At 46.3% G+C, this 56973-nt stretch carries 59 protein-coding genes and 1 pseudogene (2 of these 60 only partly in view); 44 read left to right on the top strand and 16 right to left on the bottom strand.

Going from position 1 to position 56973, the window contains the following annotated elements; all coding sequences use genetic code 11:
* From QEP07_RS03830 to QEP07_RS03815, 4 genes are all read right to left on the bottom strand, one after another.
* Positions 1–7, bottom strand: the beginning of a protein-coding gene (locus QEP07_RS03830) for a DUF6266 family protein (protein WP_285008603.1). Its footprint begins 641 nt before the window's first position; only the first 7 of its 648 coding nucleotides appear in the window; the start codon lies at positions 5–7; the stop codon falls past the left edge of the window.
* 87 nt (positions 8–94) lie between these two features.
* Positions 95–481: a hypothetical protein gene (locus QEP07_RS03825; protein WP_285008602.1), complete on the bottom strand. Its 387-nt coding sequence runs from the start codon at positions 479–481 to the stop codon at positions 95–97.
* Positions 482–504: 23 nt separating this feature from the next.
* On the bottom strand, positions 505–1119 hold the full coding sequence (locus QEP07_RS03820) for a hypothetical protein (protein WP_285008601.1): 615 nt from the start codon (positions 1117–1119) through the stop codon (positions 505–507).
* A gap of 67 nt (positions 1120–1186) precedes the next feature.
* Positions 1187–1798: a cyclic nucleotide-binding domain-containing protein gene (locus QEP07_RS03815; protein WP_285008600.1), complete on the bottom strand. Its 612-nt coding sequence runs from the start codon at positions 1796–1798 to the stop codon at positions 1187–1189.
* 187 nt (positions 1799–1985) lie between these two features.
* On the opposite strand from QEP07_RS03815, the gene QEP07_RS03810 reads away from it, so the two are divergent.
* The 5 genes from QEP07_RS03810 to QEP07_RS03790 all read left to right on the top strand — a co-directional run bounded on the left by QEP07_RS03810 (position 1986) and on the right by QEP07_RS03790 (position 6661).
* Entirely contained in the window at positions 1986–3479 is a 1494-nt protein-coding gene (locus QEP07_RS03810; protein WP_285008599.1) for a GntR family transcriptional regulator, read from the top strand.
* A 200-nt stretch (positions 3480–3679) separates the two neighbouring features.
* Positions 3680–4291 carry a cyclic nucleotide-binding domain-containing protein gene (locus QEP07_RS03805; protein WP_285008598.1) on the top strand — a complete coding sequence of 204 codons (612 nt, stop codon included), beginning with the start codon at positions 3680–3682 and terminating at the stop codon, positions 4289–4291.
* 16 nt (positions 4292–4307) lie between these two features.
* Complete coding sequence (locus tag QEP07_RS03800; protein ID WP_285008597.1) at positions 4308–4898, top strand: Crp/Fnr family transcriptional regulator; 591 nt, start codon at positions 4308–4310, stop codon at positions 4896–4898.
* Between the two features lie 195 nt (positions 4899–5093).
* Positions 5094–6155 (top strand): PEGA domain-containing protein, encoded by a 1062-nt coding sequence (locus tag QEP07_RS03795; protein WP_285008596.1) that lies wholly within the window; start codon positions 5094–5096, stop codon positions 6153–6155.
* Positions 6156–6301: 146 nt separating this feature from the next.
* Positions 6302–6661, top strand: coding sequence for a hypothetical protein (locus QEP07_RS03790; protein WP_285008595.1), 360 nt, complete (start codon positions 6302–6304; stop codon positions 6659–6661).
* A 522-nt stretch (positions 6662–7183) separates the two neighbouring features.
* Here QEP07_RS03790 and QEP07_RS16575 read toward each other — a convergent pair.
* The 3 genes and pseudogenes from QEP07_RS16575 to QEP07_RS03780 form a co-directional block, all read right to left on the bottom strand.
* A pseudogene (locus QEP07_RS16575) lies at positions 7184–7397 on the bottom strand (hypothetical protein); the annotation flags it as partial.
* A gap of 51 nt (positions 7398–7448) precedes the next feature.
* Positions 7449–7790, bottom strand: a complete 342-nt coding sequence (locus QEP07_RS03785) for a hypothetical protein (protein ID WP_285008594.1) — start codon at positions 7788–7790, stop codon at positions 7449–7451.
* 93 nt (positions 7791–7883) lie between these two features.
* Entirely contained in the window at positions 7884–8807 is a 924-nt protein-coding gene (locus QEP07_RS03780; protein WP_285008593.1) for a hypothetical protein, read from the bottom strand.
* Positions 8808–9060: 253 nt separating this feature from the next.
* Here QEP07_RS03780 and QEP07_RS03775 point away from each other — a divergent pair, with 253 nt between their 5' ends.
* Genes QEP07_RS03775 through QEP07_RS03760 form a run of 4 tightly spaced genes read left to right on the top strand, consistent with a single transcriptional unit; the run spans position 9061 to position 11879 of the window.
* Positions 9061–9738 carry a basic helix-loop-helix domain-containing protein gene (locus tag QEP07_RS03775; RefSeq protein ID WP_285008592.1) on the top strand — a complete coding sequence of 226 codons (678 nt, stop codon included), beginning with the start codon at positions 9061–9063 and terminating at the stop codon, positions 9736–9738.
* A 9-nt stretch (positions 9739–9747) separates the two neighbouring features.
* On the top strand, positions 9748–11142 hold the full coding sequence (locus QEP07_RS03770) for a PQQ-dependent sugar dehydrogenase (RefSeq protein WP_285008591.1): 1395 nt from the start codon (positions 9748–9750) through the stop codon (positions 11140–11142).
* Positions 11143–11174: 32 nt separating this feature from the next.
* A complete protein-coding gene (locus QEP07_RS03765) occupies positions 11175–11558 on the top strand; it encodes a DUF1801 domain-containing protein (protein ID WP_285008590.1) in 384 nt (127 codons plus the stop codon).
* Positions 11559–11588: 30 nt separating this feature from the next.
* Positions 11589–11879: an RNA polymerase alpha subunit C-terminal domain-containing protein gene (locus tag QEP07_RS03760; RefSeq protein WP_285008589.1), complete on the top strand. Its 291-nt coding sequence runs from the start codon at positions 11589–11591 to the stop codon at positions 11877–11879.
* On the opposite strand, the gene QEP07_RS03755 is transcribed toward QEP07_RS03760, so the two are convergent.
* Positions 11868–12752: an amidohydrolase family protein gene (locus QEP07_RS03755; RefSeq protein WP_285008588.1), complete on the bottom strand. Its 885-nt coding sequence runs from the start codon at positions 12750–12752 to the stop codon at positions 11868–11870. The genes QEP07_RS03760 and QEP07_RS03755 overlap by 12 nt on opposite strands.
* Positions 12745–14052 (bottom strand): amidohydrolase family protein, encoded by a 1308-nt coding sequence (locus QEP07_RS03750; RefSeq protein ID WP_285008587.1) that lies wholly within the window; start codon positions 14050–14052, stop codon positions 12745–12747. The genes QEP07_RS03755 and QEP07_RS03750 overlap by 8 nt, the downstream gene beginning before the upstream one ends.
* A gap of 81 nt (positions 14053–14133) precedes the next feature.
* On the opposite strand from QEP07_RS03750, the gene QEP07_RS03745 reads away from it, so the two are divergent.
* Positions 14134–15096: a helix-turn-helix transcriptional regulator gene (locus tag QEP07_RS03745; protein WP_285008586.1), complete on the top strand. Its 963-nt coding sequence runs from the start codon at positions 14134–14136 to the stop codon at positions 15094–15096.
* Here the strand turns inward: QEP07_RS03745 and QEP07_RS03740 are convergent.
* On the bottom strand, positions 15050–15661 hold the full coding sequence (locus tag QEP07_RS03740; RefSeq protein ID WP_285008585.1) for a MarR family winged helix-turn-helix transcriptional regulator: 612 nt from the start codon (positions 15659–15661) through the stop codon (positions 15050–15052). The genes QEP07_RS03745 and QEP07_RS03740 overlap by 47 nt on opposite strands.
* Before the next feature lie 153 nt (positions 15662–15814).
* Here QEP07_RS03740 and QEP07_RS03735 point away from each other — a divergent pair, with 153 nt between their 5' ends.
* Positions 15815–16771 carry a fasciclin domain-containing protein gene (locus QEP07_RS03735; RefSeq protein ID WP_285008584.1) on the top strand — a complete coding sequence of 319 codons (957 nt, stop codon included), beginning with the start codon at positions 15815–15817 and terminating at the stop codon, positions 16769–16771.
* 120 nt (positions 16772–16891) lie between these two features.
* Here QEP07_RS03735 and QEP07_RS03730 read toward each other — a convergent pair whose 3' ends face one another.
* The 3 genes from QEP07_RS03730 to QEP07_RS03720 all read right to left on the bottom strand — a co-directional run bounded on the left by QEP07_RS03730 (position 16892) and on the right by QEP07_RS03720 (position 18581).
* Positions 16892–17095, bottom strand: coding sequence for a DUF2683 family protein (locus QEP07_RS03730; RefSeq protein ID WP_285008583.1), 204 nt, complete (start codon positions 17093–17095; stop codon positions 16892–16894).
* A gap of 66 nt (positions 17096–17161) precedes the next feature.
* Positions 17162–17950 carry a DUF3307 domain-containing protein gene (locus tag QEP07_RS03725; protein ID WP_285008582.1) on the bottom strand — a complete coding sequence of 263 codons (789 nt, stop codon included), beginning with the start codon at positions 17948–17950 and terminating at the stop codon, positions 17162–17164.
* Positions 17940–18581 carry a hypothetical protein gene (locus QEP07_RS03720; protein ID WP_285008581.1) on the bottom strand — a complete coding sequence of 214 codons (642 nt, stop codon included), beginning with the start codon at positions 18579–18581 and terminating at the stop codon, positions 17940–17942. Before QEP07_RS03720 ends, QEP07_RS03725 begins: the two co-directional genes overlap by 11 nt.
* Before the next feature lie 116 nt (positions 18582–18697).
* On the opposite strand from QEP07_RS03720, the gene QEP07_RS03715 reads away from it, so the two are divergent.
* The 6 genes from QEP07_RS03715 (at position 18698) to QEP07_RS03690 (ending at position 28849) form a co-directional block, all read left to right on the top strand.
* Positions 18698–20458 (top strand): alpha-L-rhamnosidase-related protein, encoded by a 1761-nt coding sequence (locus tag QEP07_RS03715; RefSeq protein WP_285008580.1) that lies wholly within the window; start codon positions 18698–18700, stop codon positions 20456–20458.
* On the top strand, positions 20455–22155 hold the full coding sequence (locus QEP07_RS03710) for a glycoside hydrolase family 71/99 protein (RefSeq protein ID WP_285008578.1): 1701 nt from the start codon (positions 20455–20457) through the stop codon (positions 22153–22155). Before QEP07_RS03715 ends, QEP07_RS03710 begins: the two co-directional genes overlap by 4 nt.
* 90 nt (positions 22156–22245) lie before the next feature.
* Complete coding sequence (locus QEP07_RS03705; protein WP_285008577.1) at positions 22246–23109, top strand: sugar phosphate isomerase/epimerase family protein; 864 nt, start codon at positions 22246–22248, stop codon at positions 23107–23109.
* A 13-nt stretch (positions 23110–23122) separates the two neighbouring features.
* The gene (locus tag QEP07_RS03700) at positions 23123–25798 is read left to right on the top strand and encodes a PQQ-dependent sugar dehydrogenase (RefSeq protein WP_285008576.1); all 2676 of its coding nucleotides are present in this window, start codon (positions 23123–23125) and stop codon (positions 25796–25798) included.
* 5 nt (positions 25799–25803) lie between these two features.
* Positions 25804–28125, top strand: a complete 2322-nt coding sequence (locus QEP07_RS03695) for a glycoside hydrolase family 95 protein (RefSeq protein ID WP_285008575.1) — start codon at positions 25804–25806, stop codon at positions 28123–28125.
* A 157-nt stretch (positions 28126–28282) separates the two neighbouring features.
* The gene (locus QEP07_RS03690; protein WP_285008574.1) at positions 28283–28849 is read left to right on the top strand and encodes an RNA polymerase sigma factor; all 567 of its coding nucleotides are present in this window, start codon (positions 28283–28285) and stop codon (positions 28847–28849) included.
* Here the strand turns inward: QEP07_RS03690 and QEP07_RS03685 are convergent.
* Positions 28846–29562, bottom strand: a complete 717-nt coding sequence (locus tag QEP07_RS03685) for a type 1 glutamine amidotransferase (protein WP_285008573.1) — start codon at positions 29560–29562, stop codon at positions 28846–28848. The two genes, QEP07_RS03690 and QEP07_RS03685, sit on opposite strands and share 4 nt — an antisense overlap.
* Positions 29563–29659: 97 nt before the next feature.
* On the opposite strand from QEP07_RS03685, the gene pdxR reads away from it, so the two are divergent.
* On the top strand, positions 29660–31075 hold the full coding sequence (gene pdxR, locus QEP07_RS03680) for a MocR-like pyridoxine biosynthesis transcription factor PdxR (RefSeq protein ID WP_285008572.1): 1416 nt from the start codon (positions 29660–29662) through the stop codon (positions 31073–31075).
* A gap of 79 nt (positions 31076–31154) precedes the next feature.
* On the opposite strand, the gene QEP07_RS03675 is transcribed toward pdxR, so the two are convergent.
* Complete coding sequence (locus QEP07_RS03675; RefSeq protein ID WP_256005266.1) at positions 31155–31388, bottom strand: thioredoxin domain-containing protein; 234 nt, start codon at positions 31386–31388, stop codon at positions 31155–31157.
* A gap of 210 nt (positions 31389–31598) precedes the next feature.
* On the opposite strand from QEP07_RS03675, the gene QEP07_RS03670 reads away from it, so the two are divergent.
* Entirely contained in the window at positions 31599–31922 is a 324-nt protein-coding gene (locus QEP07_RS03670) for a hypothetical protein (protein WP_285008571.1), read from the top strand.
* 19 nt (positions 31923–31941) lie between these two features.
* On the opposite strand, the gene trxA is transcribed toward QEP07_RS03670, so the two are convergent.
* Positions 31942–32235, bottom strand: a complete 294-nt coding sequence (gene trxA / locus QEP07_RS03665; RefSeq protein ID WP_285008570.1) for a thioredoxin — start codon at positions 32233–32235, stop codon at positions 31942–31944.
* Between the two features lie 252 nt (positions 32236–32487).
* On the opposite strand from trxA, the gene QEP07_RS03660 reads away from it, so the two are divergent.
* From QEP07_RS03660 to QEP07_RS03540, 25 genes are all read left to right on the top strand, one after another.
* Positions 32488–32688 (top strand): GNAT family protein, encoded by a 201-nt coding sequence (locus tag QEP07_RS03660; protein ID WP_285008569.1) that lies wholly within the window; start codon positions 32488–32490, stop codon positions 32686–32688.
* A 23-nt stretch (positions 32689–32711) separates the two neighbouring features.
* Positions 32712–32852 (top strand): GNAT family N-acetyltransferase, encoded by a 141-nt coding sequence (locus tag QEP07_RS16590; RefSeq protein ID WP_496196561.1) that lies wholly within the window; start codon positions 32712–32714, stop codon positions 32850–32852.
* Positions 32853–32933: 81 nt separating this feature from the next.
* On the top strand, positions 32934–33242 hold the full coding sequence (locus QEP07_RS03650; RefSeq protein ID WP_285008568.1) for a hypothetical protein: 309 nt from the start codon (positions 32934–32936) through the stop codon (positions 33240–33242).
* 104 nt (positions 33243–33346) lie between these two features.
* The gene (locus tag QEP07_RS03645) at positions 33347–33496 is read left to right on the top strand and encodes a hypothetical protein (RefSeq protein WP_285008567.1); all 150 of its coding nucleotides are present in this window, start codon (positions 33347–33349) and stop codon (positions 33494–33496) included.
* A 122-nt stretch (positions 33497–33618) separates the two neighbouring features.
* Positions 33619–34824 carry a FecR family protein gene (locus QEP07_RS03640; RefSeq protein WP_285008566.1) on the top strand — a complete coding sequence of 402 codons (1206 nt, stop codon included), beginning with the start codon at positions 33619–33621 and terminating at the stop codon, positions 34822–34824.
* A gap of 218 nt (positions 34825–35042) precedes the next feature.
* Positions 35043–38510: a SusC/RagA family TonB-linked outer membrane protein gene (locus tag QEP07_RS03635; RefSeq protein ID WP_285008565.1), complete on the top strand. Its 3468-nt coding sequence runs from the start codon at positions 35043–35045 to the stop codon at positions 38508–38510.
* Between the two features lie 11 nt (positions 38511–38521).
* Complete coding sequence (locus QEP07_RS03630; RefSeq protein ID WP_285008564.1) at positions 38522–40003, top strand: RagB/SusD family nutrient uptake outer membrane protein; 1482 nt, start codon at positions 38522–38524, stop codon at positions 40001–40003.
* Positions 40004–40029: 26 nt separating this feature from the next.
* Complete coding sequence (locus QEP07_RS03625) at positions 40030–42612, top strand: alpha/beta hydrolase family protein (protein WP_285008563.1); 2583 nt, start codon at positions 40030–40032, stop codon at positions 42610–42612.
* Between the two features lie 49 nt (positions 42613–42661).
* Positions 42662–45340, top strand: coding sequence for a glycoside hydrolase family 2 protein (locus QEP07_RS03620; protein ID WP_285008562.1), 2679 nt, complete (start codon positions 42662–42664; stop codon positions 45338–45340).
* A 5-nt stretch (positions 45341–45345) separates the two neighbouring features.
* Positions 45346–45480 (top strand): hypothetical protein, encoded by a 135-nt coding sequence (locus tag QEP07_RS03615; protein WP_285008561.1) that lies wholly within the window; start codon positions 45346–45348, stop codon positions 45478–45480.
* Between the two features lie 191 nt (positions 45481–45671).
* Positions 45672–45851 (top strand): hypothetical protein, encoded by a 180-nt coding sequence (locus QEP07_RS03610; protein WP_285008560.1) that lies wholly within the window; start codon positions 45672–45674, stop codon positions 45849–45851.
* A 61-nt stretch (positions 45852–45912) separates the two neighbouring features.
* Positions 45913–47142 (top strand): hypothetical protein, encoded by a 1230-nt coding sequence (locus tag QEP07_RS03605; protein ID WP_285008559.1) that lies wholly within the window; start codon positions 45913–45915, stop codon positions 47140–47142.
* 163 nt (positions 47143–47305) lie between these two features.
* Positions 47306–47950, top strand: coding sequence for a DUF6266 family protein (locus QEP07_RS03600; RefSeq protein ID WP_285008558.1), 645 nt, complete (start codon positions 47306–47308; stop codon positions 47948–47950).
* Between the two features lie 81 nt (positions 47951–48031).
* A complete protein-coding gene (locus QEP07_RS03595) occupies positions 48032–48670 on the top strand; it encodes a DUF6266 family protein (protein ID WP_285008557.1) in 639 nt (212 codons plus the stop codon).
* 96 nt (positions 48671–48766) lie between these two features.
* Positions 48767–50287, top strand: a complete 1521-nt coding sequence (gene crtID, locus QEP07_RS03590; protein WP_285008556.1) for a bifunctional phytoene desaturase/3,4-desaturase — start codon at positions 48767–48769, stop codon at positions 50285–50287.
* Positions 50268–51104 carry a phytoene/squalene synthase family protein gene (locus QEP07_RS03585; RefSeq protein ID WP_285008554.1) on the top strand — a complete coding sequence of 279 codons (837 nt, stop codon included), beginning with the start codon at positions 50268–50270 and terminating at the stop codon, positions 51102–51104. Before crtID ends, QEP07_RS03585 begins: the two co-directional genes overlap by 20 nt.
* Positions 51101–51604: a hypothetical protein gene (locus tag QEP07_RS03580; protein WP_285008553.1), complete on the top strand. Its 504-nt coding sequence runs from the start codon at positions 51101–51103 to the stop codon at positions 51602–51604. The genes QEP07_RS03585 and QEP07_RS03580 overlap by 4 nt, the downstream gene beginning before the upstream one ends.
* The gene (idi, locus tag QEP07_RS03575) at positions 51601–52122 is read left to right on the top strand and encodes an isopentenyl-diphosphate Delta-isomerase (RefSeq protein WP_285008552.1); all 522 of its coding nucleotides are present in this window, start codon (positions 51601–51603) and stop codon (positions 52120–52122) included. The genes QEP07_RS03580 and idi overlap by 4 nt, the downstream gene beginning before the upstream one ends.
* Position 52123: 1 nt before the next feature.
* Positions 52124–52618: a sterol desaturase family protein gene (locus tag QEP07_RS03570; RefSeq protein ID WP_285008551.1), complete on the top strand. Its 495-nt coding sequence runs from the start codon at positions 52124–52126 to the stop codon at positions 52616–52618.
* A complete protein-coding gene (locus QEP07_RS03565) occupies positions 52615–53295 on the top strand; it encodes a lycopene cyclase domain-containing protein (protein WP_285008550.1) in 681 nt (226 codons plus the stop codon). The genes QEP07_RS03570 and QEP07_RS03565 overlap by 4 nt, the downstream gene beginning before the upstream one ends.
* 14 nt (positions 53296–53309) lie before the next feature.
* Complete coding sequence (locus QEP07_RS03560; RefSeq protein ID WP_285008549.1) at positions 53310–54107, top strand: HipA family kinase; 798 nt, start codon at positions 53310–53312, stop codon at positions 54105–54107.
* Positions 54085–54474 (top strand): DUF3037 domain-containing protein, encoded by a 390-nt coding sequence (locus QEP07_RS03555; protein ID WP_285008548.1) that lies wholly within the window; start codon positions 54085–54087, stop codon positions 54472–54474. The genes QEP07_RS03560 and QEP07_RS03555 overlap by 23 nt, the downstream gene beginning before the upstream one ends.
* A 57-nt stretch (positions 54475–54531) precedes the next feature.
* Positions 54532–55344, top strand: a complete 813-nt coding sequence (gene epsC / locus QEP07_RS03550; protein ID WP_256005358.1) for a serine O-acetyltransferase EpsC — start codon at positions 54532–54534, stop codon at positions 55342–55344.
* Positions 55344–56216: a cysteine synthase CysM gene (gene cysM, locus QEP07_RS03545; protein ID WP_285010724.1), complete on the top strand. Its 873-nt coding sequence runs from the start codon at positions 55344–55346 to the stop codon at positions 56214–56216. Before epsC ends, cysM begins: the two co-directional genes overlap by 1 nt.
* 117 nt (positions 56217–56333) lie before the next feature.
* Positions 56334–56973, top strand: the 5' end (the start) of a protein-coding gene (locus tag QEP07_RS03540) for a tagaturonate reductase (RefSeq protein ID WP_285008547.1). 863 nt of this gene lie beyond the right edge of the window; only the first 640 of its 1503 coding nucleotides appear in the window; its start codon is at positions 56334–56336; its stop codon lies off the right edge, out of view.

Raw genomic sequence — 56973 nt, 5'->3', positions numbered from 1 at the left:
TTCCCATTTTTCTTATGTTGAAATGGTGAAATTCCCTGGTTTAAAGTACCGGGGCGACTTTTAGTCTTTTGATATTGTTCTTTTGATAAATCGGCTACCTCATCGAACCTCCTTTCTTTACATGTTTGTTCATCCCTGCAATGGACATACAGAGTGTGGCAATGGTGCCGCGCCATCTGAAGGCATTTCGCGCTCCCTGCTGCAATGGGGTTTGGACAGACGAAACGTCAATCCGGGCTTCACCTTCTACGCAGTTGATGTTCATGTCCCAGCGGCTTCCGCGTGTGTCGGCAAGCTGAAGTACCGTTTTTCTTCCGCCACCGGCAATGAGCGCCCGGCGCAACTGTTCCATTAGGCCCAGAAAGGGCAGGAGTAAGTCCAGTTCTTTGATCTTAAACAGGCCTTCGGCGGTGCGCAGGTTTAATTTGCCTACCTGGTGCCGAAGCTTCCTGATGTTCATGGTTAATACTTGTTCTTTCATAGCCCCGTTTTTAATAATAAACCTCAAAACGCGGTCATGTCGTTCGATATATCTATCATAAGTTTAGTAAGCAATTTCCCTTCCTCACAATCGCCCATGTCGATCTCATACCATGCATAAAAATGTTCTTCGAATGCCAGGTCACTTTCGTCAAACACGTCAAACCTGCCAAGCTTGCACTGATGTGCGCAAACGTTCAGCTTCATCAACAACATGTAGTAGAATTCGTAGACCCTGCCCTGATCATCGGTGGAATCTTCCGTATCAAAGTTTGGTATATTTTCAAACGTTTGGATGGCTATTGCGAAGTGAAGTTTGCTGAATGCATCGCTAATATGTTCCTGGTTTACCATAGCGGAGAAATGTTCTTTAGCCTCAATGATGCGTTTTGCCGAGTTCATGACGTTGACCACCAATTTATCCTCTACAAGCGCCAAAAGCTGGCAGTCCACCCCCGGAAATCCAATAACACCCTCGCCGCCCGGCTTGAAAAACGGGTTGGGATCAATGAGGTCTTTGATGTCTGCTAATTCTTCCTGCACAGCCCGTGCGAGGCCAAATGTCATACACTCTTTTGCCATCCAATCTAAGATGTGAAGGATGGATCCATGAATTAAAGTTTTTTCTTGTTCTTTCATAAATTATAAATTTTTATACTGCAAAACTATGGTGCTCATTCAGGGCTAACTACGCCATTTGTCACAGTTAGCCCTGTTTTTCAACAATCTCCCGATATTCGCTTACCGGCAGATTTACATGAATAGCTTGTAACTCCGGGGTGGAACAACGGATAAAACTGCCGTTTTCGGTTGTAAACCGGCCAACGCGCTCAAGCGGGTGAAGTTTTAAAAGCGCTGTACGCCTGCGGAAACAGCGGTCTTCCTCTTCGGCGAGCTTTTGTATTGCATTATTAATGTCCCCGTGTGTTGTCATTAAGGCGCGTACATCGGTAAAAGGGATGCTCAACCACTCGCCAGCACTCATCGTCTGTATATGATCCGTTCGGTTAAGACCGTACAACAGGCTGTCGCTGTTGAAGATGATTTCCTTAGGCTGGTAAATGCGGGTGCCCGAAGTGTGCTGCTGCTCCGGATCGTAGGTGTAGCTATGGGCCATGCTGGTTGGGGAAAACCACAGACATCCGTCTTCAGCCGGTCCCGGATATTCGATACGGCCGTAGTCGCCCAGCCAGCCCAGCGTTGTGTAATTCAGAATATCTTTCGCCATTGCTGGCGATATGTCTTTTTTCTGGAGTAATGCGGAGAGGAAAAGCTCTGCTATTCGAACTTCGTTAGTTGTCGATAATGCATTCGTCATACGTCAATAGATAAGTTAATTCATACATACATAAGGATGAGCTCAAATATCGTAAACAGAAAAATAAGGTTTAGTGTGCCACTTTATGTTTTATATCGGTGTGACAGTTTTCTAATCTGAAATTATTGTCGTTAATATTTGCTTTTAATGCAATTAAGTGAGTTATTTAGAAAAAAACTGAATTATTATGCCGAAACTGAACCAAAGCTTTTGGACTATTGAAGGACTTGTCGAGGGATCCTATATCGACCAGGTCTACAGATTTATAAAAGGAAAAATATTGGATGGTGTGCTTCTTCCGAAAGCGCCTTTGCCTTCAAACCGGCAGATGAGTGCCTGGAACCGTATGCACAGAAACACTGCGCTGAAAGTTTATCGTTTGCTTACGGAGGAGGGCTGGATTTGTACGATTGCCGGTCGCGGAACATTTGTGTCGGAGACCTTTCCGGGGCATGAGAAACTTTATAAACCTAGGAGAATTTTAGATAAACTTCCGGTGTATATTTCTCCGCTTAATGGAATTAGCAGCGTTAAGACGGCGCCAACGCCCAACTTCTCAACCATAGGGTTCGACACGCCGGGACCGGAGTACGCGCCCGTTTGGCACTACCACCATTTTATGAATCAGCATGTGAAGAGATACCAGAGCATGAACCAGATCGATCGGGTAAGGGACCTGGAAGGTGCGGCACTTAAAGCATCCGTTTTACACTATCTCGATGTGATCAGGAAATTTTCGATTTCCGGGCCTTGCCTGGATGTCATACTGGGCAGGGGGCAGGCGCTTGATGCGGTGACGAAAACCTTACTGCGTCCCGCTGATGTGGTGGTAAACACCTCCCCGCAGGATATCCTGCTTCATGGTGTTTTGCAGGAAACCGGTGTGGTGTGTCATTCATTGGATATGTCCCGCCCTTCTTTCGTGGAGGATCTGGAAAGATTCCTGCAGCATAACAAAATTAAAATGCTCTACCTGCGCCCGCAATGCAGTTTTCCGGAAAGCAGTCATCTGAAGCCCGAACAATGCGCTGCGCTCATCCATCTGGCCAGATCTTATGGTTTCTATATTGTTGAAGAGGATGATTACCACGAATTCTGGTATGAAAGCAAACCTTTCGAAGAGATGGTTAGGTACGATCATGGCGGTCACGTCATTTACATCGGCGCTTTGAGTCTGCTTACGCCCTATATGCAGCAGATCCGTACCGTTGTGGCGGCCCCCGGGTTTATCGAACTGCTCAAGGCCGTGCCTAAGCAAAAGTTTGAATTCCGCGATCTCCTCCAGGAAAGAATCATTGCCGATCTGTTCAGCACAAGGAAAGTATTTGCCTATATCAATCGCATGAAGATCGCTAAGAAAGCCCATCTGGAACAGGTTTGGATGGAAATGGACAATTACCTGCACCTCGGGGTGCACATGATCAAACCCTCGAGCGGCCTCAGTTTATGGCTCGACTTTCACAGCGATAAAAACCTGCAGGAATCGATGGATCTGATCGTTCGGGCCAACCGCGAGATTCCTTATCACCCGGATGGTGCCAGGCCTCAGCCAGGCGTCTCTAAAGTCCGTTTGGGCTTTGGATCATGGGAAATCCAGGAAGCCCAGATCGCCGCCAAGGTGCTTCAGGAGAAGTTCATGCGGGAACTCTCTCCACCAGGTTCGGGCTTAATGGGGGCTTAATCCAACACTTGTCCACAAAAGGTACCCTGTTTTGCGAACAAAGCCCAGACCAGACCCAGACTATTCCCGAACAAGGTAGGGGCATGGAGGCTGCAGGGCGGCCGACAACTATCGGTACGGTGATACGACTTTTGTCGGCTTTTTCCACTGGATTTGCAGGAAATGGCTCCTCAACTTTGACCCTCAACTAAACCAGATATATGCTGACTATACAAAAACCTTTTAAAAAATTCATGGAGCATCTGCGCAGCCTGGATGCCGACCTCTTCCTGGCTGCCGGGCTGGAGACGGCCCTTTGGGATCATATGACGGAATTGAATGTCCGCGTAAAGACTACCTTGCTGAAGCAGGGGAAAACCGACGACCGCTTTTTTTATATCGTGCGCGGCACTGTGGTGGCCTGGTATGAAGACCTGGATATGCTGAGGTACGTGACCCGGATTTACCGGGAAGGCGAAATCGTGATTTTCAGGAGTTTCCTGGAACATGAACCTTCGCCGGTTACGCTCGTTTCCCTTAGCGGCAGCCTGCTGCTGGAGCTTAACTTTCAAAAGTGTTTGGTGCTGGCCGAAGCATATCCAAATCTGCAAATGGCCTTGAACGCGGCAGTAAACTATTACGACCAGTTGCACGAACAGCGCCGTAACTTCCTATGCTCCCGGGAGCGGGAAACGAAAGTAGACTGTTTTTATAAACTATTCCCGATGTTGCGCGCCGTCAGGTTTTTCCGTTTCGATGATATCCTGTCGGCCTACCTGCAGGTGTCGCGCAGAACTTTATTAAGATACAGGAAAATGTTGTTTTCAGCTTAGTATTATGACCCAACATATGAAATATCCATCAGCTTTTATTGGCATGATCCAGCTCATGCAGAAATTTCACACACTCAGTCCTTTTTTCATCAGTCGCCTCCAGGATCTGGTCACTTACCCGGTATACCGAAAGGGCGATATTGTACAGCATTACCGCGAAACCCAGTCGACCTTACTGTTCATACATTCAGGGGTAATGTCTGAAAAAACCGTTAAAGAAAATCCACGCGGCATCAACACGACCTGGTTTTGGGATGATGGAGATGCCGTATTTACCAGTCCGGGTATTTTTAGCGGAAAGCCTTCTGAAGCCATTATTGAAGCGCTGGAAACCTGCGAATGCATTGGTCTTTCGGCCTACAATCTAGCCATATTAAAACATGAATTTCGGGAGACGGAGCAGATTATTGAATGCCTGCGCGACCAGCACATTAGAAAACGGTTGCAGCATACCATGGATATGCGGCTCGGCACATTCAGACAAACCAAGAGGCTCTATGAAGCGAGGCCCAGGCTTTTTGAGGTGAGCGCTAAGTCGCTCCTCGCTGATTTTCTGAATATGGATCCGGATACTTTTGCAAGAAATTTGAAGAGGTTGAAGGGCTGATTTTGTCGGTTTTCTCCGACATGATCAATTATTTTCACGATGGGCTGGGGAATGCGGTCATATAAAACTGCAAGTACCCATGAACGGTATCGCCCGAAACGTTCGGTGGCGTTACATACCTTACCCTTCCGGGCTTCCATCACTCAACAAACAATCTATTTTTATTACTATATTGATGGCCATTAACACTTCAAGATGAAAAATCTTCTTATTCTGCTCTTTTCAGTTATCGGATTGAATACAGTTTTTGCGCAAAACAGCTATATTCAGGTCAATGGCGAACCTAACCTATCTGTTTATTTGAACAACGAGTTCAAGGGAATAACAACGGCTGAATTTAATGGATACATTATCGAAAACGTTAGTGCCGGTACGCACCGGATAAAAATTGTCAAGAAAGGCTATGCTCCGTTTGAAGAAAATATAAGTGTTAAGGCCAAAGAGGTATTTGCCTATAAGGTTAAGCCGTTCGTTAAGCATACGGTTACCATTTCTGAGCAGGGAAATAGCGGCGTGACTGAAAACCAGGCAAAATTGCCAACGGGAAAGCTGGTGATCCAGTCTGTACCAATCGAAATAAAAATTTCTATTCCATCCATCGAGGGAATCAGGAATATGCCCAAAACAAAAGATGAGTGGCTGGCAGATGACATTCCAGAAGGCAGCTATGACATCGAACTGTCGTTTGGAAACAAGATTGTCAAGGAGAGAATCAATATTGTGGAAGGAAATACGACCAACGTCTTCGTAAATATGATCAACGGTGAGTTTAAGGCGTCTGACATCATAGCAGAGCGTAATCAAAAAGAGAGGGCAGCGAAATACTTAGAAGAATTGCGTGAAAAATACAAATTTAAGGTCGGACTGAGCGTTGATGAGTTTTTTAAATTAAATCCTGAAGCTTCTACATCTCTTAAACGTATGAGATTTCAAGGCCGTGTTTTTTATGTGGCTAAAGATATTCTCAATAAAAAGACTCAAAATGCTGGTTCAAAATCTTTTGATGTAGATGGAGATGGTTCTGTTAAAAACTATGCCTTTTGTATCAGCAGATTTGGCGATTATGAAAGTGCTGATCGTGCCCGGCAGGAAATCCTAACTAAAATCAAAGCAGAAACTAATTTGGCATTTGTTAGAGCAAGTTCTGGTGATGGCATCGTTATTTCCCCTGTTGGCTCAAAACCGATGATCAGTTATATCATCCACGAGGCTTATGATAAGAAATATGAACTGGATATTCTGTTCAGGAACGAATAGGTATTAAACCTGAATGAAGCGGCACCCTCCGGGCGCCGCTCTCCATAATCTATAATCTGGCCATATTAAAACATAAATTTCGGGATACGGAGCAGATTATTGAATGCCTGCGCGATCAGCACGTTAGAAAACGGCAGCAACATACCATGGATATGCGCCTCGATACCTTTAAGCAAACCAAGAGGCTTTATGAAGCCAGACCCAGGCTTTTCGAGGTGAGCGCTAAGTCGCTCCTCGCTGATTTTCTGAACATGGATCCGGATACGTTTGCAAGGAATTTGAAGAAGTTGAGGGTGGGGGGAGTTAGGTTTTTGCCTTCAGACTACCGTTATTTGTGGATTAAAATTCATTCTTTGGGATCTTCTCGTGGTGAGTTGTTCTTCGCTGACAATTTTAAGAATTTAGCTACACCGGAAAATATCCGGCTGCCGCTTTTCCGTCTAGAAAGCGATGGGCTTATCGAAAGACTGAACAAACCTCAACTGTTCATTACTTATGAGGGTTAAGTTTATTCGGATTTGGTTATATAAAATCACAATTACAAATCAGAATGGCAAATCACCTGGTACCCCAGTCGAAATGGGCATCTGTGCAGTGGTATATTTGATTTATCTATAAGATGATTTGTTTGGTAACGGAAAATTGCTACGTTTTTCGTCACTCAAACAGTCCGAGATTTTGGAAGGGTTACGGTTCTTATTCACAAATTGTCTTTACGATTGCGTTTGTACAGGATTGTATACAATCTGACTGTGACAAACACAGCTACAATTGTAACTAATATTGTGAAAAGAAACGTCCACAGTGTTGGGTAGAACGAAAATCCAAAAATCGAGGCTTTAATATTGTACTTCAAGCCTCTATATTCCGATAAAAAGTGTATGCTCCCGAGCGTTACAATCAGTAGCGTGAGGTACAAATTAATGAATAATTTAAATTTCATCGTGAAGCTCATTTTTTAGTAAAATTAATATAAACAAGTATGGGGGAGTGTAACGTGAACTGTGTCAGTTCTAAATTAACGTCTCTCAGAAGCCTCTGTTCTCCTGAAGAATTCTGTCACCAAATTTAATATAAAGTTGGGAGAATGCCAGTCCCCAGTTATGGATTGGCATCGTCCATTTCTTGCTGATGTTTTTAATGCTGTTCGTTATTTGCCTGATAGATCGGTTTCATATCGGCCATTACGGCCTTCTTGTCTTTCTCAGGAACATAGCGCATGGAGGAACGGACCCCGTCTACTTAATCCCCTTTGACTAAAACAATAACAATACTTTTATAAATAGTTTCATTCTATCTTAATTCCACTTTCCATTTCACGACCCCATCAACTTCAGAACAGATATCAATAGATGCTTTTCCGCCATCGTCATAACAGAGAACGTACTCTATAGACTTATCTGTAATAAACCTTTTTAAATCATTAGAAGCAGCTATCATATCAGAGAAAATGCTCTTTATTTCTGTTAATTCACTTAATGAATTGGCTTTTGTAAGGTTTGAAAAAATCAAATACTTAGACCAACCAGTAATAGTTAACAAATTAGAATTGTCTATACTAAAACGCAAATTTCCAACAGTAAAAGATTGACCATCTTTCCAAAACTCCAAAGCTATTTTTATTCTATTTTCCATAACTATGGAGATTACTTTTTATTGTAATTGTTTATCAAAATATAATCTTGCGGCGATCATCGCCGCAGGAAGTCAAAATGGTAAACTATTAAGCTACCTGATCATATAAAGCATTTTGTCATCATTGGTGAACAAAGCAAAGGCAAGATTTTCGTTGGTGTAATACATGTAGCCATCCATGATAGCGGGAGGCTGGGCTTTATTCTGTGTAAGGGTACCCATGCGTTTACCGTCTATCTGTATGGGGGAACGGCTTCCGTCGTTAAACTGATATATAAATTCCTTTAGTTTTAATGTGTCATTTTTATACACCACGTCGGTAAACAGATTGCCATGGTAGAGCATGACATCAAACGGCGGCGCATTACCACCGCCGCCAGAGAAGCGGACTTTTTCCAGTTTCAGCTTTTGATAATAACGGTATTGAACCTGAGGAAGTGAAATGATTTCTTTACGGCCCTGTATTTTTGGATTATAACGCTTAAAAGGATTGTTGAGCAGCAATTTCTCCCTGTAGGTATACGGAAACCGGTCTGTTACATCCACCGTTGTGTAAAACCGGAAGCACTTACCATTTTGGAAATAGGTCAGCATGGTGTAAGTGGTCATGGCCTGTGTGGTCGGTATCTCATCGCCAACGGTTTTTACCGGCTCCGGGCTTACATACTCAAAGTCGACCAACACCCAGGGAGAGGAATTCTCGATGTCCGAAATCTTTTCCCGCTGCTTTTCAAGGTCCCATGTAAAGTCCTCATTTTGACTGGTGATTGGAAGCGCTTGCTTACGGCCATCAAAAGTCCATGTGTAATATTGACCCTTTTTATGGATGATGTACCCGTTCACAAAAACAATGTTTAAAGGCTTGTCGTGTATCGTCAACGAATCTATGACTTCTCCGTTTGTGTTGATCTTCTTAAATATGTTTTCTGTTTTGTTTTGAACCGAATACGTGATCAATTGATTTTCCGGTGTAAGGTGATATTGTATGTCTTCCGCGCTTTCTAAAAACAGTGCCATCGACAAATTTTGGGATCTGACAACTTTTGCGCTGTCAAATGATTGATAACGCTCAAATTCGGACGGTAGATCGTCAACGTTTACTTGCATATCGCCGGCTACTTTGAAGGCCAAAAATGTGAAAAGGCCGATGGATATAATACCACAAAACCAATAAAACATCCTCATATTTTAATGTTAGAATACTCTTGCTTTACCAAATAAACATTTCGTTGCAAGAAGCGTTTAAACTATGTTAAAAAATCGTCGTATCATGAAGCTTAACATTCCTTTACTGGTTTTATTAAATGTTGCCTTTAGCGTGCTGATTATTTCCTGTAACCGCGATGGTGAAAAATCCTCAAAAAAGGCAACGCAAAAGCAAAACAAGTCAAAGAATGTTCTCTCTGAACCGGGTTCAGGCATTCAAAATACCGCACCGGAAGTTTTACAAAGTGATACGGCTGTTGAAGTGATGGACGAAAAAGACATCCTCTTAAATGGGAAATTGAAACGTTATTTCTCTTTAAAGCAATTTCATTCTGTGCTTGGCAAGCCGGATAGTTCCCAACTGTTAAGCGATGTTGAGCCATGCACCAACATTTTCCAGGAACCGGATGGTTCAGTTCATCCGGAAGCCAGGTACTTATTCAAAAACGGATCGCGCTTTGAATGTTCGCAGGAAAAGGTGGCGATAGACGAGGTAAATTTCAGTCACGGCGATTTCATCATCTTTCGTAAGCAGAGGCTTAACAGGCACACTACCCTCGCTACTTTAAAGAAGCTGTTTCCAAATGCGGCCAAACACATTGGCGTGATGGATGTGGCTGGTGAAGGTGCGCTGCAGGTTATAAAACTGAGAGAGGATAAAGACAATATTTCTGACGGACACATCAATGTTTTCCTTAAGTTTGGTAAGCTTTATTTGCTGCAATGGTGGTTTCCTTGTTAATGATACTCCATGAATAGATATTATGTCCTTACGCCTTTAGTTATCCTGGTATTGGTAACTTTTGCATTCATTAAACCGAGGGCAACCGGCGAGCTGGTTGAAGCGGGATATCAGGTGGATACGCTGGCCGATAATTTAAGGGTACCGTGGCAAATTGTGTTTCTCCCGGATAGTTCTATGCTCTTTACAGAGCGGGAGGGACGGGTGCGTTTGTTACGTCACGGCAAACTTTTACGCAAACCTTTACTGAATCTGCATGATGTTGTGCTCAGAAACAAATCAGGTGCATTAGGTTTATGTCTCCATCCCGGTTTTAGTCGCAATAAGCGGGTATATCTCGCGAGTAATTATCTGTCGTATAACCGGATGAAGTTGAGGATCGTACGTTACGAACTGGAAAAGGATACGCTTGTGCGACCATTGGTGATTTTAAAAGATATTCCTGCTAATCAAAACCATACGGGTTGCCGTTTAACATTCGGTCCGGATAAGAAACTTTATATTACCACAGGTGATGCCGACCAGCCGGTGCTGGCCCAGGATCTCAAAGCTTATAACGGGAAAATTCTGCGCGTAAATGACGACGGGACGGTTCCTTCAGACAATCCGTTTGTGGGTAATGATACTGCACGTAAGGAAATTTGGTCTTACGGCCACAGAAATCCTCAGGGCATAGCATTTCAGCCTGGTACTGGTTTGCTCTACGAATCTGAACACGGTCCGACGGGAGGAGATGAGATCAATCTGATCAAAAAAGGTGGCAACTATGGCTGGCCAGGCGTGCATCATGAACAGCGCAGAGCGGGTACCGAATCGCCGCTTATTCAATACACCCCTTCCATCGGTCCCGGAGAAGTTATGTTTTATAATGGGTCCCGTTTTCCTGATCTGAAGGGTAAACTGTTGGTCGCTTGCCTTAGGGGAGCGTCGATTTTAAATCTGAGTTTGCATCAAGGCAGCATTGCAGACCAGTCACTCCTGTTTAAAAATGTTCATGGCAGGATCAGGTCGCTCGTTACCGGGCCAGACGGATACCTCTATTTCTCCACATCCATGCACGATCCGGGAGAAGGTCATCCGCGCGACGGACATGACGATATGATCTTGCGCATCAGGCCTTCCGGGACGGGTATGATGGTTTCCCAGAAAATAAAAACGGCGAAACGGAGCGAGACTACTGGTCCGTCAAGTGCATCAGTACTTTTTCAGCAGCTTTGTGCCTCCTGTCATGGAGATAAACTTCAGGGCACCGCCACGGCTAAAGCGCTGGTGAACGCTGATAAAAGATCCATCGTACGCATCATTACAAACGGCATTACCAACAAAGGCATGCCTGCATGGAAGGGAGCCATAAGTAAAGAAGATATAGATGGTTTAGCTGATTTTATTATTTCCGCCAGGTAAATCGAAGGAAAATTTGACGAGTTTAGTAACCAATGAATAAAGACGTAACTACATTACTGGACGAGATCAATCATCCGCTGCGCGCCCAAATAGAGGAGTTAAGGGCCATCATACTCAGCGCGGCTCCATCGATGGAAGAAAATATTAAATGGAATGGTCCAAACTATCAGCACCTCGAGAGGGACAGAGTTACGCTCAAAGTTCAACCAGCAAAGGATTTTCACCTCATCTTACACGCAGGCGCCAGGATCAAAAGTGAACCCATAGATCATCAAACCGTAGATCCTGGGCGACTGTTCACCTGGAAGTCTAACGACCGTGGAATTCTGCAGATTAAAAACGCAGGGGGCTTTGACGAATGTAAAGCGCAGCTTGGAGGAATTATTGGCCGTTGGATAGAAGCGACTGAGGTATGATCTTAACTGAGTCAGCAGTAAATTAGCGTAATGACTGCACAAAAGAACTTGAAAACCTGCAAGAATGGTCACCCGTTTTATAAAAGTAGTGACTGTCCTACATGCCCTGTTTGCGAAGCGCAAAGAAAACCTGAAGACGGTTTCCTATCGTTAATCGGCGCGCCTGCCAGGCGAGCGCTTGAAAGGGAAAGCATTAAAACGCTGGCAGACTTATCGAAGTGGTCAGAGCAAGAACTCCTTAAACTTCATGGTATGGGGCCGACGACCATTCCGAAACTTAAGAAGGCGCTTGAAGATAGGGGTAGGAACTTAAAGAGATGAAACGAATCTCGGAAAGAGCTTTTTCGCATTCTGCCGGCCTATCTTAAGGATATCCCGATGGCTGTAATTGCAGTTGTTTTTAAACTGCTCGATGCTGTTCGTGACGCCGGCTTCATATCTCAAGGGGAAATCTGTTCCGAAGAGGATACGGCTGGGGTCTGTAAGCTTGTCCAATGCGCAGGATACTGCGCTGGAGGTCGATAGAGCCAAGTCATAGTACAGGGTTTGTAAGTCTGATATAATTTCTTCCTGGGACTGGCTGATCGCATTCCACTCACCGCATATGCTAAGCCGGTAAAACAGGAAGGGGATGGTGCCGCCAGCGTGTGAAATAATCCACTTAATGTTGGGATATCGCTTCAGTTTGCCGCGATAGATCAGATCCATCATAGCCCGGGTGGTTTCGAAAGGGAACTCATATACGGAGTGGTCGGCCACGAGCAGGTTTTTACTCCATGCCGGCGGGGCAGTGGGGTGAAGAAGTACCACTGCGGCCCGGTTATTCAGCATATCGAGAACAGGGTCGAAATAGTCGTCCCCAATATAAATGCTGTCGTAGTTGCTCAGCATAATAAAGCCGTCGGCCTTCAGATGGTCGGTACAACGCTCGATTTCCGTGAGGGCCTGGTGAATGTCACGACCAGATATGGCGGCAAGCATTCCATATGCTGCAGGATCAAACTCAATGAGGTGGGCCAGCCAGTTGTTCATGTCTTGGATCTCTTGGGGCCCGGCGCTTGCCGGTATTGAGAGCAGCGCTCCACTAATGCCCAGCCTCTGCATCGCCTCCCGGTCAGACTCGATACTCCATACCGGAAAGTGATGTAATCCCTGAAGATGCTCAGGGATTACATGGTGATGTACGTCAATCATGGGTATTGTTGGGGATAAATTCCTTCCCGGCTTTCCAGATGTGTTTGAGGGATAAGGTATCCGAAATATTTTCAGTCGGATTGCCTTCCACAAGGATCAGGTCGGCCCGTTTTCCCTCGCTGATCTCGCCGCGGTCGGTGAGACTGAACCGGCGGGCGGTGACTGAGGTTGCGGCACGCAGGGCTTCGGTGGGCGTAAATCCGGCCTGTACCAGCAACTGAAGTTCGTGATGTACGCTGGCGCCGTGTGCTAGTCCGCCCAGATGCGGAACTGGAACGGAAACGTCTGTGCCTACCAGGATGTCGACACCGGCGCGGTGCAGCTCCATCAGGTTGTCGAAGCTGTCCTGCAGATTGCCCTGAGGAAAAGTATGGAAGCAAGAACACATCGTTTTAGCCCATTTTTCATCGAGCTTGGTCGCCACCCTGGCATCTTTGGCGATATCGCAGGCGGTTTGGCCGACTATCGATGCGTTCAGTACCAGGCATGGCGTCAAGAAAATGTTATTGGCAGCTATCGCCTTAACGAGATCAGGAGTACAGTCGGGCCGGTCGATGTACAAATGTGCCAGTCCGTCGATACCAATACGAACGGCGGTCGACGCCGCTTCAGCGGTCAGCACGTGTGCGATAGCGATCTTACCCAATCTGTGCGCTTCATCTACGGCGGCAGCCATCACCTTTTCCTCGATAAGCGGGAGTCCGGGTGCGTTCATCACTGTGCCTTCTTCAATCATGACTTTAAAATAATCCGCCCCGCTGCCCACCTGCCGGCGTACAAACTGCACCGCTCCTTCAAGGGTAGTCACGTCGGGTCCTTCCTGCTCTTCCTGGTGCTGTTTTTCATGTGCCGCGATAAACGCCTCTCGTTCTGCTTCACTCATCTTTTCCATTTCTTTAAGCACAAAGTCAGGAATGCCCTCGCCTTTAGGAATGAGTTCGTCGGGATGTCCGCCTGGGGCTGTGAGGCCCATGCCGGCCGAGCGCACATCGGCGATGTCGGTAATATTGGCGAGCTGCGCCGCCCTGCCTGTGCTGGTAAATCCGCCCATCATTTCGAGTTCGGTGGTTACGCCAAAAGATAGGGCATAGCGGAGGCTGTCGACCGACGTATGCGTGTGTGCGTCAATTAGGCCGGGAACTAGGGTGCAGCCCGAGCCGTCCACGATTTCCGCATCTTCGGGGATCTCGGCCCCCACGCTGATAATACCATTTTCAGAGAAAACTACAGGCTGAGCACCCAGTAGCTCGGTGCCGTTGAACACTTTTGCGTTGATAACAGCGGTGATATGCTTTTTCATAGGTTATAATTTTCAGCAAATCTGTGAAGATCAAAAGGGTTAAAAAAGCTATATTTGATCATAAAATAGCTCCAAACGGTCATGATCTTCGAATACAGCCCGTCTGAAAGGGTAACCTTGCTGGAAGCTTTTGCCGAGTTTGCGGACAGCCGGGTGGATAACGGTGTGGTCAAATTATCTGACCGGATAGGGTCGGGCTATGTGAAGGGCGTTAAGCTAGGGGGTTCACTGCGGATGATGCTTCTGGATGGCTTGCTTAAGGAGGAGCTTCTGTTTAAAAGGCTGGCCTCGGAACAAGCTCCACGGCATGTTACGCTTACCTTCCAGATGGATCAGTTTCCCTCGGTAAGAATCACCTCGGCGAATATCGACTATGAGATCAGCATACCTGCCGGTGCGCCGCTGCGTCTGGTCATTCTCTCTGTAAATTATGAGGATTTGTTTGCGCTCGTAGGCCCCGATAATGAGGCCGGTCGATTGCAGCGTATTCTTACGGGCCGCGGACCGTATTTCTATGAGGAGGATTTTCCTATAGCCATGCAGAAGGTTGTTGATGAGATGGTTAGTGCTGATATGAATAGCCTTAGTTATCTCTTCTATAATGCCAAGAGCCGTGAGCTTATCTATATGCTCTTCCTGCAGTTGTTGAGCGGGGGGCGTGGACAAACGTACCCGATCAACGGGGCTGATGTACGAACGGCTTATGCCGTAAGGGATCTGATTCTTGCTGATCTTAGCCTGGGGCCGAGTTTGCCGGCACTTGCGCAGGCGGTTCATATCAGCGAGAGTAAATTAAAAAGGCTTTTTAAACAGGTATTCGGGCAAACGATCTACAACTACTATCAGCATTACCGGATGAAGCGGGCGGCTCAGCTTATCCGTGAAGAAAGGTTATCTGTTTCGGAGGCAGGGTACAGACTGGGATTTTCCAACCTGAGCCATTTTACCCGGGTGTTTCATCAGCATATGAGCACAAATCCCAAAAAGTATTCCGCCCTTACTCACCCCGCAAACGGCCCTCATGAAAAGTCTCAAGTTTGGTAAGCAGCCTGATCAAATCCATTTTCTCCTGGTCCGACAAAGGTTCTGTTACATTTCTTGAGGCCTGACGGATACTCGACATATTTTCTTCTAAATGTTGTTTGCCTTTCTCGGTGATATGGATCATCCGGTTTCTTTTATCGGTGTCGATGGGCGTTTGTGTTACAAGTCCGCCATCAAGCAGTCGTTTAATGATTTGCATGCCGGCCGACTTTTCATGGACGTTTCTTTTGATGAGGGCGGTTTTAGTCATGCTTCCAAAGGAGACCAGCGTGATCAGGTAAATAAAATCATCGGGGGTGGAGAAAGCGGTATCGGCTATGGCGTGCTTTGCCTGAAGTTTGGCGTAGCGGTAAAGGTGCACCAACGTTGTGTTGATCACGCTGTCGGCTGAGCGCCCGTTCGCTTTGCCGTCCCACTCGGGTTCCGGCAATACCTGATGCCCTTCCCTTACCATGTATTCATTCAGCCATTGCCCAAAGGAATGCACATCGGGGGCATCTGTTTCAGATTCTTGCTCGTAAACCTGAACAAGCCGAACCATTTCTAAAATTAAATCGTAATACATACCGAAAAACGCTTAAATCAAAAGTATACTAAAAAGTGGAATATTGTACCTAATAAATATCGGAATTTTAAATTCACGTATTTTTTAGTACAAAAACAAACAAAATAGGTAGTTGTTTGTCTTAAGATTAGTATAAATATAAACTAATTACTTATGAAAAACTTTAGATTTACCAAATTGAAAAGCGTAGCTGTGTTCGCTGCGTTTTCTGCTGCGGTGCTGCTGGTTTCATGCAAAAAAGACGACGATAGGGTCGTAGTGCCGGATACGAGCATCGCTGCCATTGTTTCGGCCAACAGTAATTTCTCTTTGCTGAAAACAGCGCTGGTACAGGCTGGCCTTACTGAAGCGCTGTCGGGCACCGGAAACTTTACCGTGTTTGCACCTAACAATGCGGCATTTGCTGCCGCGGGTCTCGACACAGAAGCGAAAATTAAAGCTGTTCCTGTAGAAAACCTGAAAAAGATATTATTGTACCATGTTCTTGGTCAGCGCGTTCCGGCTTCGGCTATTGCCACCGCCAGCAACACGCAGGTTAAAACCTATAACGACCTGACTGTTTATGTTACCAAGAATTCCTCAGGTGTATTTGTGAACGGCGCTGCGGTAACGCAAGCGGATGTTGCCGCGAGCAATGGCGTGATACACGTGATCAATATGGTGTTGATGCCGCCTTCCGGAAATATCGTTGAGGCCGCGCAGGGCAATGCCAACTTCAGCTTTCTTGTAGCTGCGGTATTAAGGGCTAGTCAGGGCAGCACCAATGTAGCGCAGGTGCTTTCGGGTGCCGGACCGCTTACGGTATTCGCGCCAACCAATCAGGCCTTTATCAATGCAGGTTTTGCCAGTGTAGCTGCCATTCAGGCCGCAGATCCAGCTGTGCTTACCAATATTCTGACTTATCACGTAGTTCCTGGAAGGGTTTTGTCGAGCGATCTGACAGAAGGAGCTAAGCCGGTTACAGCAAATGGCGCTTCGTTAACCGTAACACTATCTGGCGGTGCCAAAGTAAAAGGAAATTCTAATACTACCGCATCGGCCATTACGTCGGCCAACATGCTTACGAGCAATGGCGTCATTCACGTTATCGATCAGGTATTGATGCCGTAACTTTTTTATAGAAGAACTTAAAAGGGAAAGTAACTGCTGGTAAAGCTGGCAGTTACTTTTTGTTGTTATACTGGTGGTGGGTTTTATAGAATAGGTTCCTGACGGTAGTATCGATCGCCACTAAATGCCTAACAAATCTTCAACAGTAGTAAATTTTTTAACTCGCCCTGCTGAAATTTGTTGGTCAGAAATCTTCATTCCATCAAGTACGTGTTGGGGAAGTTTTTCTCCCTTTGTTTCTTCAAAAGGAACTTTCAAGGCTTTTAAAATTGCTTTAACAGCTTTCAGCTGATCTTTTTGAGGATGTACTACAATGGTTGCCATAGGCTGTCTATTAAAGTAAGTGTTACAAATATAACCAATATCAATGCCGGTGTGATAATGATTTGGTCAAGGCACCATAAGCACTTGTATCAGCACACCTACCAGCGCTGAACAGGCAAAGCTCACCAATGTCCCTACCAGGATATATTCTGTTTTAAGCTGGGTGTTGGTTTCCTTTTCACTAAAACGCAGGATGGATTTGGCGGTCATTAAAAAACCGATAGCGGTATATTGCTGCATGAGGACGAAAGTGAGGATCAATATCCTTTCGCAAATCCCGATCCATTTGCCTGCGCTTGCCAGTCCCAGCGGTTCTTCTTCTTTTGTGCCGGATTCTTCTCCGGTAAGTAGTGTTTCGTTGGCCAGTTCATTTCGCTTTGCCTGCTCAAGGGCGATCTGGTTTCGCCACTTATGAGTGGCTTTTCCAATGATGATGCCGAGCGGCCAGCTTACGAATATATATCCTGCCGTGATCAGCCAAAAAGCCGGATGTGCAGAAAGGGATTGAAACCAAAGGCTTATGCTATCAAGGTTTTGTTCAACGCCCAGCCATAACAGGATGATGACGACCAGGTGCGCGAGCTGGTCGAGCATAAAGTTTCTAAAGCTATCCTTGAGGTATAGTTTGGCAAGATCGATGAGGTAGTGGGTGATAAAGATGACCAGCGGGATCACGATATTCCCGTACAGCCCCGAAATCAGGTAGGCCACTGCCGCGGTCAGCAGCGCATGCCACATCAGCTTTGTCGATTTTGCCTTGTTTTTCTTTTTATCTTCTACCCAGGAATCGGGCTGGAAAACGAAATCGGTGAGCAAATGCGCTACGATCAGCTTAAACAACAGGTTAATTTCCATTTTTCTTTTCTAATAAGGATGCAATATATCTTATCGCTGGTTCAAACTCTTTCCAGCCTGCCAGTTTAAGCCTGCTGTTTACGGATGGTTGCGATAAGGAAAGTGCCGCAGAAATTTCCTGTTGGGTTTTACCCTCCAGGATCAGGTAGATCACCTCGGCCTGACCTTTCGTCCAGCTCGCCATATAGGCATTGATAAAGTTAAGCATTATTTCGAGGGTTGTATCTGTTTCTTCATGGCCTGTACTAATGGCCAGGTACTCGCCCTCCTGCATCTTGTCGAACCGCCGCCCGGATAAATGAAAGGCCTCGCCATCTGAATTGAGCACGTTTTTCCCGTGGTACGATATGGTGCCCACGCCTATGGAAATGCGGGTGTCCATGCCCGTTTTATCCTGGCCGGCCACATAGGTTTTAAACCAGCAAACCAGTTGTATGCTGCGGGTTAAGGCATAGCTCAGATCTGCAAATATCATCTGGTAGCTATCGCCCCTGAATATTTCCGCATCAGCGGCATTGGCTATCCAGCTTTTGAGCAAGTTTTCCGTATGGGTAATTAATGCTTTTCGTTTTTGGGGCGATAATTTAGTGAACCCAATGATGTCGCCCGTTACAACTGCATGATTTTTCATGACATTCTATTTTACGTGAATATAGAACATTCGTTTTATAAATGCAAATTATAGAGTATTTGTTCTATAATGTGGCTTTATAGAATACTGATTTTTAAACCTTATATTGTATCGCTATGTATAGAAAGAATTTTTCCCTCCTCACGGTATTGTTTATGCTCACGCAAACCCTGTCTGCCCAACTGCCACCTGTTTTTAAAGAAAGCCCGAAAGGCATGGAGGTCGACAAGCGCGCCAGGGTTTACCTGAGCCCTACGCGCATCCTGTGGCAGTCGGACGCCACGGGAAAGTACGTGAAGGATGCCGGTCAGCTCCTAAAGCCGGGCAACGGTCAGGGCGAGCTGGTCAACAAAAACATGGTTACGCTGCTGAGCGATGCGAAGCATAAAGGCGGTCTGCTGCTCGATTTCGGTAAGGAGCTTCAGGGCGGCCTGCAGATCGTTACCGGCATGATGAAGAAGAATGCTCCTGTTAAAATTCGTGTCCGCTTTGGAGAATCTGCAGCCGAGGCTATGTCTGAAACCGGTAGTCCCGCTACGGCCACCAACGATCACGCGATACGCGATTTTACCGTAGATGTACCTTGGCTGGGGGCACTTGAGATCGGCAATACCGGTTACAGGTTTGTGCGCATAGATCTGGTGGACCCCAACACGGAACTCCTCCTTAAAGAGGTACGGGCCATCTTTGTGTACCGCGACATTCCTTACCTGGGTACGTTTAAGAGCAGCGACGAGCGCTTAAACAAGATATGGGAAACAGGCGCTTACACGGTGCATCTTAACATGCAGCAGTATTTGTGGGACGGGATTAAGCGCGACCGCCTGGTGTGGGTAGGTGATATGCATCCGGAGGTAACCACCATCAGTAACGTATTTGGATACAATGAAGTGGTCCCAAAGAGTCTGGATCTGATTCGTGACATCACACCGCCCAATCAATGGATGAACGGCATTAGCGCGTATTCCATGTGGTGGGTGATCATTCACCGCGACCTGTACCGGTACAATGGTGATCTGGCTTACCTGCAGGCGCAAAAGGAATATATGGTTAAACTGCTCGATCACCTGATCACGAAGGTCGACGCCAACAACAAAGAAACGCTCGACGGCAGATTCCTGGACTGGCCATCCAGCGAAAACCAGCCAGCCATTCATGCAGGGTTGCAGGCCCTCATGGTGATGACACTCCAGGCGGGCGCGGAAATGCTGACCTTACTTAAGGATGAAAGCGCTGCCGACAGGTACCGGTCGGTAGCCGGGCGTATGAAAACCTACATCCCTGAAATGAATGGCTCTAAACAGGCGGCTGCATTGCTGGCACTGGCAGATATGGTTCCGAAAGAACAGGCTGCGGGTTTGATTTCTGACGGCGGGGCTAAGAATTTTTCGACTTTTTATGGCTACTATATGCTTCAGGCACTTGCAAAAGCAGGGAAGTACCAGGAGGCGATGGACATTATCAAAACGTACTGGGGTGCCATGCTCGACCTGGGCGCCACTACATTCTGGGAAGATTTTAATATGGACTGGCTGCCCAATGCCGGCCGCATCGATGAACTGGTGCCCGCCGACAAAAAGGATATTCACGGCGATTACGGTGCGTATTGCTATGTGGGCTTTCGCCACAGTCTGGCCCACGGCTGGGCTTCGGGCCCTACCTCATGGCTTACGGAGCATGTACTCGGCATACAGGTACTTGAGCCGGGCTGTAAAAGCATTCGCATCGAGCCACACCTGGGCGATTTGCAGTATGCCGAAGGCAGTTTTCCGACGCCTTATGGTGTAGTTAAGGTGAAGCATACCAGGCAGGCCGATGGCAAAGTGAGAACGGCGGTCGACGCCCCCAAACAGGTAAAAGTTATTCGCGTAAAATGACACAGGTATTTCGGCTTTTCCTTTCATGCATAGTACTGTTTGTCCTCGCGTTCCCGGCATATAGCCAGAAAGTTGGTATATTTTATTTTGTATGGCATGGCGCCCATGGCTACGACACCCATCGGGGCGGTATACCGAGCGAGGGCATTATGCCAAAACTTCCCTCAGATACCTTAAGTCCGTACGACATCAGCAAACTGCTGAAACAAAATCCCGGTAAGCCTGCGTACGGACCTCTACATGCCTTTCATCATTGGGCCGAGCCCTATTTTGGTTATTACCTGGCCGACGATGAATGGGTGATCCGCAAACATGGACAGATGCTGGCCGATGCTGGCGTCGATGTGATCATTCTCGACGCAACCAATGGCGCCATATATCTTCCCCAGTTCATGAAGATTGCAGAAACCTATCAGAAAATGCGTGCCGCGGGCAGCAAAACACCCGAGATCGCTTTCATCGTAAATTCCTCCCCGGTGGCTACTGTAAACCGCTTGTATGAAAGCATATACAGCAAGGGGCTTTATCGTAACCTCTGGTTTAACTGGAAAGGGAAGCCGCTGTTGCTGGCACCCTCGGAAGGGCAGTCGGACGACGTAAAAAGCTTTTTTACTTTACGCCAGTCGTGGGCCTGGAGCAAGGGGCAGACGTGGTTTGCCGACGGTAAAGACAAATGGCCATGGCTGGATCATGCGCCTCAATCGTACGGCTGGCATGAATCGCCGGATAAAGCTGAGCAGGTCAGCGTGAGCATTGCCCAGCATCCAATGAGCAATATCGGTCGCAGCTATCGCAAGGGTAAACAGCCTAAGGTACCCGATCCCGGTGCTGGCTTATACTTTAGTGAGCAATGGAAACGGGCCCTGCAGGTAAAGCCGGAGTTTGTATTCATTACCGGCTGGAACGAATGGGTGGCCATGCGCTTCAACGATGGCGCCTCAAGTCACTTTCTGGGGAAAAGAATTCCGAAGGGGGATACCTATTTCGTAGACCTGTACAATGAAGAGTTTAGTCGCGATGCCGAACCTATGAAAGGCGGCTTTGCCGATAGCTATTACCTCCAGATGGTCGACCATATCAAGAAGTATAAGGCTCAGGCAGATGTGCCGGTTTATCGGGCGACCAACCGGATTAAAGTGGACGGCAGGTTTGGCGACTGGTCGGAAGTTGCGGCTGTATACCGCGACGATACCGGCGATATCTTCCATCGCGACCATCCGGGCTGGGGCCGGTATCAACGCTACGTAGACACATCAGGAAGGAATGATATTACTGAGACCCGGGTGGCGGTGGATTCAAGATTCGTGTATTTTTATGTACGCACGGCAGGTCGCTTGTCGGCCCCCGGGGCGGGCGACTGGATGCAGCTTCTGATCTCGGATCAGTCGGGCGCAGCAAACTGGGAGGGTTTTCAGTACCGTGTGGTAAATCACCCGAGCAAGACGGGTATCAAACGGATTCTTAAAAGTATGGGCGGGTGGAACTGGCAGCCTGTGGCGGAAGTGAAATACCGCTGGCTTAACAATGAGATGGAACTTGGCATTCCCAGAAAACTTTTGCCCGGTATTGCGGAGGTACAGCTTGAATTTAAATGGGCCGACCATATTCCTGAAGATGGCGACCCAATGCATTTTTATGATAAAGGTGATGTGGCGCCAAACGCGCGGTTCAAATACGTCTATAAATTTGTACCTTAGGGCCTGTGACCTTATTATCCATCGTTTTGGCTGATATTGTCCATTTAACCGAATTGTAGAACCGATATCTTCGTAACAACCAAATCACAAATGAAATCAATACACAGAAATCTTTGCCTGCTTATGTTCGCCGCCCTAGGTTTAACCGCCTGCAAAAGCATGAACAATAAGGGTAAAATAGAAAACCATCCTGAAGCCAAACTTGGCTGGCAATTGGGCTCACAGGCCTACACCTTTAAAAACTTTAGCTTTTTTGAAGCCGTTAGAAAAATAGACAGCTGCAATCTCCGTTACGTGGAAGCCTTTCCGGGGCAGACCATAGGTGGGGGCATTGCAGGAAAGATGGATCCTAAAATGGATGAAGCAACGAGAAAGGCGATCCTGGATAAAATGAAGACCACCAATGTTAAACTGGTCGCTTTTGGCGTATATGGCGCGGGTAGTGAAGCTGAATGGGAGCAGGCCTTCCGTTTTTGCAAGGCCATGGGTATTCAGACGATTACCTCTGAACCTGATGAAAAATTTATTCCGCTCTTGTCTAAACTTTGCGATGAGTACCAGATCAACCTGGCTATTCACAACCACCCGGATCCTTCACACTACTGGAACCCGGAGACGGTATTGCGGGTTATTAAAGGTCATAGCAAACGTATTGGTGCATGTGCCGATATTGGCCACTGGGTACGTTCGGGACTTGATCCTGTAGCCTGCCTTAAGCTGCTGGACGGGCACGTGCTGCATTCGCACATGAAAGACCTGAACGAGAAAAGTAAAAAGGGACATGATGTGCATTGGGGCGAGGGCGTGTCTAACATCCCCGGTGTTATTGCAGAGCTTAAGCGCCAGGATTTTAAAGGAACCATCTCGGCTGAATACGAATACAACTGGAACAGCAACAGCGTTGATGTAGCAGCCAGCGTAGTGAATTTTCGGAAACTTGTAGCACAACAATAAAAATCAGCATTTCATGATTAGTAAGATTTGTATGAGGCTTACAGCCGCATCTTTTATGCTGTTTGCTTCGGCGTTTTCATATGGCCAACTGCCCGCCAAACCTGAAGATAACCGGTTTACCCGGGTGGTGCTGCAGCAGAAGCTGGAAGAGCCTATGCAGTTCCAGGTATTGAACGATGGACGTGTGCTATATGCGGAAAGAAAGGGAAAACTGAAGGTTTACACACCTGGTACCAGTAAAATGGATGTTATTGCCGATTTTGCGGTGAGCCGTGAATACGTCAGTAAAACCGGGGAGCGATCGGAAGGGGAAGACGGACTGCAGGGTGTGATCCTGGATCCGAACTATAGCAAGAACCATTGGATCTATATCTTCTATTCGCCCAAAGATGTGTCGGTAAACCGCCTGTCGCGTTTTACCTGGACAGGGGGTAAGCTGAATATGGCTACCGAGAAAAAGATGCTCGACGTAGTGGTGCAGCGTGAAGAATGCTGCCACGTAGGTGGGGGTATGCTGTTCGATAAGGATGGCAATCTTTATCTGAGTACGGGCGACAATACCTTCTCGCGTTCATCGGATGGCTTTACGCCGATCGACGAGCGTCCGGGTGAGAGCCCGAAAGACGCCCAGAAGTCGTCGGGCAATACCAACGACCTGCGCGGAAAGATTCTGCGGATCCATCCTGAACCGGATGGCAGTTACACCATTCCGGAGGGTAACCTCTTTCCTAAAGGCATGGAAGGAACCCGTCCCGAGATCTATACGATGGGCAACAGGAACCCATGGCGGTTGTCGATAGACAGCAAAACGGGTTATCTGTACTGGGGTGAGGTTGGCCCCGACGGCTCCAACTCCTCTGAATTGAGAGGCCCGATGTCGTACGACGAGTTTAATATGGCGACCAAGGCGGGTAATTATGGCTGGCCGTATTTTATCGGCAACAACCAGGCTTACCGGTATTATAACTTTGCTACGAAGGAGTCGGGCGACTGGTACGATCCCAAACGTCCGGTAAATAATTCGCCGAACAATACGGGTTTGAAAGTCCTGCCACCCGCTGTAGGTGCTATGGTTTGGTACCCTTATGTAGGTAGCGCTGAGTTTCCGGAAGTGCTGAGCGGTGGCCGGAGTGCGGTTGGCGGACCCATATTCCGACAGGCAGATTTCCCTAATGTGAAGGGGGCCTTCCCGGCTTATTATGATGGCAAATGGCTGGTGACCGACTGGGTTCGTGGCTGGATTTTGGCGATTACCCTGGACGAAAATGGTCAGTATAAATCCATGGAGCGTTTCCTTCCTAACCTTACTTTACGCGGACCAATCGACATGAAGTTTGGTCCGGATGGCAGTCTCTACGTGCTGGAATACGGAAACGGCTATTTCAAGGACAATCCCGAAGCTCAGCTCATTAAGATCGAATATAACGGGGGTAACCGTAAGCCGGTGGTGCAGGTGGCGGCCAACAAAACCGCAGGCGGTCTGCCGCTAAAGGTACAGTTATCGTCGGCCGGAACAGAGGATTTTGATAAGGACCCGCTGACCTACGAATGGAAGATCACCAAGAACGGAAAGCTGATCTCGACCCGTAAAGAAGAAAACCCGGAGATCAATCTGCTTAGCGCGGGGGTGTATAAAGCCACATTGACGGTAACCGACCCATCGGGTGCTAAAAACAGTAAGTCGGTGGAAATAGCGGCGGGCAACAGCATACCGGACGTAAAGTTCAACTTTACCAGGGGCAACTCTAGCTTCTATTTCCCGGGCAATACCATCAGTTATGCTGTGAGCGTATCCGACAAGGAAGATGGCAGTCTGGCCAACAAACGTATTCTGCCCGCACAGGTGTCGGTTTCCATCAATTACCTTACGGAAGGATACGACCTGACCGTTATAGCGCAGAACCAAAGCCGTTTCGACGCCTCTGCACAGCATGCTACGGCTAAAGCGCTGATGGCCAAAAGTGATTGCGCGGCCTGTCATAATGTGGACACCAAATCGCTCGGCCCTTCCTTCCGTCAAATTGCCCTGAAATATAAGGGAAGTAAGACTGCCGAACCGGCTTTGGTAAAGAAGGTGATCAATGGCGGCGCTGGCGTATGGGGCGATGCGATGATGCCCGCGCATTCGTCTATGAGCACCGCGCAGGTGAGCACCATCATTAAGTATATCATGAGCCTGAGTGAGAAGGCGCAGGTAGCTAAGAATCGCCCGGTTACCGGCACCTATACCACCAATCTGCAGCCCGGTCAGACGAATAAAGGTACATTTATCTTCCGCGCGGCGTATCGCGACAAGGGCGCAAGCATGGCGGCGCCGCAGTTGGGCGAGCATGTTGTGGTGCTTCGTCACCCCCTGATGCAGGTGCAGCAGGCCGATGGATTCCGCGGGATCAACTTTAACGACGATAAATCTGTAGCCACGGTAAGCGAGAAAGGCGCCTATATTCATTTGAAGAATATAGACCTGACAGACCTCAATGCGATTGAGTTGACCGGCACCGACGACGCAGCGCCGGCTGTGTTCGAAGTGCGAACCGGCAGTCCGGAAGGAGCAGTGATCAGTACCTCAGTGAGCAGCGATGGGAAAAAACGACATGCGGTGTTGTCGCCACAAAAGGGCCGCAGCAACGTGTACATTGTATTTCCAGACGGATCGGGCAAGGTAAGCAGTATAGAAGTCAAAATTTAGCAGCGATGAAAAAAATGCTTTATATCATTGCGTTGGGATTGGTATGCACCAGCGTGAACGCGCAAAAAAAGCCCTTGAACATTTGGTTCGACAAAAGCGCAGCGATGTGGGAAGAGACCCTGCCGCTGGGCAATGGCCGGTTGGGTATGACGCCCGATGGCGATGTATATAAAGAGAAGATCGTGCTCAACGATATCACGCTATGGTCGGGCAGTCCGCAAGACGCTAACAATTATGATGCGCATAAAAGTCTGCCCGCCATCCGAAAGCTGATCATGGAGGGAAAGAACGATGAGGCCCAGGATCTGGTCAACAAAAATTTCGTTTGCAAAGGTCCGGGTTCAGGAGGTGCGCAGTGGGGCAAGTTCCAGACCTTGGGTGCGCTGCATATCGACTATACCTATCCCGGTTTGTCGGAAGGGGCGGTTAATTACCGCAGGGAGTTATCGCTCGACAAAGCCATAGCGACCACGCAATACCAGCTTGGCGGTTCTACCTTCAAGCGCAGCTATTTCAGCAGTTTCGACGATGATGTCAATGTGATCAGGCTCACGGCATCCAAACCGGGAGCCATCAATTGCCGCATCAGTTTGAGTCGCCCAGAGCGCTTTGCCGTAAAAACAGAAGGAAACGAACTCCAGATGTATGGTCAGCTCGACAACGGTACCGATGGCAAAGGCATGCAGTACCTGACGCGGGTACAAACCCAGCTTAAGGGCGGTAAACTGCATGTGACCAGCGATGCACTCGAGATATCGGGCGCTACAGAGGTCATCATCTTTGTATCCGCGGGTACCGACTTCCGCGGCAAGGATTTTCGGGGCCAGACGGCCGCAGATCTTGCCGCAGCCATGAAGAAACCTTATTCCCGGCAGGAGGCCAACCATGTGAGTCGCTATACCCGCCTGTTTAACCGCCTTAGCATAGATTTGGGCGAAGGTAAAAATTCGCGGATGCCCACCGACTACCGTCTGAAGCATTTTTATAACAATACTGGCGACGATCCGGCGCTGGCCGCATTATTCTTCCAGTTTGGCCGGTACCTCAGCATCAGCAGTACCCGCGTAGGCCTTTTGCCCCCAAACCTGCAAGGCCTTTGGGCGCATGAGATCAATACGCCCTGGAATGGCGACTACCATCTTGATGTAAACGTACAAATGAACCATTGGCCGGTAGAGGTAGCCAACCTTTCTGAACTGAACCTGCCGCTTGCCGATCTGGTAAAGGGATTGGTGGAGCCCGGCGAACGCACCGCCAAAGCTTATTATAATGCTGAGGGCTGGATTGCGCATGTGATCACGAATGTTTGGGGCTTTACCGAGCCTGGTGAGAGCGCTTCATGGGGCGTAGCCAACGCCGGCTCGGGCTGGCTCTGCAATAATCTCTGGGAGCACTATGCGTTTACGCTCGATCAGGGCTATTTGAAAGATATTTACCCGATCCTTAAGGGCTCGGCGCAATATTACAACAGTGTGTTGGTGCGCGACCCGAAAACCGGCTGGCTGGTGACTTCCCCCTCGGTTTCGCCGGAAAACTCCTTCTATCTGCCCAACGGCAAAACGGCCAACGTGTCGATGGGACCAACGATAGACAACCAGATTGTCCGCGATCTGTTTACCAATGTCATTACCGCATCCAAACTGCTCAATCTGGACGCCGACTTTCGTCGGGTTCTTGAAGAGAAGCTAAAATCTGTGCCGCCGCCGGGTGTGATCAGCAAGAGCGGTCGCATCCAGGAATGGCTGGAAGATTACAAGGAAACGGATCCTCAGCATCGTCATATTTCCCACCTCTGGGGCTTGTATCCCGCTTCCCTGATTACCCCTTCGCGCACGCCTGAACTGGCGGAGGCTTCTAAAAAGACATTAGAAGTTAGGGGCGATGACGGACCGAGCTGGACCATTGCCTATAAACAGTTGTTTTGGGCAAGGCTGAGGGATGGCAACCGCGCATTTAAATTGCTTAAAGAAATTTTAAAGCCAACCACACGTACCGACATCAACTATGGCGCAGGAGGAGGCGTGTACAACAACATGCTTTCTGCAGGGCCGCCTTTTCAAATCGACGGCAACTTTGGCGCCACCGCCGGGATTGCGGAGATGCTTATCCAGAGTCACGATGACTTCATTGAACTGCTTCCCGCTTTGCCCGATGCCTGGAAAGCCTACGGTTCGATAAAAGGACTGAAGGCGAGAGGCAATTTTACGGTCGACCTGACCTGGAAGGACGGTGTGGTAACGCATTATAAAGTCACAGCTCCAAAGACGTCTAAAGTGAGGCTGAAAGTGAACAACAAGCTTATTGAAACTCAGGTCAAAGGCCTCTGAACCTATCCTTTTATTAAATGTGGCAGGGTCGCTCGCCGTACTTGCGTCGTGCGAACCCAGCCCTGATACGTCTCAACTATCGTTTGGTTGTTGGGGAAATTATTAATTAAGTTTGTTTCATTATCCTTAACTTTATTAGGAACGAAACTCATTTGATATGCCTGTGTGCAACGCCTATACAGACCAGGAATTGGTTGCTCTGCTGAAAGATGGCGACAGGGCCGCTTACACGGAAATCTATAACCGTCACTGGAAATTCCTGTTTCAGGCTGCTTACCGGGCCAGCGGCAGGAAGGAGGATAGTTTTGACATTTGCCAGGCCGTGTTTCTCTGGATCTGGGAAAACCGCGAACACATTAAACCGGCCGTAAACCTGAAAGGATATCTGTACACCGCAGTTAAATACAAGATCGCCAACATGATCAGGAACGGTAAGTACCGGGAAAGTTTGTTTGAAGATTTAGCCTCGGTAGACCATCGGGGATATGAAGTGAACGAGTTGGAGATCAAGGAACTGAAGAGTTTTATTGCCCAACTGATCGATGAGTTGCCTGATAAGTGCCGGGAGGTGTTTTTATTGAGCAGAAGAGAGCACCTCAGTCACAAGGAAATTGCCGAGCGGCTGGGCATTGCGGAAAAGACCGTAGACGCGCACATCAGTAAAGCGCTTCAAAAGTTGCGCGAACCACTTGGCAGGCTGGCCAGCATCTTTTTGATGATTTAACTTAGCTGTTGAACCCGGCTGCCTGTGAACCAGTCGAGCAGGCTAAAGAGCAGCTGATGGTTGTGAGAGCAGTGATGAACGCCCTCAAGAAGTTCAGGGATGCGCTGCACGTAACGGGATTCGTCGATGTCCGAACAGCATTCCTGGACCATGCGCTCGACATCTGAATGTGCTACCTCGAGGTGAAATTGCAGGCCGAGGACATGTTGATTGTACAGGAAAGCCTGGTTGGTGTTTGCATCTGTGTTCAGCAGGTTGCTGGAGCCCGCAGGAATTTCAAACTGGTCGCCATGCCAGTGAAATACCACAGGCCGAGATTGAAAAAGCTCATAAAAGCCGGAGATTTCCTTTGCAGATTCTGTTGGGGCGACCGGGAACCAGCCGATTTCTTTGTGAGGTGCGGTAATGACCTTTGCACCGAGACAAGCGGCGATCAGTTGCGCACCCAGACAAATCCCAAGTACTTTTTTGCCTCCGCGGATGCAGTGGAGAATGAACTGCTTTTCCTCATTAAGCCAGGGGTAGAGGTGTTCGTCGTCGACATTCATGGGGCCGCCCATAACGACCAGGAAGTCGATGTTTTCTATTTGCGGAAGTCTAGGTTCGGGCTCGTAAAAAAGCGTTGAGCTGAGCTGGTGGCCCTGATGTTGAGCCCACTCGATAATGTGGCCGGGGCCTTCAAACGGAACGTGCTGCAAGTAATGGATATTCATGATATATCGGTGGTGTCTGCCGCAATATAATGAGGTTTATGTATATATTTGGTGGGCCAAATTTTATTTTTTTACCTTAAGTATAGTAGTCCAGTTTATGCTCAGACCCTGGGATCTTCAGATCAAAATTAATGTGGACTGTGAACGTGCGGTGTATATTCAGATTGCCGATGCGGTTATTGAGGCGATTAAGAGCGGGAAATTGCAGGCTGGAGCGCCCTTGCCCGGGAGCAGGCAGCTGGCGGCCCAGCTGAAACTTAATCGAAATACGATTGTGGACGCGCTGGATGTATTGCTGGCCGAGGGCTGGCTCATTTCCAAAGAGCGGCGGGGTACGTTTGTTGCCGACAACCTGCCCGGTGTTCATATAGCCAAACCTGCACAGGCAGTAGCGACGGTGCAGGAGCCGGGAATAAAACCAGAGATCGTGTTTGACGACGGTGTGCCGGATACGCGGATAGCACCGATCAATGAGCTTGCGCGGGCGTACCGGCAGATCTTTAACAGGAAAGCGAAGTGGCAAATGATGGGCTACGCCGAGCGTTCGGGGGATTCGGATTTTCGGGATGCGATTGTACAGATGCTGAACTACAAGAGAGGTATGCGGCTGTTACCCAGTGAAGTATACATTACCCGGGGCAGCCAGATGGCCATGTACCTGGCTGCGCATTGTTTGCTGAAACCCGGCGACCAGGTGGTGGTGGAGAATCCCGGCTATAAGCCCGCCTGGAAAGCGTTTGCAAGTGCAGGGGCGGAACTGCTTCCGGTTGGGGTTGATGAGGATGGCCTGGATGTGGCGGCATTTAAGCGGATACTGGAACAAAACACTAGCGTTAGGGCGGTTTATGTGACGCCGCATCATCAGTTTCCGACTACGGTAACCCTGAGTTTATCGAGGCGACTGGAGCTCATTGCCTTGTCTAACCAATACGGTTTTACGATCATAGAGGACGATTATGACAATGAGTTTCATTTCGGTCAGCGCCCGGTATACCCGGTGAGTAGTTTCGAAAATGCCAGAAACTTCATTTATATCGGCACGATGAGCAAGATTGTGGCGCCTGCCTTGCGCCTCGGCTTCATGGCCTCGTCGGCCAGCCTTATTGAAAAGGTAGCCGAACTGCGGAAAATTATCGATGCTCAGGGTGATAATATGATGGAACAGGCCATTTTACAGTTGATTGGTGACGGGCACATTAAACGGCATCTGCGCCGGGCAACACTGATTTATAAAGAGAAAAGGGATTATTTTGAAGGGCTTATTATACAATATCTTGGCGATAAGGTAACGTTCCGGAAGCCGGATGGGGGACTTGCTTTCTGGATGGTGCCGAAAGGGGAGGTGGACCTGGACGGCATTTCAAGGCTTTTGCTGCAAAAGGGTGTGGAAATTTTGTCGCCCGACCGGTTCAGCTTCGACGAACCTGTGAATGGCATGCGTTTGGGTTATGCTTCGTTGAGTGAAAAGCAACTGGAAGAAGGGATTAAGGTGATTGCGAGCGTGTTATCATAAAGGTCTCGTCATAGAAGGCTTATCATAGAAGCCTTATCCAAAAAAAGGAAGCCCCGCCTAGGCCAGGCGGGGCGGTAAATTATCCTTTTACGTCGGCAAGTGAAGCACCGAAATTGATATGAAGTACGTTGCCGTTTGGTGTTACCAGTGCCGGAACAGACTGGATACCGGCTTGTTCTGCCTCGCTGATCCGGTTTCTGTCTTCACCGATGTTGACCACTTCGACGTTAGATTCACCGATCAGGTTTACGATGTCCTGCTCTGCGCTGACACATACCGGGCAGCCTGCATGATAAAAGATTGATTTGCTCATGGTGTTAATTTTTGTTTGACTGTATTGTCACTGCAAACTTAGGGAGCGGCGCTGATTGCCCTCTGATCCAGTTTTTTCATTTTTTGTGCTAAACTGGATGACTGTTTGTGTGTTCCAATATGTTAATTTTACAGCTACCAGGGTGTTTGTTTTATGCCCTGCAATTGGCGCATGTAAGTTGTCAGTTATGGTAAGTTTAAAAACGGTAATATGAATTTAAAAGGTCGGGAAGACGGGAGTTATATGCCCGTAGCCTGGGAATACCGGGAGGTTATAGAGGCTGAGATAGCGAAGGGTACTTCGGGGAAGATATTCTTTTTTTGTAAGTCGGAGGGCATTTGTGAAGACAGTGGCAAGGTGCTACGCCTGGAAGAAGTGACGGGAAAGGGACTGTTTGTGATACTTGACAATGAGCATTCGATCCGGATTGACCGGATTATCACGCTGTTTGGGAAACCGGGCGCGGCGTACGACGAGTATTACGCCTATGGCAATTCCTGTATGGAATGCCATGGCGGTGATGAAGATTCCTGAGAGGCTGTTAGTAATTCTTTTAAATACTGTCGATGACGCTTTTAAGTTGGCTGGCCTGGATGACGCCACTTTGCCGCCATTTGATCTGGCCGCCTTTGAAGAGGATTAGTGTGGGTACGCCCTGGATGTTGTACTGGCTGGAGACCGCAGGGTTCTTGTCGACATCGACTTTGAGAATGGTGACTTGTTCGCCAACCATACCTTTTAGCTGCTGCAGGATCGGGGCCATCATTTTACATGGGCCGCACCACTCCGCGGAAAAATCGACCAATACGGGCTTATCTGAATTGATGATTTCTTTAAACGTTGCCATACTGCAATAACAGGATTATTGGAATTTTGTTTAGCCGAGGGCTCTTAGTGGCTAATGCGAGTTATTTTACACCCAAAATTAACTTTTGATTATCGTAACTAAAAAATAAATTGGATAGCAGGTTGCAACTTTATTGTTCCTGCGGAGCTGGAGGGCGACCTGGATCCGCGATTGGTATCGCCGTGGTAAGTTAACCTGGCACCGCAGTGGTTCCAAATTACTAATTTTAAAACGCTTATCTAAAGTTGCAGGATGCAGGAGTTTGAAATACGGTCACTCAGCGGCAGTGATTATACAGAATTAATCGGGCTATGGGAAGCATCGGTGCGGGCGAGACACCACTTTTTGTCGGAGGCGGATATACAGTTTTATAGGCCATTGATAGTGAACGAATATTTCGATCAGGTGGCCTGTTCGGCGTTTCGGATCAACAGGGTGTTTCGGGTTTCATAGGGGTTGAGAGCAACCACATACAAATGCTTTTTATACATCCTCGCGTTCGTGGGAGAGGCATCGGTCGCGCATTGGTATCGTATGCAATAGATGCGCTTAACGCGACACAGGTAGATGTTAACGAACAGAATGAGCATGCAGTTGGAAAAGCAGCCGTATGTTAAGGAAGCTGAAGCCAATTAACATAATGATAATATTGCAGTAATGTTCCGATAACCTACATTTGGATGTTCTAAATAATCGTCATGGGTAAGGAAAAATCGAAACATTTGGCGAAGGATGCCAAGAAAGTTTTAAAAAATGAGATTGAGGCCAGCTTGTTTTCTGCGCTGAAAGCGAGCGCCGAAAAGTTTGTGCCTGCTTCAAAGAAAGTAGATAAAGCGATCCGTAAAGAGGTCAGGAAGCTTACTAAAGTGATCGCCAAAAATGCTGCCGTGAAGAGATCAGCGTCGGCACCGATCGAGGTCGAGCCACAAAACTTAGCCTTAGATGGGCAAGACGTTCCGGCAGCTGTTCCGAAAGCTGCAAGGAAAGTCGCGGCTGCGAAAAAGTAAGATGTCCTATCGGCAACGTTGCTGAAGCTTGTGCAGGAAGACTGACTGATATGTTCACATCCCGGAAAATTCGTATAATAAATCCTTAATGAAGCATATTAAAGATGAACTACAAAATATCATTATCGGAAATGGACAGAATGGCCAAAGCAGCCAACTCAAAAAAATCCAAGATTTCCTTAGAAGAAATGCGAACGCAGGCTCAAAACCTGAAGAATAAAAGTATCGCAAAGGTGAAGAAGGGTCGCTCTTAGATGTAGATTACCTCGAATTGCAATAAATAATTTTTTTTTCATATCGAGTAGGTGTTCCGCTGTTTTCATGTGCTATGTATAATGTAGGGGGTTATAGAAGCCCCTCTTGAAAGAGATAGCGTATGACAAAGCAGGAGCTAGACAGTTTGATTGATAAGGTACATAGTGGTACAGCCAACGATGAGGAGTTGGGGCTGTATAACCATTATATGAACCGTATTGCGCTGGGTAGTTCAACTGCTTTCGAGGTGGATACATGGAATACGGCCGAGCTGGGTGCGGAGAATGAGGTGAAGCAAGAGTTGTATGACAGGATAGAGAAAATCAGGTTAGTTCGAATAAGTAGGCAGTTAAGGCTGTGGCCGCGTTTTGCAATAATAGCGGCCGCAGCTGTTGCTGCCATTATTATTGGGGTATGGTTCTTTAACTACCGTCAGCCCGACGACAGGAAAGATACCTCGAACATTGCAAAAAATGATATAGTACCCGGTAAGCATGGTGCAACCATAACCCTGGCCAACGGCAAAGTGATTACACTGAGCGAGGCTAAGAGCGGAGTAGTGATTGGCGGAGTGGAAGGATTGGTTTACAATGATAAGACTGCAGTTATATCGGGTGAAGATGGCGAGATTCTGAAAAAGGGATTAGATAAGGGATCTTCCGCTTCAACCGGTATGACAGCGGTAACACAAAGAGGGCAGACCTATCAGTTCACGTTGCCGGACGGTACCCGGGTGTGGCTGAATGCAGATTCAAAAATAAGTTTTCCAAGCTCATTCAGCGACCTAGCCCATCGTGAAGTTCAACTAAGTGGTGAGGCTTACTTTGAAGTGTTTAAGAATAAACAGCAACCTTTTGTCGTCGTAACCAAAAACTTGGGAGATGTGCCGGGGCAGCGCGTAGAGGTGCTGGGTACGCACTTTAATATAAACAGTTACGCCGATGAAGGCAACGTGAAGACCACGTTGCTGGAAGGAAGCGTGCGCGTAAGCGCAGAGACTGGTGCATTGGCAGCTGTATTGAAGCCGAGTGAGCAGGCGCTGAATACCGGCAGCACTCTAAAAGTGAAGGAGGTAGATGCAAATTCCATACTTGACTGGAAGAACGGGGAGTTTGCCTTCAATGATGAACCGCTGAGCCATATTATGCGGAAACTGGAGCGCTGGTATAATGTAAAGGTGGTGTACAAAGACGCCGATCCTATGCGAACCTATGGCGGAAGCATTTCCAGGTTTGAACATATCTCAAAAGTGCTTGAGAAATTGGAGCTTACGGGAACCGTGAAATTTGCGATAGAAGGCAATACGGTATATGTATATAAAGAATAACGACCAATAATAAGTAAACTAAATATAAACCTTAAAAACCAACCAAACCATGAACAAACATTTACGACAGAAAAGCTGAGTGCATACAGGCTGGCCATAAAAGACAAAGCCGGAAGGTGTACCACCACCAACCGGCAATAGTTTGAGCCAACCTTCCCTTTAACAGGGAAAAACAATTCTTGCAACCGTTTATGTATTAACTCAAACCAACCAAAAGTATGAAATATTATACTTTAAACCATGCAGCTTGCGTGATGCCACGTTGGCTGCGACAGACTTTATTAGTGATGAAAATAACGACACTAATACTATTTGCAGCACTGATGCAGGTAAGTGCTGCAGGGCTCGCCCAAAAGCTGACCCTGCAAAAAAACAAAACCAGCTTAAGAGAGCTCTTTGCCGAAATAAAAAAGCAAACCAGCTATAACGTAGTATGGGATTCAAAAATCATAGAAAACGCCAAACCCCTCACAGTCAACTATAAGAATGCCGAAATAGAAACTGTACTGAACGAAGTACTACCTACCCAGGGCCTTGAGTACACCCTGAGCGACAAAACCTTCGTCATCAAAAAGAAGGAGACGTCGCTCATCGATAGAATCGTAGCCCGATTTCAAACGATTGATGTACGAGGTAAAGTGGTGGACTCGCTAGGGAATGGATTGGCTGGGGCGACGGTGAGTGTGAAGAATGGAGTGGGAAGTATTAGTACTGATAATAATGGCGAATTTTATTTGAGAAATGTGAATGAGAGTGCTATACTTATAGTGCAGTATTTGGGTTATATAACTAAGGAACAGATTGCTGGTAAGGAATTTAACTATATTAGATTACAGCAGAGTACGTCTAAATTAGACGAGGTTCAGGTTCAGGCTTATGGTTTAACCTCAAAGCGTTTAAGTACTGGGAATATTACTACTATAAAATCTGACGAAATATCTCGTCAAAATATCAATAATCCAATTTTAGCACTACAAGCCAAAGTACCTAACCTAGTCATTTCTCCTACATCAGGCCTACCTGGTTCAAGTATTGGTGTGCAATTGCGTGGCCAAAATAGTTTAACTGGGCAAAGGACGGAGCCCTTAATTGTTATCGATGGTGTACCGATTCAAAATACTCTGTCAGTCGATGGAATCGGTGATTTTGGCAATATTGGAAGCAGCCTATCATCTTTGAGTTTTATTAGTTCAGATAATATTGAATCAATAGACGTTTTAGCCGATGCAGATGCAACATCCATTTTTGGAAGTCGTGGTGGAAATGGTGTGATACTGATAACTACAAAAAAAGGAAAAGCAGGGCCTTCGCAAATCAATGCGACTATTTCTTCGGGATATAGTTCAATACCGGGAAAAAGAATGGATGTGTTAAATACATCTCAATATCTAGAAATGAGAAAAGAAGCGATTGCCAACGATGGTGTGACGGCACAAATTGATGCGCCTTTTAGCGCAGGGTATGCACCGGATGTACTGCTGTGGAACCAATCACGTTACACGGATTGGCAAAAGGAGCTTTTGGGAGGAAAACCCGGATGGACCAGGGCTGATTTGTCGATTTCGGGAGGAAATACCGCTATTCAGTATTTAGTGGGAGGTAACTACAATAGACAGGGATATGTTTATCCGAGCGCGTTCAAGAGTAAAGAAGACGCAAAATATGAGACAAGTACTTTTTATTTTAATTTTAACGGCAACTCTCAAAACGGAAAATTATCGATCGCACTTGGAGGAAATTATTCAAATAACAATCGATTTGGTGGGCAAACTGATTTTACAAAATTTGCAATAACACTGGCGCCTAATGCCCCAGAGATTTATAATTCCAATGGAGATTTAAATTGGGAATTAAACCCAACCCAGCCCAGAAGCGCTGCAACATGGGATAATCCCTTTGCCCGTTTATTGCGGACGTCAGAGGCGAATACGAATACTTTAACGGCAAATGCAAATATCAATTATATCATAGCGAAAGATTTTCGGATCAAGCTCTCAACTGGCTATACGGATTTAAGCATCGATCAGCTAAATCTAACCCCCATTGAATCTTTTGATCCAACGGCTTTAATCGACTTTAATGGACAGATATTTGTTCCTGGATTTGCAAACTATCTCAATGGCAGATCTCTCTCATGGACCGTTGATCCGCAGTTATATTATTTGAAAAGAATAGCTAAAGGTACTTTAAATGTCTTAATTGGCGCAACGTTTCAACGGCAACAATATTATTCGGAGGCTATTAATGCAAGTTACTATCGGGATGATGCTTTTATAAGAAATTTGGCCTCAGCGGGTTATTGGGATAGCTCCAATTTAAGTAGTGACTATAGGTATTTCGGTTTATTTGGTCGTGCTACTTACAATTTTGATGAAAAGTATCTGGTAAACATTGGATTTCGTCGTGACGGTTCGAGCCGGTTTGGTGCGGAAAATCGATATGGCAACTTTTGGTCGTTAGGGATGGGATGGATATTCACAAATGAGGAATTTGTAAAGAAAATTCTTCCAATGATGACGTACGGGAAGCTCAGAGCGAGTTTCGGCACTAATGGAAACGATGGTATAGGAGATTATCAATTTCTTGAACTATTCCGGCCGCTGACAGGTACTTATCAGGGAATAAATACATTAACAACTGGGGCAACAAATCCTTATTATAGTTGGGAGAGCATTAAAAAAGCTGAACTTGGTTTGGAAACCGGTTTCTTTAATGATCGCTTGTTGATTAACGTTTCTTATTGGAAAACTAGATCTGGTAATCAATTGGGAAACGTAACATTACCTTCAACTGGAGGTAGTCTTTCTATTGTTGCAAATAGTAAGGCGAAAGTTCAAAATTCTGGATGGGATTTTATTGTGACTACAGAAAATTTAAAGAGTAATACCTTCAGTTGGCAATCAAATTTAAACTTTGGCCTGCAGTATAACAAATTACTTAGCTTTCCAGATGGGTTTGGGGTTGGAAATTTATTTGGCAATATAGCCGGTCCTTTTCCAATAAACGTGCAGGAAATGGTGGGTAAGCCTTTTTCAGGGTATCGGTATACTTACGAATATCGTGGTGTAAATCCAGCAACTGGAATCTACCAGTTCTCAACTCGAAACGGTAATATTAATGATCCTTCTGCCACATTTGGTGATGACGCCGCCTATGCGTTTGCCAAAAAAATTACGATAATACCTAAGACACTGGGAGTAACGAATACTTTTACTTATAAGGGAATGAGTTTATTTACCGACTTACAATTGGTAAGACAGAAGTCTCCGAGTTATATGGCTAGTACGGAACTTTTTCCACCGGGTGTTTTTCGAAATGACGGTACAGGAAATCAATTTGTAACTGTAATGAATCGTTGGCAAAATCCAGGAGATGTTAAAAATACTCAAAAATTTACTCAGAATTTATTTGGGGATTACCTGACTGCATTTAACAATCTTTTTGGATCATCTAATACGCCGCTATACGTGGATGGCTCATTTATTCGCTTAAGAAATGCTCAAATCTCGTATTCTATCCCTGGCAAATGGAATCAAAAATTGCGATTTAAGAATGCAAAAATTTTCATCCAAGGACAAAATTTATTTACTATAACTGGCTATAAATACGCGGACCCTGAAACCAAAACATTGTTTTCGCTCCCAATCTTAAAAACTTATACAGCTGGAATATCTCTTGGTTTTTAAAAAAAAGGATTATGAAACAGAATAAATATATATTCATCAAACTTTCTCTATTGGCTGGATGTGCCTTGTGCTTAGTATCTTGCAAAAAGTACCTAGAAGCAGATGCGCCAATTGAACGATATACAGGAGCAAATGCTTATAGTAGCACTCCAGCGGCGGTGGCAGCAATTACAGGGATTTATTTAGATCTATCAAACAATACGGGTTTGTTTGGTAGAAACTCTTCCGGTGTGTATGGCTTGTTATCCGATGAACTGACTTGCACTGCTAATAATTTTCTTATTGAAGTGTATCGAAATACAGCAAATACAATTCCGACCACAGGTGCCTTTATGTGGGAGACCACATATCGCAATTTTATTTATCGATGCAACTCAGTTATCGAGGGAGTTTCTACATCTGTGGGAATTCCGGATAGACCAAAACAAATTCTGGTTGGAGAAGCAAGGTTCACACGAGCTTTAATGTATTTTTATCTGGTGAATTTTTATGGAGATGTGCCATTAGTTACTTCAACAGATTATAAAAAAAATTCAGATATAGCCAGGACCCCAAAGGGAGGTGTATATGAACAAATTATAACAGATTTAAAAAAAGCACAAGAATCATTATCAGATAATTTCCTGAATGTTGATCTTTCTTCTGTTACAACCGAGCGCGTTCGCCCAAATAGAATGGCCGCAACCGCTTTACTTGCAAGAGTATATTTATACTTGGGCCGATGGTCTGAGGCGGAAATTGAAGCTAGCAAGATTATATCTGATGTTGCTCGTTTTAAACTGGTTGACTTGGATAATGTTTTTTTAAAAAATAGTGATGAAGCAATTTGGCAACTTCAACCTGATCCTACGAGAAACGGAGGGAGTCAGCAAAATACTCGACAAGCTGATTTCTTTATACCCAATCGCAATTTAATTACAAATATATATAGCGTTCCGGATGTAGCTATAAGTTCTTTTTTAAAAGGCGCATTCGAACCAGGTGATCAGCGTTTAAGCGTTTGGATGAAGGAAATTAGCTGTAGCGATGGAAAAGTTTATACAATTCCGTTTAAATATAAAGTAGCAAAAAACACTGGTGCCGCATCCATTCAAAGCGAGTATACGATGATTTTAAGATTGTCTGAGCAATATTTGATTAGAGCAGAGGCTAGAGCAAAACTAGGCATTATTCTAGGCGCTAATGGAGCACAAGCAGACCTGAATACAATTCGAAAACGAGCTGGTCTTGGGGAGATCTCGGTTGCAACAGAAACGGAGATCTTAGCAGCTATTGATCAGGAGCGGTTTGTTGAACTTTTTACAGAATTTGGTCATCGATGGCTAGACTTAAAACGACGAGAAACTATTAATACTCGGATGCAAATTGTCGCACCTTCGAAGGGCGGAATATGGAATCCGTCAATGGCCTTACTGGGTATACCATATAATGAATTCAAATATAACCCATCTCTCATAGGGCATCAAAATGCAGGTTATAGTGAAGCACCGTGATGTTTGGCAGTAATAAATTATTTATTATGGAACGTTTTTTATTTAAAACCCGACTGTTCGTAGTGTTACTCTTTGTGTTAGCTTCAAATATAAGATCTAATGCTCAAAAAAAAGTAATTGACATTGCTACAAACGAATGGCAAACACTACAGAACTATGGATTGTCGAACAATGGAAAATATGTTTGGTATACTTCTAAAGCCAATAGGACTAGTCTTACTTCCGGAATGAATGTCGTTAAGATAGACGGTAGGGAGGTTTTAAGCGTTGAAAATTTGGTGCGGGAACCAGTATTTTCCGCGGATAGCAGGTATTTGATCTACTTCTTGAAGGATTCTATCGCAATATTTGATTTAACAAAGTCTAGCATTCGTTACATGGCTGGTCTTAAAAGTATTATCAAACCATTGAATGGAATACAACATTGGATTAGCTATAAAAAAGATGGATTCGTCCAACTAGAGAATTTATATACCGGCAAGGTGATAAACTTTAAGCAAGGCAAAGACGCTAGTTTTAATCCGCAAGGTGACACATTTCTTGTTAAGGAACAAGAAACATTAAGATTGGTCAAACTTAGTAGCCTAAGAGAAAAGGTGATTCCATGTAATGGTAGAATTATGACGTCCGAATTTTCAAATAAGGGCGATAAATTAGCTTATTTAGTTGATGAAAAAGATGGAAGAAGATTGTATTTATACAATTTATCGTCAGACACTAGTATTTTAATGCAACCGAATTCTTTTAAATCTATCTCTGAGAAGTTTGAAATCTCGACTCATGCTATGAAATTTAGTGTTAACGATCAAAATCTCTTTGTGAAATTCGATCTGCAGCGAATTCCAAAAGCAAAAGAAGTTGACGTCTCAGCTAACCATCTGAGAATATGGTCGCATCTTGATTATTATGTCCGATCACAACAACCGATGATGAGCTCAAATGATTCGTATACTGTTGCGTTAAATTTAAACTCTGGAAGATGCACAAGGCTGAGTGATAAGGAGAATGAGATTGTCGGTGAAGGAAACAACCGAGTCATTTTATCAAATGTTGTAAACGATACCGAACGAACACTGGACAGTAGCGAATACCGCAGATATCAAATAGTTTCACTCTCGGATGGTATTTATAAGACCATAGTACTTGATAAGAACTATGTAGATGTTAAAATTTCACCATCTGGCGATTTTGTTGCCTGGACGAAAGGGAATAATGTATACTGTTTTGACTGGGCTGCTGGCAAGGCCTATTGTGTCAACACGAATTTTTCAAAGCAAGTACCTCCAATATACTCTCCGAAAGAGGTGACATGGACTAAAAGTGGGAGCTTGATTTTTCAAGATGGATTTGATATCTGGTTACTGGATCCTAAAAGCGAAAATAAGCCAATTAATTTAACAAGAGGAAAAGGAAGCCAAAACAATACGGTGTACCGAATAGCAGAATGGGATACATTTATAAATGATGATGATAAACAGGAAATACTTGTGTCAGGTTTGAACCAATCGAATATGTATAATGGTCTTTATCGGATCTCAATTGACAAAGCGAACTCGATGCAAACAATTTTACCTTTGAGTCCTCATGTTTTTTGCATAGAGCCAACGACAATCCTAAAAGGCAAAGGGGCACAAGGAAAATCTATGTATTTGTTGACCATGCAAAGTCCCACCAAATCTAAAAATTTGATTTTGGCTTATGGAAATGGACAACGACAACAATTAAGCAATATCCATCCTGAGGACGCTTATAATTTCCTAACTTCAGAATTAGTCACTTGGAGTACATCTGATGCAAAAAAAATGCTAGGGATAATCTATAGGCCGGAAAATTTTGATCCCAAAAAAAAATACCCAATTATATTCAACTACTATGAAAATAGAAGTAGGAATGCGCATAAATTCTTAGAACCAGGTCTTAATTCCTCGTCTGATCTAGATATTCCTTTTTATGTAAGTAATGGCTACATTGTTTTTACTCCAGATATCCCGAAGGAAATTGGTAAGCCAGGCACAGGAGCACTTGAGGCGGTTGAATCAGCAGCAAAGTTTTTATTAGAAAAATATGACTGGATTAAAAAAGAAAAAATGGGGCTGCAAGGGCATAGTTTTGGTGGATACGAAACTAACTATATTGCTGCAAATTCTAATTTATTTGCAGCAGCTCAATCTTCAGCCGGCTTATCAGACTTGATTGGGGAATATAATTCGATTTCATTCAATGGAATCACATTGCATGATATGTGCAATATTGGACAATTTAAAATGGGTTGTAATCCTTGGAACTGCCGGCGCAAATATCTGGATCAATCTCCCATTTTTGCTGCGGATAAGATGAATACTCCCCTCTTACTTGTGCATGGAACAAAGGACGAAGCTGTTCCTTTCAGGCAGTCTATGGATTTTTTTATTGCCTTGCGCAGTCTTCAAAAGCCGGTTTGGCTACTTGAATATCTAAACGAAGGTCATATTATTGGCGACTCAAAAAATGCTCGTGATTATGTTACTCGTCAAAAGCAGTTTTTTGATTACTACCTCAGAGATTTACCTCCTCCTGATTGGCTGACACGGGGTATTACTACAGTTGAACAGATGAACGGTATCCAATAGGGATGTAGTTTTTCTACATTTTAAAACTTAAAAGATAAAATTTAATAATATGAAAGTAAAACAGAACTTACTTCTAGCCACTGCTTTGGCAATTTCTTTGGCCAATTCAGGATTCGCCCAACAAGATTATAAAAGGCAACCTATACAGATTCAAACCCGTTGGGCTAACGACGTGTCCGTAAAGTCCGTATTATCTGAATATCCTCGTCCCAATTTGACACGAAAGAACTGGACAAACCTGAATGGCTTATGGGATTACGCCATAACCGGCATACAGGATTCATTGCCCATTCATTACGATGGGAAAATCCTTGTCCCTTTTCCTTTAGAGTCCTCGTTATCTGGTGTCAAGAAACGACTGGAGGCAAAACAGTTGCTTTGGTATAAAGCTAATCTGATACATCCGGTAATTAAATATGGCGAACATATATTATTGCACTTCGGTGCTGTTGATTTCGAAACAACTGTATTTTTGAACGGAAAAGAAGTAAATAAACATAGCGGTGGCTATCAGAATTTCTCTTTAGATATTACAAATTTTTTGCGTGAGGGAGTTAATGAGTTAATAGTGAAAGTTTGGGATCCTTCTGATGAAGGCCCAAACCCACGTGGTAAACAGTCGCTTAATCCTGGAGGGATTTGGTATACTGCGAGTAGTGGGATTTGGCAAACCGTATGGTTGGAAACCGTGCCTCAGCATTATATAGAAAGCTTGAAAATTACCCCGGACGTTGATAAAGGACTGGTGAACATACAGGTTAACGGGTCTTCAAAAGCTCCAGTACAACTAAAGGTGCTAGATGGTAAAAAAGTTGTCGCTACGCTCTCAGGCTTACAGCCGTCCCTTCCAGGCAAAGAGATAAGCCTGGCAGTTAAAATTCCAAATGCTAGGCTTTGGAGTCCAGATGACCCCTTCCTTTATGATCTAGAAGTCACTTTAGGGGAGGATAAAGTGACATCTTACTTCGGGATGCGTAAGATCGAGGTGAAGAAAGATGTGAAAGGGATAGATCGTATATTTTTAAATAACAAATACACTTATAATCTGGGTACTCTTGATCAGGGATATTGGCCAGAAGGATTGTATACTGCACCGACAGACGACGCATTGAAATTTGACATTCTTGCCGCTAAAGCGATGGGCTTTAATACCATTCGCAAGCATATAAAAATAGAGCCGGCGAGATGGTATTATCATTGCGACAAGATTGGTATGCTTGTTTGGCAGGATATGGTTAATCCTGCTGCTGGAAGCGGACAGCCTATAATAGAGGCAAAAAAGCAATTTGAAAAAGAGTGTTTGGAAAATATCCACCAGCTGTATAATTTTCCTTCAATTGTAATTTGGGTATTGTTTAACGAAAATTGGGGAGCCTACGATCAGGGGCGTTTAACAAAATGGATTAAAGATATCGACCCAAGTCGAATTGTAAATGGCCATTCTGGGTCGCTAATAGTAGATTATACGTCTAAAGGTAACACTCCAGCAGGATTGGCTTCAAAATCCGCAAACAGTGATGTAACTGATATTCATTCCTATCCACCGCCGGGAATACCCGCATATATTGCAGGGAAAGCACTAGTACTAGGTGAGTTTGGCGGTATTGGTGTATCTGTCGAGTCTCATTTGTGGAATGATGTGGAAGCTGGATGGGGATATGGGGGGACAGTGAGTGCAGGTGTAATGAAAAAGAGATATCAAGTTATGATTGATTCTCTAATTGCATTTGAAAAACGGGGATTGAGCGCTTCAATCTATACTCAACCTTATGATGTCGAAGCTGAACAGAATGGGATTCTTACTTATGACAGGAAGATCACGAAAATACCAATAAAAGAAATTCGTAAAATTCATAAAAAGTTATGGTCCACTGTAACTAACGGTGATGAGCAAAAAGAGATAAATACATTGATGGTTGCTGATACTGGCCAAGTGAATTTTCAACAGGCACTAAAAATATATAATGATGGAAAGAAAGATTCATCACAATTGCGTTTGCTGGCATTAATGGCTCTTGCCGAGAAAGATGTGAACTCCAACTTAGGGGAACGGTATGCAAATGAATATATTAAGGTTTTAAAAAATCCTTACATCGAAACTAACCTGCGGTTTATAAGTAAATTTCTAAATAAAACCACTGACGAAGGTTTTAATCTGTTTCTGCATAATATTAAAGGTGTAAACGATATATTAGGAAAGGATGAAGCTGAATCAAAGTTAATCACGGCTATAGAGCGTGATGAAATTAACCCTGTGATTGATCAGACTACTATTGACTGGTCATCCCTTTTAAAAAATATGACACAAAAGTATGGTGAGATTGGGCAGGAGGTAGTGATGCAAAAACAGGTGATGCATTCGGTGGAAAAATCAAATTGGGGAACATTTAATTATATCGCTTCAACGTGGTTGAGGCTTTATGGATGCAAAAGAAAATGGATATCTGCAAATATGTTGAACGATTTGGCATGGGATATCTTTAATAAAACAGCTGATATACAGTCATTGGGAGTTGCTCTGGAAATGAGTTCAATTGCCTTAAAAGATGCCGAAACTCCAAACCGAATAGATACATATGCAAATTTACTATATAAACTCGGTAGTAAGATCAAAGCGATAGAATGGCAGAAACGTGCGGTTGAACAAGATGGTTACACTGCGGAATTCAAACTGACATTACAAAAAATGCAAAATAACGAAAAGACCTGGCCTGAATTAAAAAAATAAAAGTAATGAAAAATTCGAATCAAACTTTAAAATCTGCTCTTATTGCAACTTTAGTTTTTATGCTTTTAGCGGCAAAGCCGATAAAGCCTGATTTTAGTGGCTCCTGGCAAATTGACGTAAAAAAAAGTGATTTTGGGTAAAAACCGCGCAAACAGGCGCGGCTGTCAGAACGGTAATTAAACAAACGGAAATTGAAGTAACTTTTGAGCGTATATTTCATAATCTACCTATTTCGTCAAAGGAAACATTAAAGCTCGATGGGACAGAGCTGGAAGTGAAGCAGGAGGGATTTAAAGCAATAAGAACCCTTCAGCTATCTGAGGATAAATCAGTGATCACAGTAAATTCCAAATATCATGTAACTCCTGAAGGCCAGGAGCCTTGGGACTACACCCGTGTCGAAACTTATGCTTTGGCAAAAGATGGGAAAAATCTTTTGCTAACCAGAATATCAACCCTTCCCGATGGCAAACAGGAAATTGTAAAAGCCCATTACGACAGGGTAAATTAGAATCGTCCTCTCTAAGGGAGATGCTTTAACTTTATTTTATTAACCTCTATAAATTATCCCTATGCCGCAAAAAACATGGTTCGAGCTCACGCGGCTTGAGGATATGTTGTTTAACGAACTCTCACCGGAAAGCATCGAAGAAACGATGAACCAGGGTCTGGCTGCAGACCTGGAATCGAAAATTGCTCAGGAGTCGCGCAGGGTATGCGCGGCTCTGCGTGAGCATGCTTGCAGCGATATTAAAGCTCGTCAGCTGGAACGGATCACGCAGATGCATCAGCGTGAAGCCACTAAGATGCTTGATGTGGTGTATAGTTATATTAAGCCCGACGCTGAGGAGCAGTACCGGCACTGCCAGACAAATGAGGCTTGCTTGCAGATGTACAGGCTTTTTAAAACCGGCCTGAAGCTGATCTTGAATTATATTGAAAGAAACCTCTGCAATCACTTCGATTTGCACCAGTTTGTGCCGGAGAGCTTTAGGGTGTTATCGGCGACTACGCTCTCGCAGGACAAAAACGTGCTGCATGCCAAGCTGAAATCTAAAGCTGTAGATGAGAAGCTGCTGAAACTGCTGCTGGCGTATTTTGATGAGCATTGCGGCAAGACGGAGTGCACGTATGCGGAGCAGCTTTATGCCAAGCTGTTAATGGACAAGCTGCTGGAGATACTGAAGAGCAACAGGGAGAAGGACTGGAGCCGTAAGGTGGTGGTGGAGCTGATTTACCTGAACTTTAACAAGAGCAGTTTCTTCACCTGGAGCCGCAGGTATATTGCTGCCCTGGTTGATGATCATAAGACGAATGCCGGGCAGGTGGCTTCGCTGAACTGGTTTTTGAAGGAGATTGAGGTGCTGGATATGAAGCCGAATATGTTTTACAGATCGGAGCGGCCTGGAGTGAAGGAGCTGCTTTGCGGTTATGTGACTGGGGAGTTGCTTTACCTGGCGGAGCAGCATGCGGAGAATCCGGGTGTGGCGGTGAAGGATTTGAAGGAGCGTGCGGAGCATTTCAGCTTTAAGCTTCAGCTGGGCCTGTCGGCTGCTGAGCTGGCTTTGATGGCGCAGCTGTTTATTGATGTGAAGGTGTTTGTGGTGGCCCGGGGTGAGCTGATGAAGGTGATGAAGTTTTTTGCGGAGCATGTGAGTACGCGCGGGGCAGTGCAGTTGAGTGCGGATAATTTGTATAAGCTTCGCACGAATGCGGAGGTGAGGGTGATTGATGCGGTAGAGCGAATTTTGGAAGAGATGCTGAGGGTGTTGAGGGGTGGGGTGGTGGTAAACACTCTTTGACATGCATATATACATAGGGGGCGAGTGAGGGCGAAACTCGCCTTTTCGCCCTTTTGGGATTTTTTATGGTGTTGTTTTGTGACAGCAGGAAGGCGGTGCTACAGGCAGTTAGCTGGTGCCGGATTGCTGAATTAACAAATTATTCACTTTTAAAATTTCAATTATGGGATTTTTACTTGGCGGACCCTATTATCATTTGAAGGGCCGCACCGGAAACAACGTGGGCCGGATCGTTAGGGGAAAGAATGTTTTCTCTATGCGTCCGCACCGCGCAGAAAGGGCCTTCTCGGAGGCTGAATTGAGTGTTCACATGAAACTTGGTCTGGTGACAGGCTGGTTGAGCGATGTGAGCTCGTTTTTGAAACTTGGCTTTGAGCGTGAAGACAAGAAAATGACGGCGTGGAATGCGGCTGTGAAGTTTAACCTGGATAATGCCATCACGGGTGTGTATCCGAATTTTACCATTGATTATCCGAAGGTGCTGTTCAGCAAGGGCAAGCGTGCGCCGCTTTCTGATCTGGCGGTGGCGACTACCGAAGAGGCGCAACTGGATTTTAGCTGGACTGCGACAATTGATGTGCTGCAGCCGGGTGCGCCCGATGATGAGGTGGTGATCATCATTTACAACCCACTGAAACAGAAGTTTGTGATTTCGCCAGCGGGCATCCTGCGTTCGGCGCTTAGTTACGACATGGCGCTGCCGCCTGCTTTCAGCGGCGACAATGTTGAGGTGTATGCTTCTGTGCTGAGTGCGGATGAGAAAGAGGTGAGCACGAGCGTGTACCTCGGGTCGGTCGAGGTGATGTAAATCCTGGGTTTTACTGCCAAGGAAAGGTGCGTTGATGCACCTTTCCTTTTTTATCTATTATTTCATTTTAAATTTTTTGATATGGGTGTTATTAAAAAGAATATACATGGGGTGCTTTCGGGCAAAGTGGGCAACCTGGTGTATTATGAATTGATGGGGATGAACGTGGTGCGCATGATTGGTGAAAACAACGCGCCGCCTAGTAGAAAGCAACTGGCATGCCGGCAAAGGATGCGGGTCATTATGGACATGCTCAGGCCGGCCAAGGCTTTTATTAAGCGGGGCTATATGCTTAAGGCCAGACAGGCAGGGCTGTACCCGCACAACCTGGCGGTGGCGAGTTTGATGGAGCATGCGCTGACGGGCGCATATCCGCATACCCGGCTTGATTATAGCAAGGTAGTGGTTTCGTCGGGCAGCCTGTCGGTGGCGAAGGATGCGAAGGTAGAGGTAGCCGGCGGTGTTTTTGAGTTTAGTTGGGCTGTGCCTGCCGGGTTGACGTTGAGGGAAAAGGGTCACCGCGCTATGATGCTGGCTTTTTTCCCTTCCGCAGGTAAGGTGGTATATCAGCTTGCCGGTGCGCACAGGGGGGCGGGAATAGATGTTTTGCCTGTTCCGGCCGACTTGCCTGGCGAAGAGGCGTATTGTTACCTGTCTTTTGTTGACCTGGAAACTGACAATACCTCGGACAGCAATTTTGTCGGTTGTGTAATTGTGTAAAAAAACACTGATTTTTAGCCAATAAAAAACAAAATTGTACCATTTTTTGTCTAGCTTTAGAATATTATACGAATTGAAACTACACCAAATAACTGCATGTCTTACCAGAATGATCTGAATAATCCTAATATAGCGGTAATAGGGGCTGGTTTTTCGGGCCTGAGCGCAGCGGCTTACCTGGCCCGGGCGGGTCACCGTGTCGACGTTTATGAGAAGAACCGCGAGGTAGGTGGCAGGGCGAGGCAACTGGTCACGGACAATGGCTATACCTTCGACATGGGGCCAAGCTGGTACTGGATGCCGGATGTCTTTGAGCGCTTCTTTAATGATTTTGGCTACAAGGCCAGTGATTTTTACGATCTGGAACTGCTGGATCCGGGATTCACTGTGGTGTTTGGTATGGACGATGCGATGGATATCCCGGCGGATTATGAGGCTTTGAAGGCTTTGTTTGAATCGCTTGAGCGGGGCAGCGGTACGCGCCTGGATGTTTTTATGAAGGAAGCTGCCTATAAGTATCATGTGGGTATGGACAAGCTGGTGTACAAGCCGGGCTTGTCGCTCAGTGAGTTTGTAGATATGGACCTGATAAAGGGCGTATTTAAGCTTCAGGTGTTCAATTCTTTCAGTAAACATGTGCGTAAGTTTTTCAAAAACCCAAAGCTGGTGGCGCTGATGGAGTTCCCGGTACTTTTCCTGGGCGCCATGCCTGAGGATACGCCCGCGCTGTACAGCCTGATGAATTTTGCGGGACTTAAACTGGGGACCTGGTATCCGAAAGGGGGCTTTGCTTCTGTGATAGAGGCGATGAAAACGGTGGCTGAACGTTCGGGCGCCAGGTTCTTTACCGAAGCACCGGTTGAACGGATCGAGGTAAACGGCAGAAGGGCAAGCGGTGTGGTAACTGCCAGCGGCCGTAAGGATTATGAGGCTATTGTAGCGGCGGCGGATTATCACCATGTGGAGGATAAACTTCTTGGTGCCGGGCATCGTAATTATTCGGAGAAATACTGGGATAAGCGTGTGCTGGCACCTTCCTGCCTGATCTTTTATATCGGCGTAAAAACGCGTATAGATAAACTGAATCACCACACGCTGTTTTTTGATGAGGATCTGAAACAGCATGCCTATGAAATTTATAAGGAGCCGCAATGGCCGAGCAAGCCTTTGTTTTACGTATGCTGCCCGTCCAGAACTGATGACACTGTTGCCCCAAAAGGCTGTGAAAATCTCTTTGTGCTGATGCCGCTTGCCACAGGTGCGGATGACAGCGAGGCGAACCGTGAGCGCTATTTTGAGGTGATCATGGAACGCCTGGAAAGATATACCGGTTTAAAAATCAGGGACTTTATTGACTTTAGGCAAAGTTATTGTGTGAACGATTTTATAGCCGATTATAATTCGTACAAGGGCAATGCCTACGGACTTGCGAATACTTTGATGCAGACGGCTAATTTGAAGCCTTCCTTGAAAAACAGGCATATTGACAATCTTTTTTACGCAGGGCAGCTTACGGTACCGGGACCGGGCGTGCCTCCTTCCATTATATCCGGAAATGTTGCAGCTCATCAACTGATCAAATATATTAAGCACACCTATGAAAGCACTGTACGATAAATTGTCTGCCGAATGCAGTAAACTGACGACGAGGCGTTATAGCACGAGTTTTTCGCTCGGAATTTATTTTCTTAATCGCCATCTGCGCGCACCGATATATGGTATTTATGGTTTTGTGAGGCTGGCGGATGAGATTGTTGACAGTTTCCACGACTACGACAAGGCTTACCTGCTGAACAAGTTTAGGCAGGATTGTTATGAGGCGATTGATATGGGGATCAGTCTGAACCCTGTATTGCATGCTTTTCAGGAGGTGGTGAACAATTATGGCATAGAAAGAGAACTGATTGACTTATTTTTGCAGAGTATGGAGATGGATCTGAGCAAGCAGGACTATAATTCTGAGAAATACGATCAGTATATTCTGGGTTCTGCCCAGGTGGTGGGTTTGATGTGTCTGCGGGTGTTTACGGAGGGTAATGATGCGCAATATCAGGCGCTTAAGGAACCGGCCATGAAGCTTGGTTCCGCTTTCCAGAAGGTTAATTTTTTGCGGGATGTGCAGGCCGATTACTATACGCTGAGCCGGAATTATTTTCCGGAGGTGAACCTGTCGCGCTTCTCTAACGATGAAAAGAAATTGATTGAGGCCGACATAGAGGGGGAGTTTAAGGAGGCGCTGGCAGGGATCAAGAAATTGCCTGCGGGTGCAAGACGAGGTGTGTATCTGGCCTATATTTATTATAAGGAACTGTTTAACAAGATAAAACGCTGCACGGCAGAGAAGGTGATGTCGGAGCGGATCAGGATATCGAACCGTCAGAAGTTTGGCCTGATGTGCGATTCGATGATCCGATATAAGATGAATGCGATATGAGGGTACTGTTGCTGGGCCTGCTGTTTTTATGTTCCGGTTTTACGTTGAGCGGTGTACCTAAACCGGCCGAGGTTCGTTCTTTATATAACCAGGCGGCGGTAAACCGGAAGTCGGCCGACAAGCTGCTTAAGCTGCTTACCGATGCTGATGTGGACCGGACACCAGTTTTGTTGTGTTATAAGGGTGCAGCACAGATGCTTCAGGCGAAATACGCTTTTAGTCCGATAAGTAAGCTTTCCTGGTTTAAGAAGGGCAGAAACTTGATTGAAGAAGCGATTGCCCGTAACCCGGAAGATCTGGAGATGCGGTATCTGCGGTTTACCATTCAGACGAACCTGCCTGCTGTGCTTGGCTATTCGGACGATATACAAGAAGATAAGCAATTGCTGGTAAACCGGGTGCAGATGATTAAAGATGAGGCGTTGAGGACGGAAGTTCAGAGATATCTGTCTGCCTCCAAGCATTGTACGCCGGAGGATTTAAAGAAATTGAGGAAATGACGGAAGAAGTAATATTGGTTGACGAACAGGATAATGCGATTGGCACCATGCAAAAGATGGAGGCGCATGAGCTGGGCAAACTGCACCGGGCGTTTTCGGTATTTGTGTTCAATAGCAGGGGTGAGCTGCTGCTCCAGCAAAGGGCGCTCGACAAATACCACTCGGGGGGCAAGTGGACAAATACCTGCTGCAGTCACCCCCGAAGCGGTGAGGATACGATTGATGCGGCCAACCGGCGTTTGATGGAAGAGATGGGGCTCAATACCTCGCTGGAGCATGTGTTTAGCTTTATGTACCATGCGCCGGTAAACGAAAGGCTTTCTGAAAATGAATTTGATCATGTGTTTTTCGGTGTGAGTGATGCCCTGCCGGAGCCGGACGCTGATGAGGTGGCGGATTATCGCTATGTGATGATGGATGAGCTGGCAGCCGACCTTACGGATCATCCGGATAGATATACCGAGTGGCTGAAAATTTGCTTTAACAGGGTGACGGACCATTATCGTAAATATTTTTGACATGGAACACTGGATTTGGAATGTGTTGATTGTATTGGCCACGTTTATTGTGATGGAGGGTGTGGCCTGGCTTGCACATAAGTATGTGATGCACGGATGGCTATGGCGCTGGCACAAGGATCATCATAAAAAGGAGACGGAGGGTTTCCTGGAGCACAACGATTTCTTTTTCCTGGTTTTTGCGATCCCCGGCATTGTTTGTCTGGCTTTAGGCACAATGTATGGTTACCGCATACCGCTATGGATTGGTATAGGTATCACTTTATATGGATTGGCTTATTTCCTTGTGCACGATATATTTATACATCAGCGGTTTAAGTTGTTCAGGAACAGCGACCACTGGTATTTTAAAGCGATACGGCGCGCGCACAAGATGCACCACAAGCATTTGGGCAAGGAAGACGGGGAGTGTTTCGGGATGCTCTGGGTGCCAATGAAGTATTTCTTTGAGCAGCGGAACCGTAAGGCAGATCCGGGGAAGGGCCTGGAAATATGAACTATGCTTATCTGCTGATCGATTTCTTTACGATCATTGTTCCTTTTATCTATTCGTTTCATCCTAAGCTGAATTTTTATAAGACCTGGCGCGCGTTTTTTCCGGCTGTGGTGGCTACGGGACTGGTGTTCATATGCTGGGATATTTACTTTACCTCGATCGGGGTATGGGGCTTCAACCCGAGGTATCTGATTGGATTGAAGGTAGGGAACCTGCCTGTGGAGGAGGTGTTGTTTTTCCTTTGTATCCCGTATTCCTGCGTATTTACTTTCCATTGTCTGGATCTCTTTATCAAGAAGGGTATGTCTGCCCGCGCGGAAGCTGTCTTTACCCCCCTGCTGATTGCTTTGATGCTGATTGTTGGTGTGGTGGCGTTTGAGCAGGTCTACACCACAGTTACCGCGTTTCTGCTTGCCTTCCTGCTTATTATAGCCCGGTATGTGCTTAAGGTGCAATGGCTGGGCAAATTTTACCTGATCTATGCGGTACTGTTGATCCCGTTTACGATTGTGAACGGCTTGCTGACGGGAACGGGCATGGATGAACATGTGGTGTGGTACAATACGGCGGAGATTTTTGGCCTGCGGCTGCTGACCATCCCGGTTGAGGATGTGTTTTACGGCATGGCGCTGATTCTGATGAATTTGCTCATTTATAAGAATCTCTTGAGAAAATAACGGAACTTTAAGGCATGGATACTATGGTTAGACAGTTGCGGACGGTTAACGTGACCCGGTATGTGACGCCTCTTCGGGAGGGCGGATCGATGCCGGCGATTGCGGAGGCCGACGATGACTTTTTATATGTGCTGAAATTCAGGGGCGCCGGTCAGGGCCTGAAGGCGCTCATCGCCGAGCTGATTGGCGGCGAGATTGCCCGTGTGCTGGGTTTTAAGGTGCCTGAGTTGGTGTTTGCCCATGTCGACGAGGCCTTTGGCAGGACGGAACCGGATGAGGAAATACAGGATCTTCTCAAAGCCAGCGTGGGGCTTAACCTGGCGCTGCATTATTTGTCGGGCGCCATTACCTACGACCCGGCCGTGACGGCGATAGATACTAAACTTGCCTCGGAAATTGTGTGGCTGGATTGTCTGCTGACCAATATGGACCGGACGGCACGGAATACGAATATGTTGTTCTGGCATCGGGAGCTCTGGCTGATAGATCATGGTGCTTCGCTGTATTTTCATCATGCGATGCAGAACTGGGAGGAGCAGGCTAAAAAGCCTTTCGCCCTGGTGAAAGATCATGTGCTGCTGCCCCAGGCGGCGGAATTGAAGGAGGTAGATGTACGTTTTAAGGCGATGCTGAGCGATCAGGTGATCGACGATGTTGTGGCCTTGATTCCGGTCGACTGGCTTTCGCAGGATGTGGGACCGGAGCATGTGGAAGAGCGTCGAGCCGTGTATGCGGATTTCCTGAAGCTTAGGGTAGCTAACTCTGATGTATTTGTTAATGAGGCTCAGCATGCAAGAGAGAGATTTATTTGAGTATGCGGTGCTACGCCTGGTACCCCGGGTGGAACGCGAGGAGTTTATCAATATAGGGGTGGTATTGTATTGCCGTAAACAGCAGTTTTTGCGTGCTGAGGTATTTCTCGACCAGCAGCGGGCCCTGGCGCTGTGCCCGGATCTGGATCTGGAGGTAGTGCGCCAGAACCTAGAGGCCTTTGGCCGGATTTGTGTGGGAGATAAGCACAGTGGCCCGATTGCAGAATTGGATATGGCGTCGAGATTCAGGTGGCTTACCGCTACGCGCAGCACCATTTTGCAGGCCTCTAAGGTGCACCCGGGACTTTGCGCCGACGCAGGTGAGAAATTACACCAGCTTTACAGTGATATGGTAGTTTTACGATAAAAATCTACCGGGTTTGTAGATAATTTTGTTCCTTTGATCTTCTAATTTCATACGGAAATGAACGAGGAGTTTTATCTTCATATATATAACAAGCAGCGCGAGATTGAGCCTGTTCCTTCTAATGAGGAAGTTGCGGAGTGGGCTACGACTTTGCTAAACCTGTTGTACCCTGAGCGGGTTACATCGCCCGACTATTCGGTGAACGAGATCAGGCGTGCTTTTGCCCGGCAGGAAACTGCCTTGCTGGCTATGCTGAACGCTACCAAGGCCTGCGATGAATGTGATAATGAAAAAATCGTTCGGGCATTCTTCGAGGAGGTTCCGGAGCTGTACCGGAAGATGAATAATGATATTACGGCGATCCTGAATGGTGACCCTGCCGCGAAAAGCAGGTTCGAGATCATCAGGAGTTACCCGGGTTTTTTCGCCATTGCGATTTATAGGATCGCGCATGCGATATTACAGGCCGACGTGCCGATTATACCAAGGATTTTAACGGAGTTTGCCCATTCGGTGACGGGGATCGATATTCACCCGGCTGCTGATATAGGCGAATTTTTATATATAGATCACGGTACCGGCCTGGTGATTGGTGAAACGACGATTATTGGCAACCATGTAAAGCTGTACCAGGGGGTGACCCTCGGGGCGCTGAGCGTGGAGAAGTATATGGAGAATACCAAGCGGCACCCAACGATAGGTGATCATGTGATCATTTATAGCGGGGCAACGATTTTGGGCGGGGAGACGGTGATTGGCGACCATTGCGTGATAGGGGGTAATGTATGGCTTACCAGAAGTGTAGCGCCGGGCTCAACGGTATATCACCAGTCGACCATTAAAGTAGAAACTAAACCTGTGAACTCATGATGGGCAGTATTATTGAATGTGTTGGAAATACGCCGCTTGCGGAACTAAAGAAGCTGAATACGAATCGGAACGTACGGGTGTTTGCTAAGCTGGAAGGCAATAACCCGGGTGGCAGCGTTAAAGACCGGGCGGCACTGAATATGATCAGAAGCGCGATAGAGCGTGGGGAGGTTGGCAAAGACGTGCGGCTGATTGAGGCGACGAGCGGGAATACGGGTATCGCGCTGGCGATGATCGCCGCGATTTATGGTCTGGAGATTGAGCTGGTGATGCCGGCCAACTCGACGCGGGAACGTACGCTGACTATGGAAGCTTTCGGTGCAAAGGTTACGCTGCTCGAATCTATCGAGGCTTGCCGGGATTATGCAGAGGAACGCGGCGAGCGACCGGATTATTTCCTGCTTAACCAGTTCTCGAATCCGGATAATTACCTGGCACATTATAAGACGACCGGGCCGGAGATATGGCGCGATACGGAAGGGCAGATCACCCATTTTGTGAGTGCGATGGGTACTACGGGGAGTATTATGGGTAATTCCATGTTCCTGAAGGAACAGAATCCGGATATTCAGATTGTGGGCTGCCAGCCAACAGAGGAGTCTTCTATTCCAGGGATAAGACGCTGGGCGCCTGCTTATCTTCCAAAAATATTTGATGCTTCGAGGGTCGACCAGGTGATGGATGTGTCGCAACAAGACGCTGTAGATATGTCGCGGCGCCTGGCCAGGGAAGAAGGCATCTTTGCGGGGATGAGTACCGGTGGTGCGGCTGCCGCTGCACTTCGCTTAGCTGAAAAACTTGATTCAGGTTTGATCGTATTTATTGCCTGCGACCGTGGCGATCGCTACCTGAGCAGTGACCTGTTTGGCTAGTTGTCGGTTCTTCTGTTTCGACGCGGCAGCGATAACGATTGCGTAAATATTTCTGGTTCAAGGGTTCATACTTTATGAATAATTCTGTACAATTGTTTATATCGTATCCAACCAAATATGAATCTGTCCAAGAAAACGTTGGCAGTTGCCAACACTGATTTTGTAGCCGTTCCGTCTTCTGAACTTCTCGAACTTCCGGAAAAAGTACTGCAGTTTGGTACCGGCGTTTTGCTGCGCGGGCTGCCCGACTATTTCATTGACAAAGCCAACAGAAAGGGCTTTTTTAATGGTCGCGTAGTGGTGGTTAAGTCGACCCCCAAAGGCGACGCTCAGGATTTTGCCAACCAGGATGGTTTGTATACGGTATGTGTTCGCGGATTGGAGCGTGGGGAGCCGGTGGAAGAGAACCTTATCTCCTCGGCCATAAGCCGGGTGATCCCGGCAGATCAGGACTGGGCTTCGGTACTTGAGGCAGGAAGTAGGCAGGAGATCAAACTGATCGTGTCGAACACCACGGAGGTGGGCATTCAACTGGTTAAAGAAAGTATTGACCAACATCCGCCAGTGTCATTTCCGGCAAAGCTGCTGGCTGTGCTTGTGGAACGGTATAAAGCGTTGGGTAATTGTGCCGCGGCAAACCTGGTTGTGGTGCCCACGGAACTCATTCCGGATGCCGGTGCTAAGCTGAAAGCTATTGTTTATGAACTGATTGTGTTTAATGGTCTGGACCGGGCTTTTAAGTTGTGGCTCGACCGTC

It is taken from the genome of Pedobacter faecalis, assembly GCF_030182585.1.
Lineage (GTDB): Bacteria > Bacteroidota > Bacteroidia > Sphingobacteriales > Sphingobacteriaceae > Pedobacter > Pedobacter faecalis.
Note: the sequence above shows the minus strand (reverse complement) of the source record. Positions and strands in the feature narration are given on the sequence as shown.

Excerpts from the sequence above, each read along its gene's own strand:
- epsC (WP_256005358.1), top strand. The coding sequence starts at position 54,532 with ATGAACGAGGAGTTTTATCTTCATATATATAACAAGCAGCGCGAGATT.
- QEP07_RS03600 (WP_285008558.1), top strand. The coding sequence starts at position 47,306 with ATGGGATTTTTACTTGGCGGACCCTATTATCATTTGAAGGGCCGCACC.
- cysM (WP_285010724.1), top strand. The coding sequence starts at position 55,344 with ATGGGCAGTATTATTGAATGTGTTGGAAATACGCCGCTTGCGGAACTA.
- QEP07_RS03730 (WP_285008583.1), bottom strand. The coding sequence starts at position 17,095 with ATGGCAACCATTGTAGTACATCCTCAAAAAGATCAGCTGAAAGCTGTT.
- QEP07_RS03800 (WP_285008597.1), top strand. The coding sequence starts at position 4,308 with ATGAAATATCCATCAGCTTTTATTGGCATGATCCAGCTCATGCAGAAA.
- QEP07_RS03615 (WP_285008561.1), top strand. The coding sequence starts at position 45,346 with ATGAAAAATTCGAATCAAACTTTAAAATCTGCTCTTATTGCAACTTTA.
- QEP07_RS03695 (WP_285008575.1), top strand. The coding sequence starts at position 25,804 with ATGAAAAAAATGCTTTATATCATTGCGTTGGGATTGGTATGCACCAGC.
- QEP07_RS03675 (WP_256005266.1), bottom strand. The coding sequence starts at position 31,388 with ATGAGCAAATCAATCTTTTATCATGCAGGCTGCCCGGTATGTGTCAGC.
- QEP07_RS03715 (WP_285008580.1), top strand. The coding sequence starts at position 18,698 with ATGTATAGAAAGAATTTTTCCCTCCTCACGGTATTGTTTATGCTCACG.
- QEP07_RS03790 (WP_285008595.1), top strand. The coding sequence starts at position 6,302 with ATGGATATGCGCCTCGATACCTTTAAGCAAACCAAGAGGCTTTATGAA.
- QEP07_RS03795 (WP_285008596.1), top strand. The coding sequence starts at position 5,094 with ATGAAAAATCTTCTTATTCTGCTCTTTTCAGTTATCGGATTGAATACA.
- QEP07_RS03685 (WP_285008573.1), bottom strand. The coding sequence starts at position 29,562 with ATGAATATCCATTACTTGCAGCACGTTCCGTTTGAAGGCCCCGGCCAC.
- QEP07_RS03625 (WP_285008563.1), top strand. The coding sequence starts at position 40,030 with ATGGAACGTTTTTTATTTAAAACCCGACTGTTCGTAGTGTTACTCTTT.
- QEP07_RS03765 (WP_285008590.1), top strand. The coding sequence starts at position 11,175 with ATGAATAAAGACGTAACTACATTACTGGACGAGATCAATCATCCGCTG.
- QEP07_RS03620 (WP_285008562.1), top strand. The coding sequence starts at position 42,662 with ATGAAAGTAAAACAGAACTTACTTCTAGCCACTGCTTTGGCAATTTCT.
- QEP07_RS16590 (WP_496196561.1), top strand. The coding sequence starts at position 32,712 with ATGCTTTTTATACATCCTCGCGTTCGTGGGAGAGGCATCGGTCGCGCA.
- QEP07_RS03650 (WP_285008568.1), top strand. The coding sequence starts at position 32,934 with ATGGGTAAGGAAAAATCGAAACATTTGGCGAAGGATGCCAAGAAAGTT.
- QEP07_RS03810 (WP_285008599.1), top strand. The coding sequence starts at position 1,986 with ATGCCGAAACTGAACCAAAGCTTTTGGACTATTGAAGGACTTGTCGAG.
- QEP07_RS03745 (WP_285008586.1), top strand. The coding sequence starts at position 14,134 with ATGATCTTCGAATACAGCCCGTCTGAAAGGGTAACCTTGCTGGAAGCT.
- idi (WP_285008552.1), top strand. The coding sequence starts at position 51,601 with ATGACGGAAGAAGTAATATTGGTTGACGAACAGGATAATGCGATTGGC.
- QEP07_RS03725 (WP_285008582.1), bottom strand. The coding sequence starts at position 17,950 with ATGGAAATTAACCTGTTGTTTAAGCTGATCGTAGCGCATTTGCTCACC.
- QEP07_RS03740 (WP_285008585.1), bottom strand. The coding sequence starts at position 15,661 with ATGTATTACGATTTAATTTTAGAAATGGTTCGGCTTGTTCAGGTTTAC.
- QEP07_RS03630 (WP_285008564.1), top strand. The coding sequence starts at position 38,522 with ATGAAACAGAATAAATATATATTCATCAAACTTTCTCTATTGGCTGGA.
- QEP07_RS03660 (WP_285008569.1), top strand. The coding sequence starts at position 32,488 with ATGCAGGAGTTTGAAATACGGTCACTCAGCGGCAGTGATTATACAGAA.
- QEP07_RS03755 (WP_285008588.1), bottom strand. The coding sequence starts at position 12,752 with ATGATTGACGTACATCACCATGTAATCCCTGAGCATCTTCAGGGATTA.
- QEP07_RS03825 (WP_285008602.1), bottom strand. The coding sequence starts at position 481 with ATGAAAGAACAAGTATTAACCATGAACATCAGGAAGCTTCGGCACCAG.
- trxA (WP_285008570.1), bottom strand. The coding sequence starts at position 32,235 with ATGGCAACGTTTAAAGAAATCATCAATTCAGATAAGCCCGTATTGGTC.
- QEP07_RS03670 (WP_285008571.1), top strand. The coding sequence starts at position 31,599 with ATGAATTTAAAAGGTCGGGAAGACGGGAGTTATATGCCCGTAGCCTGG.
- crtID (WP_285008556.1), top strand. The coding sequence starts at position 48,767 with ATGTCTTACCAGAATGATCTGAATAATCCTAATATAGCGGTAATAGGG.
- QEP07_RS03645 (WP_285008567.1), top strand. The coding sequence starts at position 33,347 with ATGAACTACAAAATATCATTATCGGAAATGGACAGAATGGCCAAAGCA.
- pdxR (WP_285008572.1), top strand. The coding sequence starts at position 29,660 with ATGCTCAGACCCTGGGATCTTCAGATCAAAATTAATGTGGACTGTGAA.
- QEP07_RS03785 (WP_285008594.1), bottom strand. The coding sequence starts at position 7,790 with ATGGAAAATAGAATAAAAATAGCTTTGGAGTTTTGGAAAGATGGTCAA.
- QEP07_RS03770 (WP_285008591.1), top strand. The coding sequence starts at position 9,748 with ATGAATAGATATTATGTCCTTACGCCTTTAGTTATCCTGGTATTGGTA.
- QEP07_RS03780 (WP_285008593.1), bottom strand. The coding sequence starts at position 8,807 with ATGGCACTGTTTTTAGAAAGCGCGGAAGACATACAATATCACCTTACA.
- QEP07_RS03710 (WP_285008578.1), top strand. The coding sequence starts at position 20,455 with ATGACACAGGTATTTCGGCTTTTCCTTTCATGCATAGTACTGTTTGTC.
- QEP07_RS03555 (WP_285008548.1), top strand. The coding sequence starts at position 54,085 with ATGCAAGAGAGAGATTTATTTGAGTATGCGGTGCTACGCCTGGTACCC.
- QEP07_RS03775 (WP_285008592.1), top strand. The coding sequence starts at position 9,061 with ATGAAGCTTAACATTCCTTTACTGGTTTTATTAAATGTTGCCTTTAGC.
- QEP07_RS03735 (WP_285008584.1), top strand. The coding sequence starts at position 15,815 with ATGAAAAACTTTAGATTTACCAAATTGAAAAGCGTAGCTGTGTTCGCT.
- QEP07_RS03635 (WP_285008565.1), top strand. The coding sequence starts at position 35,043 with ATGAAATATTATACTTTAAACCATGCAGCTTGCGTGATGCCACGTTGG.
- QEP07_RS03820 (WP_285008601.1), bottom strand. The coding sequence starts at position 1,119 with ATGAAAGAACAAGAAAAAACTTTAATTCATGGATCCATCCTTCACATC.
- QEP07_RS03720 (WP_285008581.1), bottom strand. The coding sequence starts at position 18,581 with ATGAAAAATCATGCAGTTGTAACGGGCGACATCATTGGGTTCACTAAA.
- QEP07_RS03760 (WP_285008589.1), top strand. The coding sequence starts at position 11,589 with ATGACTGCACAAAAGAACTTGAAAACCTGCAAGAATGGTCACCCGTTT.
- QEP07_RS03805 (WP_285008598.1), top strand. The coding sequence starts at position 3,680 with ATGCTGACTATACAAAAACCTTTTAAAAAATTCATGGAGCATCTGCGC.
- QEP07_RS03585 (WP_285008554.1), top strand. The coding sequence starts at position 50,268 with ATGAAAGCACTGTACGATAAATTGTCTGCCGAATGCAGTAAACTGACG.
- QEP07_RS03640 (WP_285008566.1), top strand. The coding sequence starts at position 33,619 with ATGACAAAGCAGGAGCTAGACAGTTTGATTGATAAGGTACATAGTGGT.
- QEP07_RS03570 (WP_285008551.1), top strand. The coding sequence starts at position 52,124 with ATGGAACACTGGATTTGGAATGTGTTGATTGTATTGGCCACGTTTATT.
- QEP07_RS03690 (WP_285008574.1), top strand. The coding sequence starts at position 28,283 with ATGCCTGTGTGCAACGCCTATACAGACCAGGAATTGGTTGCTCTGCTG.
- QEP07_RS03705 (WP_285008577.1), top strand. The coding sequence starts at position 22,246 with ATGAAATCAATACACAGAAATCTTTGCCTGCTTATGTTCGCCGCCCTA.
- QEP07_RS03815 (WP_285008600.1), bottom strand. The coding sequence starts at position 1,798 with ATGACGAATGCATTATCGACAACTAACGAAGTTCGAATAGCAGAGCTT.
- QEP07_RS03580 (WP_285008553.1), top strand. The coding sequence starts at position 51,101 with ATGAGGGTACTGTTGCTGGGCCTGCTGTTTTTATGTTCCGGTTTTACG.
- QEP07_RS03565 (WP_285008550.1), top strand. The coding sequence starts at position 52,615 with ATGAACTATGCTTATCTGCTGATCGATTTCTTTACGATCATTGTTCCT.
- QEP07_RS03560 (WP_285008549.1), top strand. The coding sequence starts at position 53,310 with ATGGATACTATGGTTAGACAGTTGCGGACGGTTAACGTGACCCGGTAT.
- QEP07_RS03605 (WP_285008559.1), top strand. The coding sequence starts at position 45,913 with ATGCCGCAAAAAACATGGTTCGAGCTCACGCGGCTTGAGGATATGTTG.
- QEP07_RS03595 (WP_285008557.1), top strand. The coding sequence starts at position 48,032 with ATGGGTGTTATTAAAAAGAATATACATGGGGTGCTTTCGGGCAAAGTG.
- QEP07_RS03750 (WP_285008587.1), bottom strand. The coding sequence starts at position 14,052 with ATGAAAAAGCATATCACCGCTGTTATCAACGCAAAAGTGTTCAACGGC.
- QEP07_RS03700 (WP_285008576.1), top strand. The coding sequence starts at position 23,123 with ATGATTAGTAAGATTTGTATGAGGCTTACAGCCGCATCTTTTATGCTG.